The sequence below is a fragment of the Chroococcidiopsis sp. CCALA 051 genome, assembly GCF_003015105.1.
In the GTDB taxonomy this organism is placed as follows: Bacteria; Cyanobacteriota; Cyanobacteriia; order Cyanobacteriales; family Chroococcidiopsidaceae; genus Chroococcidiopsis; species Chroococcidiopsis thermalis.
This window is the reverse complement of sequence record NZ_PYCI01000039.1, coordinates 1-47467: the sequence shown is the minus strand read 5'-3', so window position 1 is coordinate 47467 and position 47467 is coordinate 1. Positions and strand designations below refer to the sequence as shown.

Annotated in this window: 44 protein-coding genes and 4 pseudogenes; 28 read left to right on the top strand and 20 right to left on the bottom strand. The window is 46.0% G+C overall.

Annotation, left to right across the window (positions count from 1 at the left end; translation table 11 throughout):
• From C7Y66_RS12005 to C7Y66_RS11995, 3 genes are all read right to left on the bottom strand, one after another.
• Positions 1-1252 (bottom strand): phosphorylase (locus C7Y66_RS12005; protein WP_106545748.1); only part of this gene is annotated, 1252 nt, incomplete at its 3' end.
• Between the two features lie 280 nt (positions 1253-1532).
• Positions 1533-1841, bottom strand: coding sequence for a hypothetical protein (locus C7Y66_RS12000; protein ID WP_106545747.1), 309 nt, complete (start codon positions 1839-1841; stop codon positions 1533-1535).
• Between the two features lie 94 nt (positions 1842-1935).
• A complete protein-coding gene (locus C7Y66_RS11995) occupies positions 1936-3567 on the bottom strand; it encodes an alpha-D-glucose phosphate-specific phosphoglucomutase (protein WP_106545754.1) in 1632 nt (543 codons plus the stop codon).
• Positions 3568-4238: 671 nt separating this feature from the next.
• On the opposite strand from C7Y66_RS11995, the gene C7Y66_RS11990 reads away from it, so the two are divergent.
• Positions 4239-5393, top strand: a complete 1155-nt coding sequence (locus C7Y66_RS11990; protein WP_233222643.1) for a carbonate dehydratase — start codon at positions 4239-4241, stop codon at positions 5391-5393.
• A 36-nt stretch (positions 5394-5429) separates the two neighbouring features.
• Entirely contained in the window at positions 5430-7472 is a 2043-nt protein-coding gene (locus C7Y66_RS11985) for a primary-amine oxidase (RefSeq protein ID WP_106545746.1), read from the top strand.
• Positions 7473-7869: 397 nt separating this feature from the next.
• On the opposite strand, the gene C7Y66_RS11980 is transcribed toward C7Y66_RS11985, so the two are convergent.
• Positions 7870-8094 carry a hypothetical protein gene (locus C7Y66_RS11980; RefSeq protein ID WP_015155559.1) on the bottom strand — a complete coding sequence of 75 codons (225 nt, stop codon included), beginning with the start codon at positions 8092-8094 and terminating at the stop codon, positions 7870-7872.
• Positions 8095-8166: 72 nt separating this feature from the next.
• Here C7Y66_RS11980 and C7Y66_RS11975 point away from each other — a divergent pair, with 72 nt between their 5' ends.
• From C7Y66_RS11975 to C7Y66_RS11965, 3 genes are all read left to right on the top strand, one after another.
• Positions 8167-8547, top strand: coding sequence for a DUF1636 domain-containing protein (locus C7Y66_RS11975; RefSeq protein WP_015155558.1), 381 nt, complete (start codon positions 8167-8169; stop codon positions 8545-8547).
• A gap of 242 nt (positions 8548-8789) precedes the next feature.
• On the top strand, positions 8790-10223 hold the full coding sequence (locus tag C7Y66_RS11970; protein WP_015155557.1) for a circularly permuted type 2 ATP-grasp protein: 1434 nt from the start codon (positions 8790-8792) through the stop codon (positions 10221-10223).
• An 86-nt stretch (positions 10224-10309) separates the two neighbouring features.
• Positions 10310-11260 (top strand): alpha-E domain-containing protein, encoded by a 951-nt coding sequence (locus C7Y66_RS11965; RefSeq protein WP_015155556.1) that lies wholly within the window; start codon positions 10310-10312, stop codon positions 11258-11260.
• Positions 11261-11351: 91 nt separating this feature from the next.
• Here the strand turns inward: C7Y66_RS11965 and C7Y66_RS11960 are convergent, their stop codons facing one another.
• Positions 11352-12911, bottom strand: a complete 1560-nt coding sequence (locus C7Y66_RS11960) for a metallophosphoesterase (RefSeq protein WP_106545745.1) — start codon at positions 12909-12911, stop codon at positions 11352-11354.
• Between the two features lie 235 nt (positions 12912-13146).
• On the opposite strand from C7Y66_RS11960, the pseudogene C7Y66_RS11955 reads away from it, so the two are divergent.
• From C7Y66_RS11955 to C7Y66_RS11905, 11 genes and pseudogenes are all read left to right on the top strand, one after another.
• A pseudogene (locus C7Y66_RS11955) lies at positions 13147-13538 on the top strand (PIN domain-containing protein).
• A 306-nt stretch (positions 13539-13844) separates the two neighbouring features.
• Positions 13845-15413: a class I SAM-dependent DNA methyltransferase gene (locus C7Y66_RS11950; protein WP_106545744.1), complete on the top strand. Its 1569-nt coding sequence runs from the start codon at positions 13845-13847 to the stop codon at positions 15411-15413.
• Positions 15403-16659, top strand: a complete 1257-nt coding sequence (locus tag C7Y66_RS11945; protein WP_106545743.1) for a restriction endonuclease subunit S — start codon at positions 15403-15405, stop codon at positions 16657-16659. Before C7Y66_RS11950 ends, C7Y66_RS11945 begins: the two co-directional genes overlap by 11 nt.
• Positions 16659-16919 (top strand): DUF4160 domain-containing protein, encoded by a 261-nt coding sequence (locus C7Y66_RS11940; protein WP_106545742.1) that lies wholly within the window; start codon positions 16659-16661, stop codon positions 16917-16919. The genes C7Y66_RS11945 and C7Y66_RS11940 overlap by 1 nt, the downstream gene beginning before the upstream one ends.
• Positions 16920-16922: 3 nt before the next feature.
• Positions 16923-17183 (top strand): DUF2442 domain-containing protein, encoded by a 261-nt coding sequence (locus C7Y66_RS11935; RefSeq protein ID WP_106545741.1) that lies wholly within the window; start codon positions 16923-16925, stop codon positions 17181-17183.
• Between the two features lie 77 nt (positions 17184-17260).
• Positions 17261-17509 carry a DUF4926 domain-containing protein gene (locus tag C7Y66_RS11930; RefSeq protein WP_106545752.1) on the top strand — a complete coding sequence of 83 codons (249 nt, stop codon included), beginning with the start codon at positions 17261-17263 and terminating at the stop codon, positions 17507-17509.
• 5 nt (positions 17510-17514) lie between these two features.
• Complete coding sequence (locus tag C7Y66_RS11925) at positions 17515-17712, top strand: DUF4926 domain-containing protein (protein ID WP_106545740.1); 198 nt, start codon at positions 17515-17517, stop codon at positions 17710-17712.
• Positions 17713-17910: 198 nt separating this feature from the next.
• Positions 17911-18444 carry a transposase gene (locus C7Y66_RS11920; RefSeq protein ID WP_199197397.1) on the top strand — a complete coding sequence of 178 codons (534 nt, stop codon included), beginning with the start codon at positions 17911-17913 and terminating at the stop codon, positions 18442-18444.
• Between the two features lie 128 nt (positions 18445-18572).
• Positions 18573-21884, top strand: coding sequence for a type I restriction endonuclease subunit R (locus C7Y66_RS11915; RefSeq protein WP_106545739.1), 3312 nt, complete (start codon positions 18573-18575; stop codon positions 21882-21884).
• 254 nt (positions 21885-22138) lie between these two features.
• Positions 22139-23401, top strand: a complete 1263-nt coding sequence (locus C7Y66_RS11910) for an RNA-guided endonuclease TnpB family protein (RefSeq protein WP_106545738.1) — start codon at positions 22139-22141, stop codon at positions 23399-23401.
• A gap of 251 nt (positions 23402-23652) precedes the next feature.
• Positions 23653-23868 carry a hypothetical protein gene (locus C7Y66_RS11905; RefSeq protein WP_106545737.1) on the top strand — a complete coding sequence of 72 codons (216 nt, stop codon included), beginning with the start codon at positions 23653-23655 and terminating at the stop codon, positions 23866-23868.
• Between the two features lie 410 nt (positions 23869-24278).
• Here the strand turns inward: C7Y66_RS11905 and C7Y66_RS11900 are convergent, their stop codons facing one another.
• The 4 genes and pseudogenes from C7Y66_RS11900 to C7Y66_RS11885 form a co-directional block, all read right to left on the bottom strand.
• Positions 24279-25556 (bottom strand): methylglyoxal synthase, encoded by a 1278-nt coding sequence (locus tag C7Y66_RS11900; RefSeq protein ID WP_106545736.1) that lies wholly within the window; start codon positions 25554-25556, stop codon positions 24279-24281.
• Positions 25557-25759: 203 nt separating this feature from the next.
• A pseudogene (locus C7Y66_RS33405) lies at positions 25760-26309 on the bottom strand (DUF3124 domain-containing protein).
• A gap of 131 nt (positions 26310-26440) precedes the next feature.
• A complete protein-coding gene (locus tag C7Y66_RS11890; protein WP_106545735.1) occupies positions 26441-26977 on the bottom strand; it encodes a hypothetical protein in 537 nt (178 codons plus the stop codon).
• 81 nt (positions 26978-27058) lie between these two features.
• Positions 27059-29766: pseudogene (locus C7Y66_RS11885) on the bottom strand (HAD-IC family P-type ATPase).
• 128 nt (positions 29767-29894) lie between these two features.
• Between C7Y66_RS11885 and C7Y66_RS33400 the strand changes: the two are divergent.
• Both C7Y66_RS33400 and C7Y66_RS11875 read left to right on the top strand, forming a co-directional pair.
• Positions 29895-30120: pseudogene (locus C7Y66_RS33400) on the top strand (efflux RND transporter permease subunit); the annotation flags it as partial.
• 1275 nt (positions 30121-31395) lie between these two features.
• The gene (locus tag C7Y66_RS11875; RefSeq protein ID WP_106545734.1) at positions 31396-32103 is read left to right on the top strand and encodes a general stress protein; all 708 of its coding nucleotides are present in this window, start codon (positions 31396-31398) and stop codon (positions 32101-32103) included.
• Between the two features lie 130 nt (positions 32104-32233).
• Here the strand turns inward: C7Y66_RS11875 and C7Y66_RS31800 are convergent, their stop codons facing one another.
• Genes C7Y66_RS31800 through C7Y66_RS11865 form a run of 3 tightly spaced genes read right to left on the bottom strand, consistent with a single transcriptional unit; the run spans position 32234 to position 34180 of the window.
• Positions 32234-32719 (bottom strand): mechanosensitive ion channel family protein, encoded by a 486-nt coding sequence (locus C7Y66_RS31800; RefSeq protein WP_199197393.1) that lies wholly within the window; start codon positions 32717-32719, stop codon positions 32234-32236.
• Complete coding sequence (locus tag C7Y66_RS31795) at positions 32667-33911, bottom strand: mechanosensitive ion channel domain-containing protein (protein ID WP_199197392.1); 1245 nt, start codon at positions 33909-33911, stop codon at positions 32667-32669. The genes C7Y66_RS31800 and C7Y66_RS31795 overlap by 53 nt, the downstream gene beginning before the upstream one ends.
• A 29-nt stretch (positions 33912-33940) precedes the next feature.
• Positions 33941-34180 (bottom strand): bile acid:sodium symporter, encoded by a 240-nt coding sequence (locus C7Y66_RS11865; RefSeq protein WP_106545733.1) that lies wholly within the window; start codon positions 34178-34180, stop codon positions 33941-33943.
• 136 nt (positions 34181-34316) lie between these two features.
• On the opposite strand from C7Y66_RS11865, the gene C7Y66_RS33395 reads away from it, so the two are divergent.
• The 3 genes from C7Y66_RS33395 (at position 34317) to C7Y66_RS11855 (ending at position 35771) form a co-directional block, all read left to right on the top strand.
• A complete protein-coding gene (locus C7Y66_RS33395; RefSeq protein ID WP_199197391.1) occupies positions 34317-34466 on the top strand; it encodes a glycoside hydrolase 100 family protein in 150 nt (49 codons plus the stop codon).
• A 97-nt stretch (positions 34467-34563) separates the two neighbouring features.
• Complete coding sequence (locus tag C7Y66_RS31040; protein WP_158265909.1) at positions 34564-34737, top strand: hypothetical protein; 174 nt, start codon at positions 34564-34566, stop codon at positions 34735-34737.
• 38 nt (positions 34738-34775) lie between these two features.
• Entirely contained in the window at positions 34776-35771 is a 996-nt protein-coding gene (locus tag C7Y66_RS11855; protein WP_370143936.1) for a formylglycine-generating enzyme family protein, read from the top strand.
• A gap of 211 nt (positions 35772-35982) precedes the next feature.
• Here C7Y66_RS11855 and C7Y66_RS31035 read toward each other — a convergent pair whose 3' ends face one another.
• Positions 35983-36183, bottom strand: a complete 201-nt coding sequence (locus tag C7Y66_RS31035) for a hypothetical protein (protein WP_158265908.1) — start codon at positions 36181-36183, stop codon at positions 35983-35985.
• Positions 36184-36197: 14 nt separating this feature from the next.
• Between C7Y66_RS31035 and C7Y66_RS11845 the strand changes: the two genes are divergently transcribed.
• The 7 genes from C7Y66_RS11845 to C7Y66_RS11815 all read left to right on the top strand — a co-directional run bounded on the left by C7Y66_RS11845 (position 36198) and on the right by C7Y66_RS11815 (position 43257).
• Positions 36198-37034 carry a bile acid:sodium symporter family protein gene (locus tag C7Y66_RS11845; RefSeq protein WP_106545732.1) on the top strand — a complete coding sequence of 279 codons (837 nt, stop codon included), beginning with the start codon at positions 36198-36200 and terminating at the stop codon, positions 37032-37034.
• 59 nt (positions 37035-37093) lie between these two features.
• Complete coding sequence (locus C7Y66_RS11840; protein ID WP_106545731.1) at positions 37094-38761, top strand: sulfatase-like hydrolase/transferase; 1668 nt, start codon at positions 37094-37096, stop codon at positions 38759-38761.
• Positions 38762-39109: 348 nt separating this feature from the next.
• Positions 39110-39475 (top strand): YidH family protein, encoded by a 366-nt coding sequence (locus C7Y66_RS11835; RefSeq protein ID WP_106545730.1) that lies wholly within the window; start codon positions 39110-39112, stop codon positions 39473-39475.
• Between the two features lie 142 nt (positions 39476-39617).
• Positions 39618-40643: an AI-2E family transporter gene (locus tag C7Y66_RS11830; RefSeq protein WP_106545729.1), complete on the top strand. Its 1026-nt coding sequence runs from the start codon at positions 39618-39620 to the stop codon at positions 40641-40643.
• Positions 40644-40813: 170 nt separating this feature from the next.
• Complete coding sequence (locus C7Y66_RS11825; RefSeq protein WP_106545728.1) at positions 40814-41029, top strand: hypothetical protein; 216 nt, start codon at positions 40814-40816, stop codon at positions 41027-41029.
• Positions 41030-41215: 186 nt separating this feature from the next.
• Positions 41216-42232, top strand: coding sequence for an AI-2E family transporter (locus C7Y66_RS11820; protein WP_106545727.1), 1017 nt, complete (start codon positions 41216-41218; stop codon positions 42230-42232).
• A gap of 146 nt (positions 42233-42378) precedes the next feature.
• A complete protein-coding gene (locus C7Y66_RS11815; protein WP_199197389.1) occupies positions 42379-43257 on the top strand; it encodes a YihY/virulence factor BrkB family protein in 879 nt (292 codons plus the stop codon).
• 27 nt (positions 43258-43284) lie between these two features.
• On the opposite strand, the gene C7Y66_RS11810 is transcribed toward C7Y66_RS11815, so the two are convergent.
• The 7 genes from C7Y66_RS11810 to C7Y66_RS11780 all read right to left on the bottom strand — a co-directional run bounded on the left by C7Y66_RS11810 (position 43285) and on the right by C7Y66_RS11780 (position 47356).
• Positions 43285-43647, bottom strand: coding sequence for a phage holin family protein (locus C7Y66_RS11810; protein ID WP_106545726.1), 363 nt, complete (start codon positions 43645-43647; stop codon positions 43285-43287).
• A gap of 78 nt (positions 43648-43725) precedes the next feature.
• Positions 43726-44139 (bottom strand): DoxX family protein, encoded by a 414-nt coding sequence (locus C7Y66_RS11805; protein ID WP_106545725.1) that lies wholly within the window; start codon positions 44137-44139, stop codon positions 43726-43728.
• 52 nt (positions 44140-44191) lie between these two features.
• Positions 44192-44374 carry a hypothetical protein gene (locus C7Y66_RS11800; RefSeq protein WP_106545724.1) on the bottom strand — a complete coding sequence of 61 codons (183 nt, stop codon included), beginning with the start codon at positions 44372-44374 and terminating at the stop codon, positions 44192-44194.
• A gap of 52 nt (positions 44375-44426) precedes the next feature.
• Positions 44427-44984 carry an HdeD family acid-resistance protein gene (locus C7Y66_RS11795; protein ID WP_106545723.1) on the bottom strand — a complete coding sequence of 186 codons (558 nt, stop codon included), beginning with the start codon at positions 44982-44984 and terminating at the stop codon, positions 44427-44429.
• A gap of 71 nt (positions 44985-45055) precedes the next feature.
• A complete protein-coding gene (locus C7Y66_RS11790; protein ID WP_106545722.1) occupies positions 45056-46417 on the bottom strand; it encodes a cytochrome P450 in 1362 nt (453 codons plus the stop codon).
• Positions 46418-46531: 114 nt separating this feature from the next.
• A complete protein-coding gene (locus C7Y66_RS11785) occupies positions 46532-46852 on the bottom strand; it encodes a hypothetical protein (protein WP_199197388.1) in 321 nt (106 codons plus the stop codon).
• Between the two features lie 54 nt (positions 46853-46906).
• Positions 46907-47356 (bottom strand): pyridoxamine 5'-phosphate oxidase family protein, encoded by a 450-nt coding sequence (locus C7Y66_RS11780; protein ID WP_106545749.1) that lies wholly within the window; start codon positions 47354-47356, stop codon positions 46907-46909.
• Positions 47357-47467: the final 111 nt, after the last annotated feature.

The following is a 47467-nucleotide window of genomic DNA, read 5'->3' as shown; positions in this document are numbered from 1 at the left end:
AGATGTGTATAAGAGACAGTACAACCCGTGCTTGATTTTCCGCCGCGATCGCAAAAAATGTGCCGATTTGGGTTGCTGCTGCCTCTTCGCCACCACCCGCTAAATCGGAAACGCTTCTGACAGCAATAAAAGGGACGTTATTAGAATAGGCTACCATTGCCGATGCGGTGGTTTCCATATCGACAACTAATACATCCGTGTCGGCGTTGCGGTTGCCCTGTTCGTCAAAATTAAGGGTTGTTGCCAGAAATCTCCGATATTGGGCGTTATCGACAAATGTAGGTCCAGCTACCCCATTTTGACCGACGATCAATTGAGGTGGTGGATCGATCGGCGTAGTAGCGCAATTTCCCGTTTGGTCGAGTTGGGGACAGTCCAATAACTTAACTTCTAGCTGACTTGCTGTTTTAAACATTGTCTCATCAACTGTAAACCAAAATTTTAAGTCCTGGTCTGTCTCTGGGTTAACAGACGCACCTGGGAATGGAACTTGACGGATGATTTGTTCGTTGTTTTGGTTGAAATAAAATTGCGGTGCGCGATCGGAACTGACATTTGTATTGCGTAAAAAAGCATTCTTCGCATCTGGTTGAAAGATTCCTGCTGGGTTAGCTTGCCCTGGTTCTGATGCTTGTCCCAGTAAAAAATTGCAAGTTTTAGCTTCCTCTAAGGGGTCTTGCAAGACGTGATTGAGCTGAAGTCCAGGTGAGAACGCACACGGTACGATTTCCGCCGTATTATTGAAATACGTTTCTTGAGGGAAACCCCAACGTTTGGGGATCGTTACCGAACCGATGGGTGTCTCGTTCGGGGTATTAGGGTCGTCATCGTTTGCCCCAACTCCACCAACTCCACCTGCGATCCCGCTAAAAATTACTTTCGAGACGTTAAATTTGTCTAGCGTCAATTGCGTCACCATTGTAGCGTTGACAATACTAATATTAGTCAGCACGACAACGACATTCTTACCGCGCAATTTTCCCTTACTAAAGCGATGTCCGTTAATATTTAGACAGCCATCGAATTTATTTTGACCGTCATTCAAACGCATTTCATCAATAAATCGATCTGCCTCACCAGAAAATGCCGAAACGAGAGCAATTCTGGGAACTGCATCAGTATTAGCTTTACACTCCCCTTGAATCGGAGCGGCTTGAGTGGTGCTGACAGGTAACTGAGACACAAAAGAGAGCAAAACAGGCAGTTGCCACCAACGCAACCTGCTAATAGTTGTATTCTGGCTAAATTTCATGGTTTTGCTCTCCTACCCTTTTGTTGTAACGCTAGGTCATTAGGATAGTAGTATTGGCAACCATGCAAAATGGTAGTATTTGCAACTTAACTATTAGTTAGGAATTAAACATTGTGTTTTGTTGTGAAACTATAGAAAAGTTGACTTATTCGTCAGTGCTTGCTGTAAAAAGCGGGAGTCGGTAGGGGCGCACAGCGGTGCGCCCCTACATGTGCGCCCGTACAGGGGAGTCGGGAGTCAAGAAACAGATTTTGATACCTATTCGATCGCATAATCAGTGCTAGCGCGCGGGAGCGTTGCAACGATTGACGATCGCCGGATTCGCGCGATTCCCTTTAGTTTGCAGATCTGCTAGCGTACTTCCGAGTAGATACAGTCCACCACAAAGCATGGGTAAACCGATGAGTACAGTTAGCCCAAAAACGAGTATTTGACTTGAATCTGATTCAGTTACAACTTGGCGATCGCTAGGAGTTGTATCATTACCCAATGGTTGCCCACAGACACTACAGCAATTGGAATGAGTTCCTGCATCGCCAGAGCGTCGTACAGTCACTGCTAAAAGCTGTTCTCCCAGAGTTTTTGCCATAACACAGGGGTAAGTAATAAGTCGTAAGTCGTAAGTCGTAAGTAAAAAAACACTTACGGCTTACGATAACTGATAACTGACTACTGATAACTGATTAAGTAATCACCGTCGGTTTTGACATGCCAGTATATTCGCGAATTTGAGCAACTTCCTGGGCGATCGCAATTGGTTCGGCTAGCGCTTGTTGTACCTCTAGATCTTGTTTGCTAGAGTCACCTTCGTAGCTTTCAAAGTAAACCCGCAATGTTGCTCCTTGGGTTCCTGTACCGGAAAGGCGGAAGACGATCCGAGAGCCGTCAACAAAACCAATCCGCACGCCTTGTTTGCTGCTGATACTACCATCAATCGGGTCGGTGTAGCTGAAATCGTCTCCATATTCGACTTCATATTGTCCGTAACGCTTACCTTTGAGTGTGGGGGCGACAGAACGCAGCTTTTCCATTAAGGTGTTGGCGCGATCGCTATCTACTCCTTCATAGTCGTGGCGCGAGTAATAATTGCGTCCGTATGTCTGCCAGTGTTCGCGCACGATGTGTTCTACCGATTGTTGGCGCACGGCAAGGATATTCAACCAAAATAACACCGCCCACAGCCCATCTTTTTCGCGAATGTGGTTGGAACCCGTACCAAAACTTTCTTCCCCGCACAGGGTGGCTTTGCCTGCATCGAGGAGATTGCCAAAAAACTTCCATCCCGTCGGAGTTTCGTAACAATCAATTCCCAATTTAGCCGCTACGCGATCCGCCGCTTGACTTGTGGGCATAGATCTTGCAACTCCAGCAAGTCCTGAAGCATAACCAGGGACTAATTTAGCGTTGGCTGTCAGCACTGCTAAACTATCGCTAGGGGTGACGAAGAAATGTTTGCCCAAGATCATATTGCGATCGCCATCTCCATCGGAAGCAGCACCAAAGTCAGGCGCATTGTCTCCAAACAGAATTTCTACGAGGTCGTGGGCATAGACTAAATTTGGGTCTGGGTGTCCGCCGCCAAAATCTTCTAAAGGCGTACCGTTGACTACCGTACCTTGCGGTGCGCCCAAGCTTTGCTCGAAAATTGCCCGGGCATAGGGACCCGTGACTGCGTGCATGGAATCAATGCAGATGCGTTTACCAGAGGTGAGAAATTGACGAATGCGATCGAAATCAAATAGCGACTCCATCAACTTTTGGTAGTCTTGAACTGAGTCGATCGCCTCAACCGTCATCTCGCCCAACCGAGACTCACCTAACGTATCTAAATCGATATCTGGCGCATCCAGAATTTTGTAGCGATCGATTGTTTTACTACGGGCGTAGATTGCCTCAGTTACCTTTTCCGGTGCGGGTCCACCGTTGCCAGTATTATATTTTACGCCAAAGTCCCCATCTACCCCACCTGGGTTGTGGCTGGCAGAGAGAATAATTCCGCCCAAAGTTTTGTATTGGCGAATAATACAGGAAGTCGCAGGAGTAGAGAGAATGCCGCGATGACCGACCTTAATTCGGCTAAAACCATTCGCAGCAGCCATTTTCAAAATAATTTGGATCGCTTTTCTGTTGTAGTAACGACCGTCACCACCCAAAGCTAAAGTTTGTCCCTGACAACCTTCGAGACTATCGAAGATGGATTGGACGAAGTTTTCTAAATAGTGGGGTTGCTGAAACACTTTGACCGCTTTTCGCAAACCAGAAGTACCTGGCTTCTGGTCGGTAAAGGGAGTAGTGGAGACTTCAAGGATATTCATGGAATAGGTTATTGTTCCTGACCGAGCGTTTGCAACTGTAAACTTCTCAAAAAGGGCGATCGCGCTATTTGGAATTTTCGATCTATATTCGTGATTGCACTTAGCACTGTGACACTTTGCTTGGAATATCAGAATGTCTGGCGCTATTTTCACATTACCATCCTCCCTTGCCATCACTCTCAAGTCAGTTATCAGGGAGCGCACGAGCAGGGAGCAGTGAATTGCGTGGTGCGATGAAAGCTGAGAGGAAGGTGCAGAGGCGATCGCTACGCTCATGCTTCGCGCTTCCCAGCTATGAGGCAAAAGCCGATCGCGATCGCTGAAGGTATGAAAGGTTTTGCATTGCCTCCAAAATAATAATTTATCGAACATTTTCGCACTGGATTGCCTAATGCTTTAGTTGTTGAGTTGGTAAATGCAGGTCATTTTTTTCAACCTACTTCTACTGAACGAGTTTACAAATTAAAAACCTGCCAAATAAGCGTTCAATTTAGAAAAACAATGTGCTGTTGTCCCGCTTTAAAATTTACGATTAGAGATGTAAGTACAGACAAAAGTTGTGATTTTGATAAATCGCATCTTATATTATTATTATGGCGAACTATTCAACCTTAGAACTTCAAGTTAAGCTTCTAAATACACAACTTGCCATGACTTTTGGTAAATAATCTATGTTAAAGAATGCTAAAAGTAGGTTGAAGCTTTTCGTGTTCCTCGGTCTGATTGTTATTATTTTTACACTAAATACGATTGTTGTTAACGTTCAGTCTCAGGGTTCGACCAGTTTATTTGAACCATTTAAAATCGTAGTTAATTCTAGCTTTATTAGTCCGTTGGATGAGTTTTTTGGTAATATTTTAATTGGGCGAAAAGTTTTTATTGCTAGTAACACTATCATCCGAGCGGAACCCGACACTCGCATTTGTATTGGCGATCGGACTAATTTTCAAGACAATATTTTATTTCTAGCCCTCCGTAGAAATACGGCTCCTCCAAGTGCTTGTGCAGCAAAATCAAGTAGTACTGGCGAACGAGTGAGTATTGCTCATCAGGCAAATATTGAGAATTCACAAATTGGCAACTTCACCTTTATCGGTTTTCATACTCGCTTGCGCAACGTAGTGCTAGAAGACGGTGCTTTTGTACTGCATGGTGCGATTCTGTCGAACGTGCGGATTGGCAAAAACCGTTTAGTACCAATTGGGGCAGTTATTACAACTCAAGCGCAGGCTGATGCTCTCCCACTCAAAACGGAAGCTAATTCTAAGTTTCAAGAAGAAGTATTAGAAGTCAATGCTGAGTTTGCTGAAAACTACAGCCACCTATACGAAGAAGCAGGATTTGATGCCGTAACGGGTGTTAGTACAGCACCAAAAACATCTTGGAATCCGAAACCAGTCAAACCCACGATCGGTCAGAATGTGAAACTCGATGAGTTTGCTCGCATCGTTGGAGATGTCAGGCTTGGCAATAATAGCACCGTGGGACAGCGAACTTCAATTCGTGCTGATGAAGGCACGCCAATTATTATTGGAGAGAATGCCCAAATTGAGGATCGAGTCACGTTTCATGCGCTCAAAGGTACGAGCATCCATATTGGTAAAAACTTAGATACGAGCGATAACATCGTTTTTCACGGACCTCTCGAAGTTGGTGATAATCTCACAATTGGAGATGATACTGTATTATTTCGTTCTAAAGTTGGTAATGACGTGACAATCGGCAGCGAGGCTATAGTGGTGGGCGTAACGCTGCAAAACGGCGTAAAAGTTCCCGATCGCGCTATTATTACCACCCAGAAGCAAGCAGATGCCTTAGTGCGATAGCCAAGGCTACAAATCTGACAGCGCAGAAGTTTTCCTATGTTGCAAATTCTTTCCCAGTTATTCTCGAAGCGGCGAAAGCAATTTTGGTTATCTATAGCCATGTTTATCGTAGTCGCGATCGCCATCGGTTCGATTCAAATCTCTCTAGCTCGAATAGTCACCCCTACTCATCCACTCGATTCATTAACGGCACAAGAGATTACAGCAGCCGTTGCACTCATTAAACAAAAAATGCCCCAACAGGAAATTCACTTTCCCATCGTTGCTCTGAATGAACCAGATAAAACAGAAGTCTTGAATTTCAAGCCAGGACGACCCTTCAAACGAGAAGTTTTTGCCGTGGTTTACGATCGCTCTCAAAACAAAACCTACGAAGCTGTTGTAACTTTAAAACCTAAAACTAAAGCTAAAGCTGCGGTTTTATCATCCTGGCAAGAGATTCCTGGCGTGCAGCCAGCCATCATGGAACCAGAATATGAAATAGCAGCGGCAGTCACTAAAGCCGATCCGCGCTGGCAAGCAGCCATGAGGAAGCGAGGCATTACTGACTTCAAACAAGTTGTCGTTGAAGGCTGGGCAGTAGGGCTGGTGACTGAAGCAGAAAAGTCAAGTGGGGCGCGTCTGTGTCGCACGTTATCTTACTTCAAAGGCGATCGCTGGAACTATTACGGCACGCCAATAGAGGGAGTCGTTGCAACTGTCGATCTCAATGCGAAAAAACTGGCTAGTTTTAGCGATACGGGTGTCGTAGCTCTCTCCAAGGAAAATTGGGACTACGATCCGCGATCGCTTAGCCCCCTAAGAACGGCAGCCAAGTTACTAAAAATCCTGCAACCAAACGGTCACACCTTCAAACTCAATGGTAATGAAGTGAGTTGGCAGGGGTGGAAATTCCGCTACATGATGCATCCACGGGATGGCTTGATCCTTTACCAAATGCAGCATGAAGACGGTCGCGAATTTCGTCCAGTCATGTATCGTGCCAGCCTATCTGAAATGGTCGTTCCCTATGGCGATCCCAATCCGCAGTGGTCGTTTCGCAATGCCTTTGATGTCGGAGAATACAATTTCGGTACGCTAACTAATACTCAGGAACTAGGCAAAGAAGTTCCTGAAAATGGGGTATTGCTAGATGCAGTGCTAGCAGACTCGCAAGGCAAACCTTATGCCATGCCTGATGTTATCGGGATCTATGAAAAAGATAATGGCGTGTTGTGGAAGCACTACGATTATAGATCCGAACGCAAGGATGTCCGACGCGATCGCCAGCTCATTGTCACAACGACAGCCGCGATCGGTAATTACGACTATGCCATCAACTGGATCTTTCACCAGGATGGTTCTTTAGACGTTCGTGCTGACTTGCATGGAATTGTTCTAGCCCAAGGATCGGATTCTGTCACCACTGCAAATCGAGATACCTACGGCAAGTTAATCGCCAAAAACATTGTCGGTGTCAATCACCAGCACTTTTTTAACTTTCGGTTAGATCTGGATGTAGACGGTGAAGCAAATATGCCGATGGAAATGACGGTTCAATCCCTACCTATCGGTGCAAATAACCCTCAAGGCAATGCATTTGTTGCCAAAGACGCGCCGCTAACAACAGAAAAAAGCGCCGTCCGAGATCTCAGTATGGCAGAAAATCGAAAATGGGCGATCGCCAGTACGACTCGCAAAAATCAACTCGGCGCACCCACGAGTTATATGCTCATGCCGTCTGGAAATACAGTCTTTTTTCCCCGCCAAGACGCAACAATTCGCGATCGCGCGGGCTTCGCTACTCACCATTTCTGGGTGACTAAGTATAAACCTAAAGAACTCCACGCTGGAGGAGAATATCCCAACCAAAGCAACTCCCAACAGGGCTTACCTACCCTTGTTGCGGATAATGAACCGCTTATAGGTCAAGACTTGGTAGCTTGGTACACGTTCGGTACTACCCACGTTCCTCGCCCTGAAGACTGGCCTGTTATGCCCGTTCACCATGCTGGTTTTAAGTTGATGCCCATAGGGTTCTTCACGCGCAATCCTGCTATTAACCTACCAGAATCAACGCCCATCAATCACTCTTCCTAATTAGAACTGTTGACATAGCAGTTTTAAATGATTTGTAAAGTAGGCTTCTAGCCTGCCACAGGCTAGAAGCTTGCTCCACCATGAATCAAATAGGATTGCTATAGTTAATGGCTCATAGTTGATGGCAATTTACTATCAACTACCAACAACAGAGTTCTTGCAAAAGCGCTAGATTTTAAAAAATTTAATACTCGTAGAACGCAGATGGAGTTTGAATGCGCACAAGAGAACATCATGAATGGAATTCACAACCAGGAATGAAGATTCTTTCTCACTCCCGACTCCTGTACGGGCGGGTTTTGACTCCTGGTTTACTGCTGAGGTTGTAAATTTGTTTGCGCGCACCCGCCTCTACGACTCTTGATTCTCCATCAGATCGCAATGCAGGCTCTAATATCTACTGTCCTAAACCAGCTAAATACCCAAAGATGCCGTGACCAGTCAATACTTCCATTGCAATCAAAGCCACAAAACCAATTGCTGCTAAACGCCCGTTGAGTAGTTCTGCGTACTCGGTAAAACCAATGCGAGGGGTCTCATCTACATACATTTTGGGTTCGACTGCGAAATTGTTGAGCTTTTCGCCTTCGCCAGGTGAAGTAATATATCCAGAGCGTGTCATGAGGTTGTTTTTGTCTATTTGTTACTTTGTCTTAAATAAACTTAACAAACTTTATTAAGTTTTGCAACATTTATGAACGAGAAACACACTGTATTTGTCTGTACAACCTGCGCCAGTACTTGGCAGGACGGTAAACGAGTGGGAGTGAGTGGTGGTCAAATCTTGTTCGATCGCTTAACCCAACTTTATGAAGAGTGGCAACTCGCACCAGAATTTTCTTTACAAGCGGTGGAGTGCATGAGTGCGTGTAACTCTCCCTGCGTTGTGACGTTTGCGGCAGCAGGAAAGTGTACTTACGTATTTGGGACACTACCAGCTGAAGATAGCGCTGCTGCCATACTCGAGTGCGCTAGCAAGTATCATGCTAAGAACGACGGTCTGCTGCCATGGTCGGAGCGACCGGAACCACTGAAAAAAGGTATTGTGGCGCGAGTTCCGCCCATGAGTAGTTGAATTCTCAGGCTGGTTTCACCCCAGCCAAAGCGCCACTACCTACCCCTTATTTACGAATTAACAATTGATTTTGTAGTCAAAACTACAGTTGAAATGCGATCGATATTCTATTTGGTAAGGTAATTCAATATTGACGACAGACAAACTGCGATCGCTAAAAAGTAGCAAGTCGGAAGAACTTCTGACTTACGACTTACGACTTACGACTTACGACTTTCCCCCTTACCCCTACCCTTTCTATTGTGCGATTCGACAATTACGAACCAGGAGACTTTTACGACGAGCTATTCGTCACTAAAGACAAACCTCGTGCGGAGGCAATTCCACTGCTAGAAAGAATTAATTCTCTACCAGCTGGAGAATTACAACGGCGACATCAAGCAGCGCAAATTGCTTTGATGAACATGGGAGTCACCTTTAATGTCTACAGTGAGGGTGAAGGTACAGAAAGGATTTTTCCCTTTGACATCATTCCTCGCATTGTCTCAGCCGAAGAATGGCAGTCTCTAGAAAAGGGACTGAAGCAACGGATCTTTGCCCTGAACTTGTTTATCAACGATATTTATAACGAGCAGAAAATTATCAGAGATAGCGTGATTCCGAGCGAGTTAATCGAATCGGCTACGGGATTTTTAAAGCCTTGTATTGGACTAAAACCGCCTGGTGGGATCTGGTGTCATATTACCGGAACAGACCTAGTGCGCGATCGCGATGGTCGTTGGTACGTGCTAGAAGATAACATGCGCTGTCCTTCTGGCGTTTCCTACGTGCTGGAAAATCGTCGCGTCATGAAAAGCACTTTTCCCAAAGTCTTTGAGTCGATGACAATTCAGCCCGTTGAGGAATATCCCAGTCATTTACTAGAAACCCTACTCAACCTGGCTCCTCCTCAACTCTACGATCCAACGGTAGTTGTTTTAACACCAGGAATTTATAACTCAGCTTACTTCGAGCATTCCTTCTTAGCACAGCAGATGGGTGTGGAGTTGGTAGAAGGACGAGATTTGGTAGTGGCGGATGGCTACCTACAAATGCGGACTACCAAAGGCTTAAAGCGCGTTGATGCCGTTTATCGCCGGATTGACGACGATTTTATCGATCCTTTAGCATTTCGCCCCGATTCTTTATTAGGCATACCTGGACTGATGGAAGTCTATCGTGCGGGTAGAGTGGGGCTGGCTAACGCACTAGGAACTGGTGTAGCTGATGATAAAGTCATCTACGCATACGTTCCAGCGATGATTCGTTACTATTTGGGCGAAGAACCGATTTTATCTAACGTTCCTACGTACCTTTGTTGGGAACCAAATCAACAAGCTCATGTTTTGGCAAATCTCGATAAGTTAGTTGTCAAAGCAGCGAATGAATCTGGTGGTTACGGAATGCTCATTGGTTCTTCTGCTACCCCAGAACAACGCCAAGAATTTGCCGAAAAAATTAAGGCTAGTCCGCGCAACTACATTGCCCAACCAACTTTGTGTTTGTCTCGCGTGCCAACCATTCTAGAAGACCAATTTGAAGGCTGTCACGTAGACTTGCGACCGTATATCCTCTACGGCAAAGAAATTTACGTCAATCCAGGTGGACTAACCCGCGTTGCCCTCAGAAGAGGTTCTCTAGTCGTCAACTCCTCCCAAGGTGGAGGGAGTAAAGATACTTGGGTGGTATGTAAATGAGTGGATAGTGGCTGGTGGCTAGTGGCTAGATGAAGAATTCAGCTACTAGCCACCGATCGCTGATAACTGATAACTGATAACCGATTATGCTAAGCAGAGTTGCTGATTCAATTTACTGGTTAAACCGTTATGTAGAAAGGGCAGAAAATGTTGCCCGTTTTATTGATGTTAATTTAACTCTATTGTTGGATGCTCCTACGGGAGAAGCGCAGCAGTGGAAACCTTTGATTTTAACTACAGGAGATTTATCATTATTTCAAGAACGCTACGGTGAAGCGACAGCAGAAAATGTGATTCAGTTCTTAACGTTCGATCGCGAATATTCTAATTCGATCGCTTCTTGCTTGTTTGCTGCTAGAGAGAACGCGCGATCGATCCGTGAAATTATTTCCTCGGAAATGTGGGAACGGGTAAATGCATTTTACTTCCTAGTCAAGGAAGCGGCTCAATCTCATACCGTTCCTGAATGGTCGAATTTTTTTGCTGAAGTCAAGCTAGCCAGTCACTTGTTTGCTGGGGTGATGAATGCAACCATGACGCACAATGAAGGTTGGCATTTCGGACAAATTGGACGTTTGTTAGAACGGGCTGATAAAACTGCTCGAATTTTAGATGTAAAATACTATATTTTGCTACCTTCAGCTAAAGATGTGGGGACGACTCTAGACCAGTTGCAATGGATAGCATTGCTAAAATCTGCGAGTGCTTACGAGATGTATCGTAAATGGGGACGACATCGCATTGCGCCTACAGCTGTAGCGGAATTTTTGATTCTCAACCGCGAATTTCCTCGTTCGATTCAATTTTGCTTACTCCAAGCAGAGCAATCGCTACATCAAATTACTGGAACTCCCATCGGTACTTGGCAAAATCCCGCCGAACGCGCACTCGGTCGATCGCGATCGGAATTGGAATACATCACAATTGAGGAAATTGTCAATATTGGACTGCATGAATTTCTCGATCGCATTCAGCATCAAATTAACGATGTGGGTGACAAGATTTTTACGACTTTTGTAGCGGTCGATCCTGTTTAAATGAGTCGTGAGTCGTAGAGTTGAATTTTTGGCATAAACCTCGGCAAGCGCGATCGCCTCACTCCTCACTTCTCGCCATTACCAATACTATTCAAATCGTAAAAGGATCGATCGCGTATCTGTGCCACTGCTTTTGATATCGTTCGGTAACAAAAGGACGGATGACAAATTTAGGGGGACAACCATCTTGTACGTCAATTCGCAAACAAGTGTAGGGGCGACGTTTTTCGGTAGCATAACCGTTGCGACCGACAAACAGATGCGATCGCGCTACTAACCTTTCTTCCGCCTCTCCTTCCATTAGATCTGTCCCCTCTTGGCGCTGGCGGCGCAAGCTGTAACCGCTTCCACCACAAACAATCCAATTGATATTGGAGTCAGCGTGTCCCGTGTCCATTGTTTTTAGGTATTCTAAACAGTGGGCGTGACCGTTTAAAACTAGATCGACAATCGGACGACCTTGGGGAAGAGAACCCACAGCCTCAGCGACTCCATTGAGGACGTTACGCAAGCGATCGCGAACTGCTAAAGTTTGCGCTTGATGCCATTTTGTCGCCTCAGTCACATAGGGTGGATGATGGAAGTACAGCACCCTACCCCGTACCTCATCTGTATGCCACGATTCAATTAATCGCTGTTGCAACCAATCGAGTTGTTCGGTGTCGGTGACAACTGCTTTGTTAATAGCTAATTGCTTTTCGATATCGACAATAATTTCTTCAATCTGCGACAGTTTGACTTGCAAATCGTCTAGTTGTTCTGCATCGTCGGGATCGTCGGGATTCAGTTTGTCTGATGCGTCAAGAATTTGTAGCTTTTCTTGTTCTAGGCGATCGCGGCGCTGTATTAACTGCTGACGACGTGCTTCTCCCTCTGGGGTGGTTGATAGTGGGATCGGGTCGTTAAACGTGTTGGAATCTAAAGCAAAGAAATCAATTCCGCCATAGCGAAAAGTATAGTAACGATTGGGCAAGCGAGTAAAATGCCCGGGTTCGTAGCGCAAGCAATAACCCGTATCTGTTTTCGCCGTGTAGTGTCTATTTAAGTGATTATCTAATTCGCCAGGTAGTCTCAACGCTTTGAGATAATCTAAAAATGCTCGTGCATAAGCATCACCTTGTTTCGATCCGTGCCAACCTACATCAAAGTCTCTTCTAAATTTAAGCAGACGGCGCACGGGTAATGTCGTCAAAGAGATTGCGCCAAATAATAATGGCAAATTGTAATAATCGTGATTTCCTAGAACTGGTAGGATTGGCGACTTAAAAACCATGCGATCGTAGGCGATCGCTTTGGGATTTTCGCCACCGACTAAAAACTCTCGATAAGGCTTGATGAAATTATCCAGATAAAACTCGCTCGATCCAACTAGATAAATGACATCGCCCGTATGTAGCATAAAACTACTGTCGGCAAGATGCGGCTGCAATAGTCCAGCTACCTCGCGTTGGGGATTATTATATCGGTGCGAACCAGTGCCAGTATCGCCGATAACTAAAAACGAAAACTCTGGATCGTCCGCTCGATTGTCTTCCAGCACTAGCCGAGTTTGGTCAATTCCTCGTCGTTGAATGACAGGATCTTGCCACCGGACTCGTTCCTTCATTCTGCTAATTTTGTCAGCGATCGCGGGATCGGACACGAGTTTCAAGGTTACTTACCTCTAGATGCTCAACTGCAAACCACAACAATCGTAATTGTAGGTCTAGTTGTAGGGCATCTATCAATATGGGAATTTGGTAAATTGAGGTCATTGATGCTGACGGACAGGTAAAAGTTATCCCCTTAAATGTTCCTGCCAAAGCGTTGTCGGGAATTCTGCACCGTGAGGGAATGAAAGCAGCAACGATCGAGGAAATGGAGCAAGCGATCGCACCTGGGTACGAGTGATTGGACTTGATACGAATGTCTTGCTTCGCTAACACGGGATGACGAAAGCCAGTGGCAACAAGCTTGTGAGGTAATAGAAAGCGGGCAACTGTGCTTCATCGCCAACATTGTACTGTGCGAATTAGTGTGGGTTTTGCGAGGCAACCCCTATAAATTTGGTAGAGAGGAAATTCTTAATACCTTAGAGATGATGCAAAGCCCTACTTTCGAGTTCGAGAACCGTTCTGCGGTTTATCAGGCATTGCAAAGAGCAAAACAGGGTAGAGCCAATTTTTCCAATTATTTAATAATTGGGGCGATCGCGATTCATGCAGATTGCCAAGAAACAGTGTCCTTCGATCGCAAGCTTGAGGGAGAAAGGGGTTTTAGGTGCTTGACACAAGACTAGTCAGGTAAGATGCCTAACCTACTTTCTTGGGCTTCAATGTCAAATTTTACGGGTGCGATCGCATCCTATCCCGATCGCTGGCTGTAATCCGCTTCAGTTCAAAAAACCCGATCGACAACCGTAATTACGCTTAACTAACCACAACTTACTTATAAATGCTGCTTATCAATGCCGTAATCCTGCCGAGGACATTTGGACAGTCTAATTTTTATGCTCGAACCATAGAATATTAGGGCATCAAATCCGATCTTGCAATAATCGAGCCGCGATCGCCCTTTTCGTGGATGAGGGAGCAGGTGCGATCGCATGGGACGGGGCAAAAAGAGTGCAGAACCACGTAGCGCAGGCATCCTGTCTGCGGGACTAGGATTTGAGGAGAAATTGTGGGCGGCGGCGGATAAACTGCGCGGTCACATGGATGCAGGGGAGTACAAGCACGTTGCCCTCGGTCTAATTTTCCTCAAGTACATATCGGATGCATTTGCGGAACAATACGAAAAAATCGCTGCCGATCCTTTAGCTGACCCCGAAGATCGCGACGAATACACGGCTGAAAATATTTTTTGGGTTCCTGCTGCGGCGCGTTGGTCGCACTTACAAGACAACGCCAAACAGCCCACCATCGGTAAGTTAATCGATGATGCATTGGTGGAAATTGAGAAGGAAAACCCCTCACTTAAAGGTGTTCTGCCTAAAGACTATGCTCGCCCTGCCCTCGATAAGCAACTACTAGGTGAGTTAATCGACCTGATCGGTACGATTGGGCTAGGAGATAGCGCCAGTCGCACAAAAGACATTCTCGGTGGGGTTTACGAATATTTCTTAGGTCAGTTCGCCAGTGCTGAAGGTAAGCGGGGCGGACAGTTTTACACTCCCCGTTGCGTGGTTAAACTGATGACCGAAATGATTCAGCCCTATAAGGGGCGCATCTACGATCCGTGCTGTGGTTCGGGCGGTATGTTCGTGCAGTCGGAAAAGTTCTTGCAGGCGCACGGCGGAAGGATTGGCGATTTGGCGATTTACGGGCAAGAGTCGAACCCGACGACGTGGAAACTATGCAAGATGAATTTGGCGATTCGGGGGATTGATGGCAATCTCGGTTCCCAAAATGCCGATAGCTTCCACAACGACTTACATAAGGATTTGAAGGCTGATTTTATTCTGGCTAATCCCCCCTTCAATATGAGTGATTGGGGCGGCGATCGCCTGTTAGAAGACGGACGCTGGAAATACAATACTCCACCTGTAGGCAATGCCAATTATGCCTGGGTGCAGCACATGATCCACCACTTAGCCCCAAATGGCATCGCGGCTTTTGTGTTGGCGAATGGTTCGATGAGTTCTAATCAGTCAGGGGAAGGCGAGATTCGTAAGGCGATCGCAGAAGCGGATTTAGTTGATTGCATGGTGGCGCTGCCAGGAAATTTATTCTACAACACCGCGATTCCCGCTTGTCTTTGGTTTTTGACAAGGAATAAGAAAAACAGTAAATTCCGCGATCGCAGTGGCGAAACCCTATTTATCGATGCGCGAAAGATGGGGGTGTTAATTGACCGAGTACACCGCGAATTGACAGAGGAAGACATCGCCAGAATTGCCCAAACTTACAACGCTTGGCGGGGAGATAAAGGCGCGGGTGAGTACGCAGATATCCCTGGTTTTTGCAAGAGTGCAAAGCTTGATGAAATTGCGGCTCATGGTTACGTTCTCACGCCAGGGCGGTATGTGGGAGCCGAGCAAGCCGAGGATGACGGCGAGGCGATCGAGGAGAAGATGCGGTTGCTGGCGGTGAAGTTGGAGGAGCAGTTTAAGGAGTCAGCACTGCTAGAGACAATAATCCGGCAGAATTTACAGGGGTTGGAATATGGCGGGTAATTGGATTAAAACAGCCCTTGGCGATGTTCTTACTTTACAAAGAGGTTTTGATCTACCTGCACAAAACCGTCGTTCCGGTACAGTACCAGTAGTTGCATCTACTGGCATAGTGGGTAGACATGACAAAGCTCCAGTCAAGTCTCCAGGTGTTGTGATAGGAAGAAGCGGTAGTATAGGTGGCGCTCAGTTTATAACGGATGACTTCTGGCCACTCAACACAACACTTTGGGTAAAAGACTTTAAAGGAAATTATCCAAGATTTGTTTACTATCTGCTCTGTAGCATCGATTTTAAGGGATTTAATGTTGGCAGTGGAGTTCCAACCCTCAATCGCAACCATATTCACTCCCTAGCTGTTAGTATTCCTTCTTCTTACTCTGAACAAAAAGCGATCGCACACATTCTCGGCACTCTTGACGACAAAATCGAGCTAAATCAGCAGATGAACCGGAATCTAGAGGCGATCGCCTCTGCAATCTTCAAATCCTGGTTTGTAGACTTCGATCCTGTTCGTGCCAAGCTGGAGGGACGACAGCCAGTAGGTATGGACGCTGCAACTACTGCCCTTTTCCCTGATTCATTTGAAGATTCGTCACTAGGGGAAATTCCGAAAGGATGGATGCTGGGTTCGCTAGCTAATCTTTGTGTTGTTCAAGGAGGATTTGCTTATAAAAGTAAGGATTTTATGCAAGAGGGAGGATACCCAGTCATCAAAATCAAAAATATTAGAGAAGACGGTACTGTTGATATCGACGATATTCAATATATTCCTAATCAAATAGCACATAAAACTTCAGATTATTGGCTAAAGAATGGCGAACTTGTAATGGCAATGACTGGAGCTACTGTAGGCAAGTTTGCGTTAATCCTGAATCGACAGCTACTCAGTCTTCTCAATCAACGAGTTGCAAGAATTTCACCACTTAAAAAGTATGGTGGGTTTGTGTGGTTTGTATATTGTGCTCTTTTAGAAACGGATTTGGTCGATCAAATAATATCAATTGCTGACGGCAGTGCTCAGCCAAATATTAGTGCATCAGGTATCGAGAGTGCTCGGCTGGTAATTCCACCAGATTCGTTGATTAAATCCTTTAATCAAAAGGCTAATGCTCTATTTGATAAAATTATTTCCAACCGAGTAGAATCTCGCACTCTCATAGCCACCCGCGATACCCTACTCCCCAAACTCATGTCAGGCGAAATTCGAGTGAAGGAAGCCGAAAAAATTTTGGAGGATGTCGCCTAATGCCTGAAATCAGCCGCTTCTTCGGCATCGTCATCACTATGTACTACAACGACCACCCGCCACCTCATTTTCATGTACGCTATAGTCAACAAAAAGCCCTCATAGCCATTCAAAACCTTACTCTCTTTGAAGGACAACTAACCTCCAGAGTGCAAGGACTTGTAATTGAATGGGCAACCCTTCACCAAACAGAACTCATGTCAAACTGGGAGTTAGCAAGGCAAAACGAACCACTACAGAAAATTCCACCACTGGAGTAATCTATGCTCAAAGATATTATCTCAGTTAAACCCTTAGAAGGATATCAACTATACCTTTGCTTTGAAGATGGAACAGAAGGAATTGTTGATATCAGTCAGGTTATCCAATTCACAGGAATATTTGCACCACTGCAAGATCGAGCCTACTTTTCTCAAGTGCAAGTCAATCCAGAAATAGGAACGATTAGTTGGTCAAACGAAGCCGATTTAGACCCAGATGTACTTTATTCCATTGTTACAGGTCAGTCAATTCCAAACTATTAAAAAAATAACTTAACTACAGCAATAGATTGAAATTAGCTTTTATTTTAGTCACCCAATTGAATCTAAAAAATTCAAAAATGAACTTTGAATTCTACCAACGTGTAGCTTTAACCCGCGACTTATCAGAACATCAGTTAAAAATAGGTGATGTTGCAACCCTAATTGATTTTGTCCCTCATCCTAGCAGTGGTGAAGATGGCTGTGTTTTAGAAGTTTTCAGCGCCACTGGTGAATCGATCGCTGTAGTCATAGTACCAAAATCAGATCTTAAACCCCTAAAAAATGATGAAATTCTCACCGTTCGTTCTCTAGCAGAAGCTAGTTAAGCTAAATGAAATTACTCGATGTCGTTGCCCTTTTAGAAGATTTACCTGAAATCAGTTTATATCAAGGACAAGTTGGAACAATTGTAGAAGAATATGAACCTGGAGTTTTTGAGGTTGAATTTAGTAATTTAACAGGTCATGCCTATGCAATCGAAACCTTAAAAGCTCATCAGTTAATGCTGTTGTACTATCATTGTTTTTGAAAAATCTAAATCACAAAAATGTAGACATATTTAAAAATATAAAAAATCATCCATTTATTTTATTGAAAACTAATAAAACTAGCAATCATTTCTTGTGGGGTAGGCTTCCAGCCTGCCCTAACAAGTAAATCTGAGACTGGACGGGCAAGATGCCCATCCCACAAATATTGTTAATTTCTTTTATTCAAAGTAATTTTAATGACAGAGCCAAAACTTAAAATTAAATACAGAGAGTTACCCCACTGGGAAATAGATGGTGCTGTATATTTTATCACTTTTAAAACTTGGGAAAGACTTGAATTAACTTCAGCAGCTAGACAAGTAGTAATGGATGCTTGCAAATTCTTCAACAATCAAAGATATGACATATTTGTTCTAGCTGTCATGCCAGACCACGTACACATATTAATGCAACCATTGCCGAAAAGCGATCGCGAGTTTTGGTCGCTCACTAGTATTATGCATAGTATTAAAAGCTATAGTGCCAAACAAATCCCGAAAGTTATGCCCCACATTGGTACTATATGGCAATCCGAACGCTACGATCGCATTATTAGAAATTATCAAGAGTTTGACAATACTTGGGAATATATTAGACAAAATCCTGTCAGCGCAAAACTTTCAAATACTCCAGAACAATATCCCTTTTTCTGGCAGATTGCGGAGATAGAAAAAGATAGAATATACAAGATAATTGTCCCACACTGCAAATCAATCAGTAACAGTGAATAGTGGGGCAGGCTTCTAGTCTGCATAATAAATGCAAGATTGTTGTAGTACAAATAATTTGTAATTTTTTATAGTAATTATGCAGTCAGGTCAGGTGCAAGCAGGATGTCTGTCTCACTAAATTAAATGATATGAAATATATGAAAGAATCCGATGTCGAAGTTGCTGTCCTTGCATGGTTTAAGGAGTTAGAATACACTACCCTTCACGGACGAGAAATTGCCCCAGAACAACCCAATGCCGAACGACAATCCTTCGCTGATATCGTACTAGAAGATCGCCTGCGATCGCAACTAACACAAATCAATCCCAAAATCCCCTTTGATGCGATCGAAGCAGCACTGCGTAAAGTTGTCAATATCGGATTAGAATCGCCCAGCCGATTTGAAAATAACCGCCGCTTTCACAAACTACTATCTGATGGAATCGATGTCGAGTACCAAGCACAAGGACGGGTAATTTACGATAAAGTTTGGCTAATTGACTTTGACAATATCGAGAATAACGACTGGCTAGTAGTCAATCAATTTACTATTATTGAAAACAACCGCGATCGCCGTCCCGATGTTGTCATCTTTATCAACGGTCTACCCTTAGCAGTTATTGAACTGAAAAACCCAGCGGAAGAAAACGCCACGATCAAAGGGGCATTTAACCAACTCCAAACTTATAAACAAGATATCCCCAGCCTGTTTCCCTACAACGAAGTTTTAGTTATATCTGACGGACTCACCGCTAGAGTTGGTACGCTTACCGCTGACTGGGAACGATTCATGCCTTGGCGGACGATCGCCGGAAATGAAATCGCTACCAAAAATACCCCAGAACTAGAAGTTTTAATCAAAGGCATCTTTGCCAAAGAACGCTTTTTAGACTTACTGCGACACTTCATCGTGTTTGAAGTAGACGGTGACAGCATTATTAAAAAGATGGCTGGCTATCATCAATTCCACGCCGTCAATACTGCGATCGCCCGTACCGTAGAGGCAGCTTCACCCCAAGGCGATCGGCGCGTCGGTGTCGTGTGGCACACTCAAGGCAGCGGCAAGAGTTTAACAATGGCATTTTATGCCGGAAAGATGATTCAACATCCAGCAATGGCAAACCCTACTCTAGTGATTCTCACCGATCGCAACGACTTAGACGATCAGCTATTCAGCACCTTTGCCGCTTGCGCCGATCTGTTGCGTCAGAATCCCGTCCAGGCAGAAAATCGAGAACACTTGCAAGAACTGCTGAGTGTCGCATCGGGGGGTGTTGTTTTCACGACGATTCAGAAATTCAGCACCGAAAACGAAACGTATCCCCAACTAAGCGATCGCCGCAACATCGTTTTTATTGCCGATGAAGCCCATCGTTCGCAATACGGGTTAAAAGCTAGGGTAGTCGTCAAACCTGCCAAGCAGAAAGACAAAGGAGAGATCTACCCCCTAAAACCTCAAACTTCCTTATTAGCGGCTGAAGCATCCAATACTTATCAAGTTGAAGACACTTCTTGTGGGGCAGGCATCCTGCCTGCACAGAACATCACAAAGACAAGCAAGATGCCTATCCCATACTCAGAAAAAATGGGGACAGGCAAGTTGCCTATCCCACAACAAGAAGATGACATAGCTTATACCTCATACGGTTTTGCCAAATACCTGCGCGATGCTCTACCAAATGCCTCATTTATTGGTTTTACTGGCACTCCGATCGAATCTACGGATAAAAACACCCCTGCCGTCTTTGGCGACTATATCGATATTTACGATATCCAACGCGCCGTAGAAGATGGGGCAACCGTCCGCATTTACTACGAAGGACGACTCGCCAAACTGGAACTAGAGGAATCAGAAAAACCCACAATCGACACCCAATTTGAGGAAATCACAGAAGGCGAGGAACTGACAGCAAAAGAGAAGTTAAAAAGCAGGTGGGCGCGACTAGAAGCCTTAGTAGGGGCAGAAAAACGCCTTGCCCTTATTGCCAAAGACCTTGTAGAGCATTTCGAGCGCCGCCAAGAAATTATGGACGGTAAGGCGATGATCGTTTGTATGAGCCGCCGCATTTGCGTAGACTTGTACAACGCGATCGTCCAATTGCGCCCCGATTGGCATCACGCCGACGACGATAAGGGAGCAATTAAAGTCGTGATGACTGGCTCCGCTGCCGATGGTGCAGCATGGCAACAGCATATCCGCAATAAACCCAAACGAAAAGAACTTGCCAAACGATTTAAAGACCCAAACGACCCATTTAAGCTCGTCATTGTGCGGGATATGTGGCTGACGGGTTTTGATGCCCCTTGCCTGCATACGATGTATGTAGACAAGCCGATGCAGGGACACGGATTAATGCAGGCGATCGCCAGAGTCAACCGCGTCTTCAAAGATAAACCTGGTGGTCTAGTCGTCGATTATTTGGGCATTGCCGACCAACTCAAACAAGCATTAGCAGCCTATACTGAAGGCGATCGCGGACAGACGGGCATTCCTCAAGAGGCAGCGATCGCCATCATGCAAGAGAAATACGAAATCGTTACCAATCTGTTTCACGGTTTTGATTATTCCCGATTCTTCAACGGTACGCCAGCCGAGCGTTTGTCCGTCATGCCAGCGGCAATGAATCACATCCTAGAGCAATCAGACGGACAACAGCGGTTTGTGAAAGCCGTCGCCGATCTAGCGAAAGCTTTTGCCCTTGTAGTTCCCCATGAATCAGCCCTAGCAATTCGAGACGAAGTGGGATTCTTTCAAGCCCTCAAAGCAGCATTTGCCAAACACACTGTTGTCGGGGGCAAGAGTCAGGAAGATATAGATACGGCAATTCGGCAGATTGTCTCTAAAGCTGTCGTCTCCGATGAGGTTGTAGATATCTTCGCCGCTGCTGGGTTGAAAAACCCCGACATTTCCATTTTGTCTGACGAGTTTTTAGAGGAAGTACGCGGCATTCCCCACCGTAACCTTGCCCTTGAGCTACTGAAAAAACTCCTTAACGATGAAATTAAAACCCGTTCGCGCAAAAACCTAGTCCAGTCCCGCTCCTTTTCCCAAATGCTCGAACAAACAATCCGGCGTTACCAAAACCGCTCGATTGAAGCAGCCCAAGTGATTGCAGAACTGATCGACCTTGCCAAAGATATCCGCGCCGCCCAAAAACGCGGGGAGGATTTGGGTCTAACCGAGGACGAACTAGCCTTCTACGATGCCCTAGAGGTCAATGATAGCGCCGTACAGTTACTAGGGGATGAGACACTACAGGCGATCGCCCGCGAATTAGTCCAAACTATCCGTCGCAATGTCACGCTCGATTGGACAGTCAGAGAGAATGTCCGCGCCAAGCTCAGGACTTCAGTAAAACGACTCTTGCGTAAATACGACTATCCCCCAGACAAGCAAGAAAAGGCAACAATCACAGTGCTGCAACAGGCGGAATTATTATGCAAAGACTGGGTGACATAAAGTGAAGTGAATCAATATACTTTTATCTTTTTTCTTTAGTGTTAAATTATTTGTTTTTCTACTTTCATCACAAACTTTTAAGAAGACAACCCGACAATCTTCTACAAATCTTAGCTTATCGAGAACCGCCTTATATCCCTGCCCTAAAAGGTTCAGGGATATAAGGCGGGCAAAAAGGAGGGGTTCGATACCCCTCTTTTTTGCTGATATATCTATAACTTTACACGGAAAAGTATTTGATGTAAAATGCTCTCATGCTAAACATGACATGGGAATTCAAGATAGAACCAACTCCAGAACAGGTCGATACCATCGAACGAATATTCGATGTGTGTCGTCAGGTCTGGAATTTTGCTTTGCGGGAACGCAAAGATTGGCTGAATTCCCGCAAGTCACCCGTTAATGCCTGTTCGATAGAGCAGGAGTATATTCTTAGAGCCGACGAACCGTATCCTGGCTACCACACTCAAGCTAAGCGACTAACTTTAGCCAAAGAGCAATACCATAAGCTTAAAGACGTGCATTCACAAGTCCTACAACAAGTCTTGAGAATGCTGGATCGAGCATTTGAGGATATGAGGGCGAAGAAGTTAGGCTTTCCTCGCTTCAAAAATAAATACCGTCTGTCTTCATTTGTGTTTCCTCAATTGGGTAAAAACCCCCTTCAAGGAGATGTACTTAAACTGCCTCAACTGGGTCGAGTTAGTTTACGCTTGTCTCGCCCAATTCCAGAAGGTTTTGAAATACGCCAAGCTAGGATCGTGCGACGGGCATCGGGCTACTTTGTCATGTTGGCATTGCAGTTAGATGTATCAGTACCAGATACTCCTATGTCTGGTCATCCGCGAGGACTGGATTTAGGTTTTGAGAAATTCGTAGCTACAAGCGATAACGAACAAATAAATAGACCCCGTTTTTTGCAAACACTACACCGCGAGTTGAAATTACTGCAACGTAGATTAAAGCATAAGAAACTCGGTTCTAACAACAGACACAAACTCAATCGTAAAATAGCGAGAATTCATCAACGAATTACTGATACACGAAAAGACTGGCAGTTTAAGTTGGCTAACCATTTGTGTGATGACGCAGGGATGATATTTGTTGAAGATATTGACTTCCGTTCTTGGGCGAGAGGAATGTTTTCAAAACATAGTGCCGACGCTGGTTTTGGTCAATTCGTTAACATCCTGCAATGGGTCTGCTTTAAGCAAGGTGTATTCTTTGCTAAAGTAGACAAAAACTACACATCTCAGCAGTGTCCTGAGTGCGGAGCGCATACAGGCAAGAAGGAATTGAATGAACGCATTCATTCCTGTCCGGTGTGTTTCTACACTACTCCGCGTGATGTGGCGGCAGCACAAGTAATTAGAAATCGCGGATTGGAATTAACTTCCGGTTCTGGGTCAGGGCATGACCTGGAAGTAAAACAAACCGTCTGTGGACTGGATGCGGCGGGGACTAGCGGCAACGTTAGTCTAGCTAGCACGGGACGAAGCAGAAAACTCAAGAAGTGATTCTTGGGAATTCCTGTACCTTTTAGGTCAGGGAGGATGTCAAAAGTAGAACTATAGCGAGTCTAAGCAAATCGCGAAAATCCCATTCATCTGACTGTGATGCAATAACTGCTGGGATTGATGGTGCAGGCGGTGCAGCCCGATCGGAAAGAACTTAGCCAAAAGCAGGAGAAAATTGAGCGGTTAGGCGCACTAGAAGGGTTACGAAAATACGCTAGAGAACATGTGTTGTTAGTAGGGCGACAGCACAAATGCAAGATTTTGTTAGCAGATCGCTCCCAGGGCAAGGAAAACAGTTGTTGCAGCAATTGGGCGATCGCCTGCGGGAATTTGGGCAGACTCCGCTACTGCTGGAAATGCTTTGTAATGTGTTTAAAGAAACGGGTCGAGTGCCTTCTCATCAATCAGGGAGTAGTTTACACAACTTACCGCCACTACGGATGTTACTCATCATGGTAACTTGGTAGGACACAAAACCCCTCAGTTGGTATTGTGGCTGTGCGCTCATGGCATCATGCCCTCGCTTGTGGTAGCTGGTTGAATATGGCGCTCATCAATTCGACGGATTCTTAAGCGCCGAGCTTTAGAAGGACATCATCCGCAAACCGCCGCTCAAATCATTGAGTGGTTGGAAGCAACTGCGCCTGGATGGAATCAACATCCAACACCGTTTGTCTGAGCAGGGCTACGAGCACAACGTCGAGATAGAGCGCGTCAGAGACTTCACTCTCTTGGTGGTTCTGGTGCTTGTACACATCGTCCTCTTCGGCGGACTACTCATCTCCAAAATAATGGCAACACTCATGCCAAACGACCCACTAGTGTTAAGCAGCAATTGGCAAAAAAGCGATCGCTACGAGCCTGATGAAAGTCCTGCTCAAGAAGCTGAGAAAGATTTTGGAACTAATACCGTTAGACCGCTAGGAATACACTCCACCTCGACTGGGGTTGTGCCAACTATTTCACCATCTACTACAACTTTCTGAGGCGGATTTGCAGTCACTTTTAAGCGATGCGTCCGACCGTGAATTACATTCTGTTGATTCACCTGAGTCTTCGCGATCGCCGCTCCCAACATCTTAAGCATAGTCGTGACCGCGTGCAGCTTATTTTGGGCTGTTACAATCGTTACATCTAAAAGCCCATCATCCCATATGACTTGTCCTGCTCCTTGTGCCAGGACAGAAGTGGGCGGTGCAGCATTGGCGATCGTAATCGCACCCGCTTGAAATTGATAGATGTTTCCCTCAGCCTCGATATCAATGTCGAAAAGTTGCTGCTCATCTATTGTTTGCCAACCTGCCATGAGATAAGCAAGCGTACCCCACCGATCTTTCAACTCGCGACTCGCGTTTTCAACCACGGCGGCTTCGTAGCCGATGCCCGCCAATAAAATCAGAGGAAATCCATTACAACAGGCAGCATCTATAGTTTGAGATTGTTCTGCAAGGATAACTTCACAAGCATTGCGAATTGGCAGCAATCCAGGAATTCCTAAAGCAACCGCGAAAGCGTTGGCAGTTCCTCTGGGAATAATGCCCAACGAAATCCCCGTACCGATTAAGGCTCCAGCAACAGTAGAAACGGTTCCATCCCCACCTGCTGCAATGACTATATCGGCACCAGAAGATATAGCAGTTTTCACTAGTTCTTCTGGGTTAACCTCTGGCGTGGTTTGGTGAATCCTTAAACTTAGATGAGGCTCAAGTAGTTGCCGAATCAACGACAGGTCTTGCTGGGCATTCCTCTGACCAGCAACTGGATTGAAGATTAGGTGGGCGACCCGTGTTTTTGCTAAGCGAGTGGCTAGAGCGGATGCTGTGGCTAGATTAGTCGCCAAAGCAACATTGTGAACATTACAAATATGCAACAGGGTGTCAAGCTTGGGTTCCGTTTGAGCAGCAAGCGGATCGACTAAAAAAATTACAGCAAGAACATTGCCACTAGCAACCTCAGCCGCAATCTGAATGACTCCACCAAGAGAACCTGTTAATTTCTGCTCCACAGGCAGTCCAGTTGCGGCTTGAATCACATCTGCTGTTTTAGCTGTTGCAATCAGGTGGTAGCGCGACAAGGTTGGCGCATAGTCAAAAGCAAAGCGAACGATATCATCTTTGCGGCTGTCATGAGCAATTAGGGCGATAGTGCTGGGCATAGTCAGGAGTCCAAACGTAGAGCGGGAAATTTTTCTCTAACTGACATTGAGCAGGTACTTTTAAGCTTATGTATTTCTTAGTTACTAAAATATTTGCAATTGTCTGGTTGCTGTTGCCATCTCGCGTCTGCGATCGAAGAATTGTTAGCTTAATAACGATAGAAAATGATTAGTAGCACTTTGGAACCCAGATCGAAGAGTTTCTAGGGGCGATCGATGTGACTTTTAATCACCTTACCAGGACTAACCCAGGAAATTCCTTGATGATAACCACTACCAATCAAAATTGCCTCAACTATAGGTGAGGAAACTTCTGTTTGAGCTACCCACTCCACAATGAAGTTAGCTCCTATACCTCCAAAGCGTGTCAGTACTATCGATAACAAAATTTGTAGAAGCCAGGGCTGCAAGTTGAGTCGGGTGCTCTAGATATTGTCTTACCAATTTACCAGATGAATCGTTATAGCGCACAGAAGTAACGACAATTGACTGTGTTAAATCGGTATTACGAATACTCAGAGTAGCTGTTAGATTGTAAGTCTGTTTGCAATCGCCATGATAGATGTATGAGTAAATCGGGACATAAATAGTTTGTCCCATGACTACCTTGAAATTTTTATCCTTAGTTACTACCTTTACCGATGGATTTACCCGATCTCGGTCGGCAACTGACTGCGATGGGTTCTCCTGTGAGGTGCAGGACGTAAGTACAATTGCAGCGACTGCGGCGTAAGAGAGTAAATATAATTTCACGCTCATTAATCATTACAACCATTGATAAATCATGGTATGGCGGCAGGATTAGAGATTTACAGCAATGACGATCGAGGTATTAAGTATAGTTTGACTAGATAATTTGACAATTTTTCAGAAATAGTACGGCTTCAAACTGTGGGAGGAGCAAAAATCTGCCACTCCTGAATACCCCAACGGCTCAAAATCTTTTCAGCCTGATGAATCTCGGACTCTGCGCCTTCTAGTATCACCAAATAATCTCCTTGAGATACTCGGTCGTTATATAACTTGGCTTGTTTTTCAGGAATATACCAACCTTCTAGTGCGCCAATCAGACCACCAATTCCAGCAACGGCTCCACTCCCTAAAAGTACGGTTAAAACCGACCCAGCTACCAGTGGTAAACCGATTCCTGGAATCAGCAATGCGGCTATCCCTCCTGCTAAAGCAAGTAAACCTCCCGTTGCAGCACCTTTGGCTGCACCCGATGCTACACCTTCAGACCGAGTCAGTGTAAGTTCACTTAGGTTTTCGCTGCTAAGTTTCTCATCGTTGGTAAAGTCTTTGGTAAGCACGGAAAGTTTATTCATTGGAAACCCAGTATCTTTGAGTTCCTTGAGTGCCTGTTCTGCTGTAGTACGATTGGAAAATACACCAATTGCATGTTTGTTTTGAGTGTCAGCCATTTTGCTCCTGAAGAATTAACAATGGATAATTGAGACCATCGATCTCAACTTTACAAAAATGAGACGATACTTTGAATTGAGTCATCTTACAGGGTCAAAGCGTTCTAGTAAAAGCACGATGATAATTATCGGTAAGCTTACTCCTATGCTAATTGCTTCTTGAGCAACAGTGAGTGGAACAGTTTGAAATAACTGATTCATTAGGCTCCACTGACTAAATAACGTCTGCAAAATTACGATACAGATAATCCCAATTGCGGGTGCGTAGGCAATGGACTCAGTTTTGCCACGCAGCTTAGCAAACACTGAAGGGATGAACTGGCTAATGCTTAAGAGGTAGAAAGTTTCTGCGGCAATTAAAGTATCAACGACCATTGTGCGGGCTAAATCTATATTGTCGGTCGTTTGTCGTATCCATATAAATGTACCAAAGACCGCAATTAAGTTAAACAGAGAAATAATGATGATGCGTCTTGCCAATCTAGCAGTTAATAAAGGTTCGTTGGGATTACGTGGAGGCAACTGCATCACATCCCCAGATTTAGGTTCAAAGGCAAGCGGTGCGGTCAGGGTAATCGAACTAACCATATTGACCCAAAGAATTTGCAGCGGGAGAATGGGCAGGACAGTACCGAGCAGCACACCCACTAATATAATCAGAGCTTCTCCACCGTTTGTGGGTAACGTGAAACCGATCGCTTTGAGTAGATTTTGGTAGACCGTCCTCCCCTCCTCAACCGCAGTTGCGATCGAAGCAAAGTTATCATCGGTCAAGATCATAGATGCAGCTTCTTTGGCGACTTCAGTTCCCGTGATGCCCATCGCAATTCCCAGCTGGGCTTGTTTGAGAGCGGGGGCATCATTCACCCCGTCTCCCGTCATTGCCACAATCTCTTCCTTGGATTGCAATGCTTTTACTAGCCGCAATTTCTGTTCTGGGGCAACCCGCGCAAACACAACTCCTGATTCTGCCGCTTCTACAAGCTCTGGCTCGTTCATCCGACCTAGTTCTTGTCCTGTAAAGCATACAACCTCTGCGCCTTGGCTCAACTTCATCATGCGAGCGATCGCAGTTGCGGTTAGGGGATGGTCGCCCGTAATCATCTTGACCTGAATTCCCGCCGCTCGACAGGCGCGAACAGCTGAGATCGCGGCTCTTCGAGGCGGATCGATCATCCCCTGTAGCCCTAGGAGAATTAGACCGCGATCGAGATCGGAATGTAAGAGCGATTGCTGGTCAGCAGGCACAGATTTTTTAGCAAATGCCAGGATGCGTAATCCCTGTTTTGCGACTGCTTCGGCTCTACGCTCGATTCGGTCACGGTCTAAAGGCTCTAGCTGTCCTTGAGCATTGACTAGTCGCTCGCACCGCTTGAAGATCGCCTCCATCGAGCCTTTCACATAGATCGTGTTGCCTGAGGGGGTTTGATGCAACGTCGCCATATACTGAAACTGCGACTCAAAAGGAATGACAGCTAGACGGGGCATTTGGGCTTCTGCAACAGCCTTAGTCAGTCCAGCTTTTTGGGCAACGACAATCAATGCGCCTTCGGTAGGATCGCCGATAATTGCGTACTGCCCGTCTTGCGCCTGCAAGTGAGAATCATTACACAACAGCCCAGCCCGTAAACATTCTTCCAGTACAGGGGTATTTGCCAGGTTTACGGGTTGGTCGTCGAGTAAAATTTCACCATCTGGGTCGTAACCCGTCCCAGTAACCGAATAGCGTTGATTTCCAGCATAGATGCCCTGAACTGTCATTTGGTTTTCAGTCAAGGTGCCAGTTTTATCAGAACAAATCACGGTCGTGCTGCCTAGTGTTTCGACTGCCGCAAGTTTCCGCATGATGGCATGGCGACGCGCTAAGCGGGTAACACCAATCGCTAGGGTAATTGTGACGATCGCGGGTAAACCTTCAGGAATTGCAGCGACCGCAAAGGCAACCGCTGCGAGTGCCGCATCCACCCAGGATTGAGTTCGAGATAGCCCGACCACGAAGACCAGTACAGCCAGTCCCAGGACAACATAAAGCAGCTTTTTGCTGAACTTGTTAATCTTGCGTACGATCGGTGTTTGGGTATCGGTACTCTGCTCCATCATTTGAGAGATCCGACCCGTTTCTGTGTCGTTGGCGATCGCCACAACTATACCTTGCCCTTGTCCAGAAGCAACTAGACTACCCGCGTATGCCATGTTCGAGCGCTCTGCTAGTGCTGTTTCTGAGTCGAGCGACTGGGTATCTTTCTCAACGGGAATGGATTCTCCTGTTAATCCCGATTCATCGACGGTCAAATTGCTGACATTTACCAAACGCAAATCGGCAGGCACTTTATCTCCAGCAGCTAGCCAAACTAAATCTCCTGGCACTACTTGGGGGGAGGGAACGCGCATTGTTTGACCCTCCCGCAGCACTGTTGCTTCGGTGTTAACGGACGCAGCTAAGGCAGCGAGAGCCTTTTCAGCTTTTGATTCCTGCACAAAGCCAATAATTGCGTTGATAATTGTGACCGCAAAAATGACTCCAGAATCTACCCACTCTCGCAGAAAAGCAGTCACCACGCCAGCAAAATGTAGAGTAGCGGCTGATGAAATTGCAGCAGAAACCGCATCCAAGCACTTTTTTTTGGCTTCCCGACCAGTTGATTTGGACCGAAGCGGGTATGTCGCCCTTCTGCTTGAGCCAAGGTTAAGCCAGTTTCAAGATTGCTCTCTAAACGCTCTTGCACTTCCGGTATGGCAAGAGAAAACCATTGGAGTTGGGGCAAATTCTTCGTCGTTGTTGCTGTCATGCTGGCTGCTCCAAGATAATTGCACCTGTAGCTAGCTCTCGGCGTTTTAGCCAAGCGTGCCCTAATTAGCCATAATTAAAAGATTATTTTGTTAAGCTAATATCCTGAACCCACCTTTTGAGGGACATCTTCTTCCGTTGATAATTGCCACGGGTGCAGGAGCAGGTAGCCGACAGTCTCTTGATACGGCAGTTTTTGGCGGAATGTTTAGTTGCGACTTTCTTAAGTCTATTTTTTGTACCAGTGCTGTACATTATTGTGAATAGCTTGAGCGATCGCTTGAAGAGTCGCAAATCTCAGCCGTCAAAGCAGGTTCAATCTGATGCTAAAACTCCAACCGAAAGCTGCCGTTGAGAAGGCAGGAGGCGCGAAGCAATATGCGCGAGAGTTGGTGAATTGTAAATTGTGAATGGGTAACTGCTTCCTCAATAAAAACAGATTTTCATGACAAAAATCGTCGGCGGCGTGGATTGTAATCAGCGCAGTCGTTTGCCTTTTTTGTTAATACAATAGTTGGGTGTACTGCACACTTTAAATAAAGATTGTTAGAAAAAAATCGACACTTTCTACAAGGAGTCTGAGAAAACCTGGTAATCTTGATAATATTTTCTAGATCTTCCCGTGTAGCCGCCCCTGATTTAGACAACAAGATAAAACAGATAACGCAACTCAAAATTACAATACTTAAAGAGAGGTTAAGAACTAGAGGTTTAGTTTCAATATTATCTGTTTTGACTTGTTATGGCTTTACTTCACTAACAACTATCGACGTGAAGTTAGTTTCCGTTGTTACTAATTTCTGATGTCGCAATATATCTTCTGAATACATTAATTTTGCTCCAGTCTTCAATTACCGCGAACGTACCTATTAGTGGTTAGCATCTGTAATTTGTTTCAGGGAATAATTAGGGTAGGCAATTTCAACTAAATTTAATTTAACTGATAGTTGAAATGTTATTAAATTTTTTCATCCCTAAGATAGAATTAAACTCAACCAATAATATTGCCTGCACTTTCGATTCAAGTTCGAGTATTTTACTGTAAAACAAATAACAGCTAACCCTAACCGAATGAAAGATTCAATGGAGAGCACGACTTAAGTGAAAAAGAAAACCAGCCGAAGTATCCGCTGATTCGCTCCGACGCTATACTTTATCATATTAATCTATTCAAAAATCTGACAGCATATAGTTAAATTTTTGTTATGTTTTACTTGCTATAAAAAGTAGATCTGAAGTATTGCTTAGTATATCCCTCCCTTTTGGTAGAGCCAAACTAAATCTATAGACTGATGTAGACCTTGGCTCTAGCAAAGAAACTGGTGGTAACGCGATCGAGTGCTAGTCCTGCAAGCAAAGAACTACCATCTAGTCTCAGTAGTTCCAGAACCTAAAGCCCAGACTAGTTGAAAACGGATAGTATTAACCAAAAGACTGCGAATAAAGATGGATTGAGAGAGTGGCTTTAAACATTAGCTACTCGTATTGACAAAATTTTGAAAATGAAAAACTTGCTAATTTAGCATCTGTTTTCAGCATCAGAAAAAGCTAAAGATATTACTCAAAAGTAGGAGGTCTATCCGAGTGTGGCGATCGCGCTCATGTATTCATCTAAGTATTAGGAGGAAAAATGGCAACTGGGCAATATAAACGAGCAGTTGGTGTATTTCGCAGTCGTGCAGAAGCTGAAAATGCACTGAACTCATTAAGAGATTCAGGTTTTTCGATGGAGCGAATATCCTTATTAGCAAAAGACGCAGATCGCAACGAGGAAATTGCAGGCGTTGACGTGCAAGACCGCAATGAAATGAAAGATCGCGGTGGTAATGAAGCTCAAGAAGGCGCTGGCATTGGTGCTGTAGCTGGTACTGCTTTAGGCGGTATTGGTGGCTTACTAGTGGGTCTGGAAGCTTTAATCATTCCAGGGGTGGGTCCATTTCTAGCAGCTGGTACTGTAGCGACTACCTTAGCTGGTGCTGGGATTGGTGCAGCAGCAGGTGCGATTGTTGGCACACTAACTGGTTTAGGAATTCCCGAAGAAGATGCTAAAGCTTACGACAAGCGAGTATCGCAGGGTGACTACCTGGTGATGATAGAAGGTACGCCCTCAGAGATCGATCGCGCTGGTTCGATATTAGGAAATCGTGGTGTCGAAGAGTGGAAAGTATACGATCTGTCTGACAGCGATCGCGCTAATGTTAATACATCACCTGCACCGATGAATCGGCAAACAGCATCATATAGAGACGAGACGGTGAGCGATCGCAGAACCATAGATATCGACAAAGACGCTCGCCCTGAAGTTGAAATTGTTGATAAGCGAGAAGAAAATCGCTGATTGGTGTTCTAAAACCCAAGCACTCGCGGTGTGGCTGAAAAACCACACTGCGTTTTCTCAGGAATAGGTTCACAGCTTGACTTTGATGATTGCTTGCCTGACTCTACCCCTTTTTTAGATAATTTTAGATCTACCGATCGTCGTTAAGTTGAATAACTTTAATTTTTGGTACGGTAGCTAACCCAATTTCCGCTGACTGCAATGATTCTTTGATTGCCTGTGCTGCCTCAGAAGTCATTGCTATAAATGGTAGCCGTTGAGAATTTACCCAAAATCGCACTTCAATATTAACCTCACTCGGACCCAATTCGCGTACTAGAGTTATAGGCTTTGGCTCTGGTTCGACTCCTACAACTTTCAAAACAGTATCATTCAGAATTTTTTTGACAGTGTTAATATCTGTGTCATAAGTAATGCCAACTGACACGGAAGTGCGGCGCTTGCCGGAGACAGTATTATTAGTAATGACAGCACTAAAAACTTCTTGATTGGGAATATAAACAACACGTCCATCGTAAGTGATAAGGGTTGTTGCTCGCAGTTCAATTTGTCTGACTGTTCCTTCAAACTCTTTGATAACAATTCGATCGCAAGCGCCGAAATGGACGAGAAGCAAGCAAAATAATTCCAGAAAAGTAATTACTCAAAACGTCCCGCAAGCTAAATCTAATTACTACACTCGTCAAACCTAATGTTCCCAATAAAGTAGTAAAGTCTAGTCCCAAGACTCCTAAAGCAAAAATGCTACCTACTACCCACACGCCACCATATACAACGCGACTTACCAAGATTTTAGAGTTATTATCCCCTTGCCACTGGCGTGTTCCTACCAAGGTGAGGCGACGCAAACTCCTTGCTATCAACCAAGTTGCCAAGAGTGCTAACAGCGCTCCTATAAAGGAAGGTAGGTTACTAATAGTGTCTCGTTGCAAGGAGCGCAATGTAATCCAAAGTCGTTGCCCGACATCAATGACAAACGGTGGCTGCTCAAACGCAGAGTTTAATTCATCTGCCCACTGCCTAGCTAGAGTTTCCACCGTCGTGTTAAAGTCTTGAGCATCCTGTTGGGTAACAGTCATCAAAACTCGGTTGTTGAACTTGAGAATGGCTATGCCTCTTTGTGGATCGGGTTCGACGGTGACTGCTCCCCCAACTTCGGACTGTGCTAGAACGCTAGCAATTCGCCGATTCACAATCTGAGCGCGATCGCTGGCGCTCAAATTTAACAAGCTACCAACCTGAAACACGGGCTGTCCTCTTACAAGAATATCGGCAAAGTACACCCCATCAGATGGAATCTCCTTAGAGTTAATTCTTTGAGGAGAAGCAGTTGTGGTTTGAGGTGTAGCAGGTGTAGGGGAAACCTCCTGAGTTAGCCCGATGCGAGCAACTACGATCGTTAAACTCGCTATCAAGATTACACTTGGGAATTGACGAAAGCGAAATCTCAAGTGTTTTTTTGCTATCCAATTAGGCATAGTTTCGGTAAGGCACCCACGACAAATACGATTGTAGAGATGATTGCGCCAGTCCCGATCGTGACAATAAGCGTTTGAAAATTCAACACCAACATTAGCACAAATAGAGCGATCGCGCCTGGTATTAGAGGCGGTCGATATGACTCCTTGCAGAGACTCAGCCACCTCTAAATAACGGGAGCGGATAAATAGCGCGATCGCGAGGGGAATCAGCATCAAAATCACCAGCGACCTCGCGATCGGCAGAGCGTTGACGGATACCCCTGGCAGCAGCCACGGTAATACGATGGGGACATACACAATCGTCGTTCCCATCAATAGCACCATCATCCCCAACCCTAACGCCGCATCGCTTTTTGCTAGCTCACTAGTTCGATCGAAAAGGGTGCGCCTGAAGCACAAGCAAGCAAAATTAATCCAGTGCTGAGGGACTGGTTAGGGGAAACAATCCTCGTCAGTAGAAACCCCAGGAACGGCACCAGCACAAAATTTGCCAGCAGCACTCGAAACACTAGTCTGCCATTTTTTAAAGGAGTCAGAATTTCCGATCCGGTTAGACTCAACCCTAACCTAGCCATACTAGTGATGACAAAGAGCATTTAACCAGTTTCCACTAGCAAGCAGAACACCTGCACTACGTCCTACACTAATTCCACCTACTAATTAGCTTATTTTCTTTCAAAAACTTCAATTTACTTCATTAGATAGAGATCGGACATCGCCAAGCTTCATAATATGATTGAAGTCCCAATCTACACTAAAACCGCAAGGAGCATAGATGATGATGGTACGGTTGCAGTACAAGCTCCAAATGTAAATTCACTCAATTACAATCGGTGTTTTGTTCGCGATTTCGTGTCCTCTGCCTTAGTCTTTCTCGTGTAGAAAAACACAATTGTCGGCAATTTTCTCGCGACAACCTTGGTACTGCAAAGCTAAGACAAAGGAATGGATGACTTCCAACCCAAATCCGGCTTGATGAGTGCAAGTTTCAAAGTCATTTAAGTTGAGTTTTGCAGCAACTATATCCCAAGCTCAGCTTACACTAAGTTCGGATCGGCATCATCGGCGATGGCACGTCGTGCGCCGCCAACCGGACTACGCGACTTGCGATCGATTCAAACAGGTGTGCGCCACGTATCTGCCGAAACGGTGATGGAGTGCAGCCCGAAGTACACGAGAGGCATGGGGATGATGGAGCAGCCAGCAACAGCACTGACGTACAACGTGTCCCAGGGAGCGCCGCCAAAGCACATGGTATGGGTTCCCAGTGGCACGTTCCTGATGGGGTCGAATGACTTTTATCCCGAAGAACGCCCAGCACATCGCGTCACCGTCGATGGCTTCTGGATGGACGAGCATCCCGTTACCAACGCCGAATTTCTCCGCTTCGTAAAGGTCACTGGCTACCGCACCGTGGCCGAGCGCGCGCCCAACCCCGATGACTACCCCGATGTCGATCCGGCGCTGCTCGTGCCCGGCTCGCTAGTATTCCGCCATCCACAACAGCGCGTCAGCCTCCGTCACTACCAGAACTGGTGGGCATATGTTCCGGGCGCGTGCTGGAATCACCCGGAAGGAGCAGGCAGCACGCTTCATGGACGTGACTGCCACCCTGTCGTGCATATTGCGTCTGAGGATGCCGAAGCGTATGCGCGGTGGGCGGGCAAGGCACTGCCGACCGAAGCCGAATGGGAGTTTGCCGCGCGCGGTGGTTTAGAGGGTGCCGCGTTTGTGTGGGGCGACGAGTTCGCGCCGCAGGGGCGTATGCTGGCGAACACGTGGCAGGGCGAGTTTCCGTGGCAGAACTTGCGAACCGACGGCTACGAAGGCACATCGCCGGTTGGCACGTTCCCGTGCAACGGCTACGGGTTGTACGACATGGCTGGCAATGTGTGGGAATGGACCAGTGATTTCTTCACGCCGCGCCATCCTGAAGAAGTGGCAAAAGCGTGCTGCATTCCGCGCAACCCGCGTGTTATGTCGTCGGCGCAGAGTTATGCGTTCGATCATCCCAGTTCGCATATTCCGCGCAAGGTGCTCAAAGGCGGCTCGCATCTGTGTGCACCCAACTATTGTTTGCGCTACCGTCCGGCAGCGCGGCAAGGTCAGGCGATCGACTCCTCAGCCTGTCACATCGGCTTCCGCTGCATTTTGCAAATGACTACAGGAACAATCGAAGATCGTTAGGGAGTAGGAAAACGCTATGGGCTGTTTATTCGCCATCTTTGCCGGTTTATTCCCACGCTTGGGAGTATTCGTGATTTGGCTGGCGCGTCCGGTCTTGTTCACCGCTGCTTTTGGCGGCTTCTTGTTATGGCCGATCTTGGGCATCATCTTTCTACCGTTTACCACGCTGATATATGTGCTGCTTTGGACACCGGGCATTGGCATTGGTCCACTAGGCTGGTTCTGGCTGCTGCTCACCGTGCCGATCGACATCGGCGGATGGGGCAGCACGGGCTACGCAAACCGTAATCTTTACGCTTACAGGCGCAGGTAAATAACAGCCGGAACTGCGCGGAGTGCGTCCGGCACCAACAGGTACGACAGCGCGGTTCCACTCTTCGCCGCGATCAAATCGTATTTGCGAGGTCGTCATACTGGGCAATACACATGTTCGCATTTTTCCAATACCTGACCGAAATCGCGGTTCCCATTTATGTGCTCGCCACGATGCTGAACGTTGGGTTGACTCAAAAGCCAGCGACGATCGTGCAGTATTGGAGGGATTGGCAGTTTGTACTCAAGATGTTGCTTGCCAATTTTATTCTAGCACCGCTCGTCACGATCGCGCTGCTGAACGTTGCGTCGTTTGAGCCAGCGCTCAAAGCGGGTCTGCTGCTGTTCGGCGTTTGTGCCGGCGCGCCGTTTTTGATCAAGTTGACCCAAACGTCAGGTCATGATTTGGCGCTTGGAGCAGCAACCATGCTGGTGCTGATGGTGGTCACCACGATCTATGTGCCGATCGTGCTGCCGCTGTTGTTGTCGGGCATCAGTGTGGATGCCTGGGCGATTGCGCGGTCCCTGCTGCTGCAAATGATCCTGCCGATCGTCCTTGGCACGCTCGTCGCGAAATGGCGGCGCGATCTCACCAGAACTGTACAACCGTGGATCGCCAAGTTAGGTAACTATGCGTTGTACGTCGTGCTTGCTGCCACGTCGATCGGCTACTTCCCCAACATGCTTGACATCATCGGCACAGGCGCGCTCTTCGTTGCGATCGCTTTCGTCGTTGCAGCGTTCGGGATCGGTTACGGGATGGGCAGCGGCCAGGATCACCTGGAAGATGTTGGCGGGTTGGCCACCGCACAGCGCAATACTGCTGCCGGTTTGCTCGTCGCCACACAGAACTTCAGCAACCCCAATGTGCTGGTGATGCTCACGCTTGCAAACCTGCTAGGTCTGATCCTCCTGCTGGGGCTTGCCAAGTTTCTCAGCCGCGACAACTAAGATGCACAACGTGCCGATGTAGCCCCACCTTCAATAAAACGCTAGTTAAGGAGAAGCCAATGACCACGAACACCGACGATCGCGCTACCAACCGCCCGAACATTCTGATCTTGTGCATGGATCAATGGGATGCAACGATGGCGGTACCTGAGGGAGTGCAGTTCCCAGCGATGAAACGGCTGGAAGCACGGGGCACGCGCTTTGAGCGTAACTATTGCACCGTGCCGATCTGTACGCCGTCCCGCTCCACCATGTGGACGGGCGTGCATGCCCAGCACACCGGCTTGTGGGACAACACTAACTTTGCCTGGATCGGAGAACTGTCGAGCGAAATTCCGACCATTGGGCATATGCTGCGTCAACAGGGCTACTACACCGCGTTCAAGGGCAAGTGGCACCTGAGTGAGGTGGAACAAAGCGAAGACACACTTGAACGCTACGGCTTCGCCGATTACCAGCAATGGGGCGATATGTTCGGCGCGCCGCTCCAGGGCGCACAACTCGACGGCACGGTGGCTTTTGAAACGGTAGATTGGCTCGAAACCAAAGCTCCGTCGCTCGATCGACCTTGGCTGCTGATCGGCAGCATGGTAAATCCGCACGACATCATGTTCTTTCGATCAGATCCGATCGAGCAGCCGGAGCCGAACGGCGCGATGAATGGTTTACAAACTACCAAGCAGCGGCTGGGCTGGTTTGAGCAGCAGTGGGATGTGACGCTACCGCCCAACTTCGCCGATGATTACGCGCTCCAACCGCCTGGCGTACGCAACTATAAGCAGGTCATCGACCAGAACTACGGGCGCGTGCCCGACGACCGAGAAGATTTATGGCGCGAACGGCGGAACTACCTGATCAATTGCATGCGGTTGGTGGATTTGGAGTTCGGCAAAATTTTGGATGCGCTCGATCGCCAGAACCTGTGGGATAACACCGTGGTGCTGTTGATGAGCGATCACGGCGAAATGAACGGCGCGCATCGCATGGCGCAAAAGGGCGCGATCGCCTTTGACGAGGCGGCAATCGGCTACCTGACGGCAGTGGTGCCGGACGGCGCGCAAGGAAAGCGCACGGCGGCGGTATCCACGTTCCTCGATCTCGCGCCGACCCTGCTGGAGTTCGCGGGCTTAAGTGCAGACGAGATCAAGGAGCGCTACCCCCACCTCAAGGGGCGCAGTATGCGGTCTGTGATGTTCGATGCTTCAAAGGACGGTCCACGCGGTAGTGTTCATGCCCCCAGCGACGGTGGATTGTTCTGCTGGGATGGGCTGAACATGCTCGATCCGGAGTGGACCGCCACGGGCGCGCTCAAGGAACTGACCAACATGGGCAGCGGGCCACGCGCGCCCAAAGATGAGCTGATGGAGAGTATGAAGGAAGCTGGGCAACAGTTCGGTGCGCCGGATTGGAGCAAGCGCAACTTTTTCCGTACTGTGGTGGATGGGCGGTACAAGCTGGTGCGCTGGTTCAGCCCCTACGAATTCGGCAATCCCGCAACGTTGGACGAATTGTATGCGACGAGCGATGTGGGGTTGTATGATTTGGTCAACGATCCAGGCGAGCTAGATAACATCGGCAACCAGAACCACCCAAACTACAATCCGCAACTAGTGGAGCGGATGCTGAGGAAGTTGAACGCGCTGGTCGAGTGCGAGATCGGCGACGATCGATGCCCGTTCGACCTGGATATGTTCGGTACGCACGAGGTCAAGTATCGCAAGAGGTAGTTAGCCATGAATCACAGCTATAGTGTCTGTGCCACGAACTCCAAGCTCGATCTGTTTGGCGATTGTCGCCTTAATTTGAGCATAAGTTTTTAGTCCTGCTATTTATTTAAGCAAAGCTCCACGAATAAAGCATTTTTAGCCATATTGCACAACCGATGCAAATGATGGCGGGTTTGCTGCATCAGGGACGCTATGCTGATGAAGTGATGGGACTGTTATATAAACAAGAACAAAAGGTTAAGAGTAAACCCGTTGGGTTTGGGGTTTAGGGCATGGGTAAGACAGCCTTAATCAAGGTTAGCTATTTACATTTGGCGCTTCGGAATCTTTTACTTCAGAAAAATCACGATGAGTCTCTCCAATGAACTCGCCAAAGAGCGCAGCCGAGCCGCCGCCGAGCGAACTTTAATGGCGTGGATTCGCACCAGTCTATCGTTAATCACCTTTGGATTTGGCATCGATCGAATCGTGTCGGCTCTCTATGCTGGTATAGATAATAAAAGCGATCCCCAGAGTATCTCGCGCAACGTAGGACTTTGCTTCATCGCGATCGGCACCTTAGCGTTGTTATCTGCTGCCTTCAACCATCACCAAGATCTACGCCGTATCAACCGAGGAGATTTCACCTACTCTTCGCGCCTATCTCTCAGTTTCGTGGTAGCTATTGCCCTAATTCTAGTCGGGCTATTTGCTTTTGTTGGTATTTTGTTATGAGCTAGTTGACAGCTAAATTAGAGCCGAAAATTTCTTCTAATGCAGGCTGGTACGGCAATTGCTGTCGCGCTCATGTCACCGTTTATGTAATTGGTTTGGGTAATTTTTCAAGTCAGCCAAATTGAGGAAATCAGGCGAGGAAATGATGAACAATCTCCGACGGCGACTGAGTAATTCCTTTATCATTCGCTTTTTACTATTATTCGCCTTTGGTTGGGCTGCTCTACAGCTTTTGACTTATTTTGAAACAGTGGTTGTAACTTTTACATTTGCCGCGATCTTAGCAGCTTTATTGAACTACCCCGTTCGTCTGTTGCAGCGTTTTTTACCTCGCACAGTCGCAGCCATCTTAGTTTTCTTAGTAAGCCTCTTAATTGTTATCGCTTTAGCGATCGCTCTTGGTTTAGCAATTCTGTCTCAAGGACAACAACTGATCGATCGCTTTTTTGAAATTGCTAATTCTGTTGTCGCTTGGTTAGCACAACTAGAGGCTTTTCTTCAAACTCGCAATTTGCAATTAGAGCTGGACAATATTGCAGAGCGAATCCGCAGCTTTGCTTTCTCAGGTATTAACTATATTATTGGTTTTCTAGGAGGTTCTCTCACCAATTTTATGAATCTTGTTTTCATTGCAGTTATTACTCTTTTTATGTTACTTAATGGGAGAAACATTTGGCACTTTGTTTTGAAAATTGTCCCAGAGAGATTGCGCCATCACTTTGCAGATACAGTCGAAAAGAAGCTATTAGGTTTTTTTCGAGGGCAATTAATTTTAATGTTATTTCTGTCTACTTCTACTTTTTTAGTTTTTGTATTACTCCAGGTTCCTTTTCCCTTAGTTTTGTCCCTAATCGTTGGCATTATTGATGCGGTTCCAGGAATTGGTGCAACTTTAGGAATTGGTACTGTTTTTTTATTTCTGTTAACTCAAGATGTTTTGCTTGCTTTCAAAGTCTTAGCAGCCTCGATTGTACTTCAGCAAATCCAAGATAACTTAATTTCGCCGCGAGTCATGCAAAATTCAGTCGATGTTAACCCTGTGGTTACATTTTTTGCTTTATTAGTCGGGGCAAGGATTGCTGGGTTGCTAGGGATTTTCCTTGCTGTTCCAATTTCTGGTTTACTTGTGAGTTTATTAGAAATTGATGAGCTGAAAGGAGAGGCATAAAGAGTCGTGCGCTGGATAATGCGGGCAGAGTGGAAACATCAATTCATGGGCGATCGCTGTTCTGGCGTTATTAGGGAATTGACGTACCTGCTTTATTAACTGTGTGGTGAGTACCCTGGTTTTCTAGATTTAACAATAATTACAATTATGGATAAAAAAACAAGCGCCTTTTGCTACTAGTTGTTTCCTGTAGTCTGACAGGTGTAATTTTAGGAGGTACAACAAGCTGGGCAGAAAGCAAACTGTGTTTGCAAGCCAAGACAGCTATGAATGATTGCCTGACTCAAGATCCAATTACCAAAATCATAGAGGGAATGAGCATCGGTTTAGTAGCTGGAACTGGGGCGGCTTTCGGTGCAGCATGGCAAATGCGTCATGAAGACTAAGCTAATGCACTTCTATATTGCACTTTTTCTCATTATGGCTGTCATCTGTCTATAGCGATCGCACGAATTGGGCTGATAGCTTGATGCCAAAAAGGTATTAAGGCGGTTTTGATAATTTAGTCAATTACTATTTTCCAAAACATACATAAGTTAGTAATAGGCTCAGCACTAAGAAGGAGGGGCATTTTGGGTTTAGGACAGTGGATCGGCTTAGTTGTTTTTGTTGTCTGTCTCTACATTTCCTGGCAAATCCGTCAAGTCCTCTTGCTGATATTTACAGCGGTAGTGCTAGCAATAGCACTAAATCGACTTGTGCGACTATTTCAGCGATTTCGCATCGGGCGAAGCATTGCTATCTTCCTATCAGTGGGTCTTTTACTACTTCTTTTAGCTGGCTTTTTTATTGTAGTGATACCACCTTTTTTAGAACAACTGCAAGAGCTAGTCAAGTTAACCCCTGAAGGATTAGAAAGGTTACGCAGTTGGACAAGCTGGTTGCAAAACTTAATTCCAGAGCAAGTTGTACAAGACCTTCGTAACTTGTCAGGACTTACTCAACAACTTCAATCGCTTTTATCTAGTTTATTTGGTAACTTCTTAACGCTGTTTTCCAACTCAATCGGTATTATTCTGAACTGCGTAGTGGTGCTGGTTTTGACCATCATGCTATTGGCAAATCCTGCTCCCTATCGTCGGAGTTTTATCTTACTGTTTCCTTCCTCATATCGCCACCGAGTTGAGGAAATTTTGCAACAGTGTGAAGTTGGCTTAGGTGGGTGGGTAACAGGTATTCTCTTTAACATGGCTATCATTGCCGTCTTGAACGGAACTGCTTTGTTGATTTTGCAAGTGCCGTTGGCATTAGCAAATGGCGTTCTCTCAGGTATATCAACGTTTGTCCCCAATGTTGGACCTTTTCTAAGTACTATTCCGGCGGTATTACTAGCTCTACTGGATTCTCCTGGAAAAGCAGTGGCAGTGCTAGTGGCTTACATTATCATTCAGCAAGTCGAAAGCAACGTCCTCACGCCACTGATTATGAAAAGACAGGTATCTCTGCTACCAGCAGTCACCTTGGCATCTCAACTAATTTTTGCCAGCTTTTTTGGGTTTTTAGGTCTGTTTCTGGCTCTACCGCTGCTGGTTATAACTCAAGTCTGGATTAAGGAACTGTTAGTAAAGGATGTACTTAATAAGCGGTAAGTCTCAGTTTTGAATGCCTGGTGCAACACAATGGCTCATGCTTGACTTAAACTGCGAGTAAACAACTGAGTAAAAGCTAATGAAAGTAGAGTATTCACGCTCAACCCAACTAGAATATGGCAGTTTTTAGAAGAGTTTGGTGGCTTTTGAAAGAAACAATCGGAGAATGGCTAATCAATGATGCATCACTGTTAGCATCGTCTCTCGCCTATTTCACGGTGTTTTCGCTTGCTCCCTTGATGGTGATTGTCATCACGATCGTGGGTGCATTTTTCGGTGAAGCCACGGCACAAGAACAGATTGTGAGCCAACTGACAGAGTTTGTGGGTAAAGACGGCGCTCAGTTAATAGCAACAGCAGTTGAGAATATGCAGACCCAAGCAGATAGCAGTTTGCTTCAACTATTAATCAGCTTAGGATTTCTTTTATTCGGTGCATCAACTGTCTTTAGTCAAATTCAACAAGCCCTCGATCGCATTTGGGAAATTAAACCGACACCCGAACGGCAATGGCTTCATTTTTTACGCAAGCGATTGTTATCATTTGCAATGATTTTGGTCGTTGCGTTTCTGTTGCTTGTTTCCTCTGTCGTCACAACGCTTTTAGCGGCGATCGTGGCTTATTTTAATCGCTTAGTTCCAGGATTAGGATACTTGTGGCAATCGCTGCGATGGAGCATGACATTTGCCATCACAACTGTTGTCTTTGCTATGATGTTTACGATTCTGCCTGATGCTAAAATTGTCTGGCGAAATACCTTGTTCGGAGCTGTTGTCACGGCAATTCTATTTCTACTTGGGCAATTATTATTTGGATTAATCTTAACTCATTCTAATCTTGGTTCAGCGTATGGAGTCGCAGGTTCGTTTGTCATTGCGATCGCCTGGATTTACTACACGGCTCAAGTGTTATTTATCGGTGCAACTTTTACCAAGGTATTTGCCCGACGAAGAGGTGTTCCGATCGTTCGAGAGCGAGTTTGCCGTTCACATCTCACACGCAGAGCAGCATTCTCGCCGAATTAGATAGACTGCGATTGTCTCATGCTTGACTTAAACTGCAACCAAGCCCGTCTGACGTAAAATAAAGAAGAGAATGGAGTTGATAATGCTCAATGCGATCGCTCCCAAAATTGCACTCCCAAATCCCCATCTCAATCGAAATCCCTCAACTAACCAAGCTGCTAGACCAAACACAATTATACTGCCGAGCAGGGGAATCAACCCCAAACTAAAAATGGCATTCGCCGCTCTAAACCAATCAGGAAACAAACTCCAAATGCCATTAAATGCACCAATAATTGCTCCAGCAATCAGAGCAATCCAAGGACTATCAACCTCAACTCCTGTGGGTAGTGTTGAGATAATCAATAAACTAATCGCAATGACGACGACAGAAATTAAAAAGCCAAGCATTTATGCACTCCTCGCATACAGCTCTAAACGTCTTCCCTTTCAACACATAGCCTATTCACTCGATCGGCATTTTGCTGCCTATTCCAACACAGCAGACATCGCCCTCGATCGCCCGAAGCGGGAATCAATACTCCAGACTCCCGATCCTCGCGCAGCGATGTAGAGGAAGAGGAAACAGTAAAGAACTGCTAACTCACCTTGATTGACGATCGGCAGGAATCCGTGTGAAGCGTGCATCATGAAGTAGGCGACTGCCATTTCGCCACTGGCAATGAACGCTGCATAACTTGCTACAAGTCCCAGTGCAATCAGCAATCCGCAACCGAGTTCGAGAATTCCGCCCACACCCAGCAGTGAAGCTAAGGGGACTGGAGATTTGCCGCCTGGTATGCCAATCACCTTCTGACTACCATGCATGGCGAACATTAGACCGGAAACTATTCGCAAAATTGCATAAATGTAGGGTGAATATTTTTCTAGAAAATGATTCATTGTTAAATCCTCCGTCAGTAATTAAAGTGTCATTAGAAAAATTATTAGTTTTTTACAGCATTTGATGCTCCGTCCAGTTTTGCAAGCCCTCATCTTTGAGAATCGATTGAGCTTGTTGCAATTCTGCTTTACTAGCTTCGATCGCCAGTAAGTAATGCCCTTGAGCGACTTGCTCATCATAAAAATGAGCTTGTTTGGTAGAGATGCCTTGTCCGAATGCAGCACCAAGAATCATTCCCGCAACACTCCCATACCCAGCAAAGCGTTACCGGCGAATCGGATTCTACTTAAGGCTGGCTATAGTCCGGCAATGAATGTAGGGTAATCATCCAAATCCCGTTAAATAAAAGGCTAATTCCCACCCAAAGCCCGATTAGCCAAGCTGCGTTGAAGGGCCATTCAGACCAAATCAAAATACCTAGAATAATTCCTAAAATTCCACTGAATAAGACCCAACCCCAACTGCGAGCAGGACGTATCCCAAAGGCGAGAATCACTTGGAGCGCACCTTGGGCAAAGATGGTAATTCCAAGTATTAACGTGAGTGCGATCGCTCCCGAAAATACGTTGGATATCACAACAATACCAGCCCCAAGGTAGAGGACACCTAACAGCAATTTCCAAACAAACTGACCGGCTCCACGCGACCCAACAGCATGGGCTATTTGAGCAATTCCAGCAAAAATGAACAGCCAGCCGAATACTAAAGTCGAAGCAATGGTTGCGTACAAGGGTCTAGCGATAGCGATTAGTCCTAAAATCACCATTACAATACCGATCGCAATAGCCGTTCCCGATCCACCAGTTCGTTCTCTATTTCTAACTTCAGGGTCTGTAGCTTTCATTCAAATCTCCTATTTAATGTAAATCTCTGTAGGTAGCTTTCACTCCCCCAAGACTTTCTCGCTTTACCATCTCACTTATTTTTTGCCACACCACTCAACTGCTCGATCTGCACTTTAATGCCAGATTCGGGACGTAGAGTAATCGATGGTTGGGGAACGATGGGGAAATCAGGCAGCACGTCTAGTTGAAATTTTTGAGCTATAGTTGCCAGCAGCAGAACTGCCTCCATTAGCGCAAAGCCTTTGCCAATACAAATCCGCGGACCATCACCAAAGGGAATATATACCCCTCTAGGTAGCCGTTTTTCTAAATTATCTTCCCAGCGTTCGGGTTGAAAACCTAAAGGATTTTCAAAGTAGCGCGGGTGTCGATGCATCACCCACTGGCTAATTTGAATTAGGCATCCTTCAGGTACTTCATATTCTCCAATTGTGCAATCTCGCGCCGCCTCACGTCCAAAAATGGAAACAGGGGGATAAAGCCGCATCGACTCCTTAATTACCATGTCGGTGTAGCGCAGTTGGGGTATATCTTCTACAGTTGGCGATCGCCCTGCCAATACCCGATCTAGCTCGGAGTGCAACTTACTCCGTACATGCGGATGCTCCGACAATAGCATCCACGTCCAAGACAAAGCATTAGCAGTGGTTTCGTGTCCTGCTAGCATTAAGGTTGCCACTTCATCCCGCAGTTGCTTATCGTTCATTTGTTGACCCGTTTCTTCGTCGCGGGCGTGCATTAACATTGAAAGCAAATCCTCTGTTTCTTTGCCACTGTTGCGCTTATGTTGAATTAAAGAGTAAATTGCTTCATCCATCTCGGCAATAGCATGGCGATAGCGAATATTTTCTGGTCTAGGAAACCATTCCCACACCAAAAAATTCTGCCGCCGCTTACTTTCAAACCAGTGCATTGCTACATCTAGTGCATGAGCAACAGTTTTTGCCTCACCTTCGTCTACTTGGGCGTTAAAGATCGTTTTCATCACGATCCTGAGAGTCAAGCGCATCATGTCGGCGTGTATATCTCGTATTTCGCGATCGCGCCAGGTTGCAATCATCTGTTCGGCATAGTCAACCATAGCCCCTGCATACCCATTAATCCTTGTTTGATGGAAAACAGGTTGAGCTAGACGACGCTGCCATAGCCATGAATCGCCCTCAGCAGTCAATAGTCCTTCACCCAGCAAGGTTTTCAAGACCCGAAAACCTCGGCTTTTGATGAACGCTTCTCGGTCTTTCAGTACTTGCTCAATGTAGTTAGGGTTTGTAATTAGACAGGCAGGAGTCAAACCCAGACGCATTGGCACAATGTCCCCATACTCGCGAGCGCACCGAGTCAAAAATCCAAGCGGGTCGTTTCCCAAATCTACTAAACTGCCAACGATGGAGTTACTTTCTGGTCCTGGTAGTTCAAAAATATCCTGAAGCATCAATTACTCCTCAACATCTAGTTAACTTCAGGCTTGTCCAAATTATTGTTAAAGCAGTCAATGAGATAACATTTTTGAATCGAAAACCGTTTTTCTCTGGCGATCGCAGATCCTTTAGTTTATTGCCCAGCGAAGGATTGCACAAACCATGACTCGATCGGTGTTGGATTGATTCGCCCACTTCTGCAACAGCCTCTCTGGCAGCGTTCTGACCATTTCTACCATGACTCCTGCTACATCATTTTCTGAAAATTGCTGAGGAATTTTTGCTTGGACTTTTGGAGAGCGCAGACAATTAAGAAATCCTCGAATTAAGACCGGAGCGGTTCCTGCAATTTCTGTGAAAATTAACGCTTCGTTCGTGGCTAAAGATCTCGATCGAAACGACTCTAATTTCCCCCAACCAAGGTACTCACACTGCAATAAGTTGCCCACTATACTCGTTGAACCTCTTAAATTGGGTCGGAGCTGAGACGGGGCGATTAATGCTTACTTGCTACTCACTCCAGTAGTCGTCCGTCCACTCATTTCGCTGGAATGAATGCGGAAAATAGCAATCACCTCAGCACGCCCCCAACTATCAACCCAGGTGCGATTGATTGCAGGCGAAAGCGTTGGATTTTGTTCTTTGACGAAGTGCATAGCTCGCTCAAAGTCGGGCTGGGTAGTGATGCGCTCGACTCGACCTGTCACTACCACACTCCTCCAGTGTTCTGGGTCATGCACTTCTTCAATCTGAAGGCAAACTTCTGGATTTGCGTCCATCGCTTGCGTCTTCATGCCTTCTGTAGTGAAAAGGTAAATATCTGAGCCTTCGAGATAATAGTGCATCGGCACAACGTAAGGATACCCTTTGAAGATGCAGCCCAGGTGTCCGTGTCCCACTTGTTTCAAAAGCTCTTGTATTTCCGTTGAACTCATTTCATCGATATCTAACATCACCATTATCCTTTCAAAAAAACTTTTACCTTATATCAATACTTCGGACAGTTTTTGGCGCTTGGCAGTAGACAGAAAAGCCATCGAACCGATAGAGTGCCTTTTAGAACA

What these genes read in the sequence shown, in the direction of transcription:
- C7Y66_RS12000 (WP_106545747.1), bottom strand. Translation starts at nt 1,841, where the DNA reads ATGGCAAAAACTCTGGGAGAACAGCTTTTAGCAGTGACTGTACGACGC.
- C7Y66_RS11995 (WP_106545754.1), bottom strand. Translation starts at nt 3,567, where the DNA reads ATGAATATCCTTGAAGTCTCCACTACTCCCTTTACCGACCAGAAGCCA.
- C7Y66_RS11990 (WP_233222643.1), top strand. Translation starts at nt 4,239, where the DNA reads ATGTTAAAGAATGCTAAAAGTAGGTTGAAGCTTTTCGTGTTCCTCGGT.
- C7Y66_RS11985 (WP_106545746.1), top strand. Translation starts at nt 5,430, where the DNA reads ATGTTGCAAATTCTTTCCCAGTTATTCTCGAAGCGGCGAAAGCAATTT.
- C7Y66_RS11980 (WP_015155559.1), bottom strand. Translation starts at nt 8,094, where the DNA reads ATGACACGCTCTGGATATATTACTTCACCTGGCGAAGGCGAAAAGCTC.
- C7Y66_RS11975 (WP_015155558.1), top strand. Translation starts at nt 8,167, where the DNA reads ATGAACGAGAAACACACTGTATTTGTCTGTACAACCTGCGCCAGTACT.
- C7Y66_RS11965 (WP_015155556.1), top strand. Translation starts at nt 10,310, where the DNA reads ATGCTAAGCAGAGTTGCTGATTCAATTTACTGGTTAAACCGTTATGTA.
- C7Y66_RS11950 (WP_106545744.1), top strand. Translation starts at nt 13,845, where the DNA reads ATGGGACGGGGCAAAAAGAGTGCAGAACCACGTAGCGCAGGCATCCTG.
- C7Y66_RS11945 (WP_106545743.1), top strand. Translation starts at nt 15,403, where the DNA reads ATGGCGGGTAATTGGATTAAAACAGCCCTTGGCGATGTTCTTACTTTA.
- C7Y66_RS11940 (WP_106545742.1), top strand. Translation starts at nt 16,659, where the DNA reads ATGCCTGAAATCAGCCGCTTCTTCGGCATCGTCATCACTATGTACTAC.
- C7Y66_RS11935 (WP_106545741.1), top strand. Translation starts at nt 16,923, where the DNA reads ATGCTCAAAGATATTATCTCAGTTAAACCCTTAGAAGGATATCAACTA.
- C7Y66_RS11930 (WP_106545752.1), top strand. Translation starts at nt 17,261, where the DNA reads ATGAACTTTGAATTCTACCAACGTGTAGCTTTAACCCGCGACTTATCA.
- C7Y66_RS11925 (WP_106545740.1), top strand. Translation starts at nt 17,515, where the DNA reads ATGAAATTACTCGATGTCGTTGCCCTTTTAGAAGATTTACCTGAAATC.
- C7Y66_RS11920 (WP_199197397.1), top strand. Translation starts at nt 17,911, where the DNA reads ATGACAGAGCCAAAACTTAAAATTAAATACAGAGAGTTACCCCACTGG.
- C7Y66_RS11915 (WP_106545739.1), top strand. Translation starts at nt 18,573, where the DNA reads ATGAAATATATGAAAGAATCCGATGTCGAAGTTGCTGTCCTTGCATGG.
- C7Y66_RS11910 (WP_106545738.1), top strand. Translation starts at nt 22,139, where the DNA reads ATGCTAAACATGACATGGGAATTCAAGATAGAACCAACTCCAGAACAG.
- C7Y66_RS11905 (WP_106545737.1), top strand. Translation starts at nt 23,653, where the DNA reads ATGCAAGATTTTGTTAGCAGATCGCTCCCAGGGCAAGGAAAACAGTTG.
- C7Y66_RS11900 (WP_106545736.1), bottom strand. Translation starts at nt 25,556, where the DNA reads ATGCCCAGCACTATCGCCCTAATTGCTCATGACAGCCGCAAAGATGAT.
- C7Y66_RS11890 (WP_106545735.1), bottom strand. Translation starts at nt 26,977, where the DNA reads ATGGCTGACACTCAAAACAAACATGCAATTGGTGTATTTTCCAATCGT.
- C7Y66_RS11875 (WP_106545734.1), top strand. Translation starts at nt 31,396, where the DNA reads ATGGCAACTGGGCAATATAAACGAGCAGTTGGTGTATTTCGCAGTCGT.
- C7Y66_RS31795 (WP_199197392.1), bottom strand. Translation starts at nt 33,911, where the DNA reads ATGATGGTGCTATTGATGGGAACGACGATTGTGTATGTCCCCATCGTA.
- C7Y66_RS11865 (WP_106545733.1), bottom strand. Translation starts at nt 34,180, where the DNA reads ATGCTCTTTGTCATCACTAGTATGGCTAGGTTAGGGTTGAGTCTAACC.
- C7Y66_RS33395 (WP_199197391.1), top strand. Translation starts at nt 34,317, where the DNA reads ATGATTGAAGTCCCAATCTACACTAAAACCGCAAGGAGCATAGATGAT.
- C7Y66_RS11855 (WP_370143936.1), top strand. Translation starts at nt 34,776, where the DNA reads ATGGAGCAGCCAGCAACAGCACTGACGTACAACGTGTCCCAGGGAGCG.
- C7Y66_RS31035 (WP_158265908.1), bottom strand. Translation starts at nt 36,183, where the DNA reads ATGACGACCTCGCAAATACGATTTGATCGCGGCGAAGAGTGGAACCGC.
- C7Y66_RS11845 (WP_106545732.1), top strand. Translation starts at nt 36,198, where the DNA reads ATGTTCGCATTTTTCCAATACCTGACCGAAATCGCGGTTCCCATTTAT.
- C7Y66_RS11840 (WP_106545731.1), top strand. Translation starts at nt 37,094, where the DNA reads ATGACCACGAACACCGACGATCGCGCTACCAACCGCCCGAACATTCTG.
- C7Y66_RS11835 (WP_106545730.1), top strand. Translation starts at nt 39,110, where the DNA reads ATGAGTCTCTCCAATGAACTCGCCAAAGAGCGCAGCCGAGCCGCCGCC.
- C7Y66_RS11830 (WP_106545729.1), top strand. Translation starts at nt 39,618, where the DNA reads ATGATGAACAATCTCCGACGGCGACTGAGTAATTCCTTTATCATTCGC.
- C7Y66_RS11810 (WP_106545726.1), bottom strand. Translation starts at nt 43,647, where the DNA reads ATGCTTGGCTTTTTAATTTCTGTCGTCGTCATTGCGATTAGTTTATTG.
- C7Y66_RS11805 (WP_106545725.1), bottom strand. Translation starts at nt 44,139, where the DNA reads ATGAATCATTTTCTAGAAAAATATTCACCCTACATTTATGCAATTTTG.
- C7Y66_RS11800 (WP_106545724.1), bottom strand. Translation starts at nt 44,374, where the DNA reads ATGATTCTTGGTGCTGCATTCGGACAAGGCATCTCTACCAAACAAGCT.
- C7Y66_RS11795 (WP_106545723.1), bottom strand. Translation starts at nt 44,984, where the DNA reads ATGAAAGCTACAGACCCTGAAGTTAGAAATAGAGAACGAACTGGTGGA.
- C7Y66_RS11790 (WP_106545722.1), bottom strand. Translation starts at nt 46,417, where the DNA reads ATGCTTCAGGATATTTTTGAACTACCAGGACCAGAAAGTAACTCCATC.
- C7Y66_RS11780 (WP_106545749.1), bottom strand. Translation starts at nt 47,356, where the DNA reads ATGTTAGATATCGATGAAATGAGTTCAACGGAAATACAAGAGCTTTTG.